A 57,000-nucleotide genomic window follows, 5' to 3' on the forward strand; every position below is an offset into this window, starting at 1 on the left:
CGCGGAGGCGCTCGGCGGGCGGCGGATCACGCTTCGCACCCTGGACGCGGGCAGCGACAAACCGCTGCCCTATCTGCCCGCGCCGGGGGAGGCCAACCCCTTTCTCGGCGTACGGGGGATTCGCCACTCGCTCGCCCATCGCGCGATGTTCGCCGAGCAGTTGCGGGCCATCGTACGAGTGGCGCGCCGGACTCCGGTCAGCATCATGTTCCCGATGGTCACCGTGGTCGGCGAACTGCTCGAGGCGCGGCGGATGCTCGACGAGGCGATCGGGGGCGAAACGCCGGACGGCCTTCTCGTCGGCATGATGGTGGAAGTGCCGGCCGCAGCACTCCGGGCCAGAGATTTCGTCCCGTACGTGGATTTCTTCTCCATCGGTACGAACGATCTGACCCAATACACTCTGGCCGCCGAGCGGGGCAACGCGGATCTGCGGGCGCTCACCGAGGGGCTGGATCCGGCGGTTGAGCAGCTCATTCGCGCCGTCGGCGAGGCGGCCGGGGAGCGGGTGGTGGTCTCTGTCTGCGGCGAACTCGCGGCCGCGAGCGCCGTGGTGCCGCGGCTGCTGGCTGCCGGCGTACGGGAACTCTCGGTTGCTCCTTCTCTGGTGCCGGACGTGAAGCAAACCGTCCGGGACGCGTGACCGAACGTACACCTCGGCCGGGAGCCTGGGAGTTGTCGTAGGTGTGAGAGAGGATGGGGCACAGGTTGCTGATCAGGAGGGGCTCATGACGTCACGCACCGAGGTCGTCGAAGATCTGATGGGGCGGTTCCCGCACGTACCGCGGGAGGCTGTCATCAAGGAGGACCTGCTGCGCGGCGGGATGGCCTTCGACGATTCGGCGTTGACCGACAACGAGCACGGCGACGTGAAGCCGAAGTCGTACTTCATCTTCTCGTTCGACCACCGCACCCTGCCCGAGCTGGGCTCGGCCGCATTGCGCCGCCCGCCCGAGGAGCTCGTGCTCACCGGCGGGCCCTATGGCCTTCGCCGGACGGTCGTGTCCGTCCGCGTCAATCCCAGCTCGCCCTACCGGGTCAAGACCGGCGAAGACGGCGTCATGCGTCTCCACCTCGACGACAAGCCGATCGCCGACGTCGGGCTGCCGCCGATGCCCGACTATTACCGGCACACGCTGGCCAACGGCAAGTCGGTGATGGAGGTCGCCCCGACCATCCAGTGGGGCTACCTGATCTATCTGACGGCGTTCCGAGTGTGTCAATACTTCGGCGCCAAGGAGGAATGCCAGTACTGCGACATCAACCACAACTGGCGCCAGCACAAGGCGGCCGGGCGGCCCTACACGGGCGTCAAGCCGATCGACGAGATCCTCGAGGCGCTCGAGATCATCGACAAGCACGACACCGCGCAGACGTCGAAGGCCTACACGCTGACCGGCGGCAGCATCACGTCGCAGGTGCAGGGCAAGGCCGAGGCCGACTTCTACGGGCAATATGCGCAGGCCATCGAGGAGCGCTTCCCCGGCCGGTGGATCGGCAAGGTCGTCGCCCAGGCGCTGCCCAAGGCCGACGTGCAGCGGTTCAAGGACTACGGCATCCAGATCTACCACCCCAACTACGAGGTGTGGGACAAGAAGCTGTTCGAGCTCTACTGCCCGGGCAAGGAGCGTTACGTGGGCCGCGAGGAGTGGCACCGCCGCATCCTCGACTCGGCCGAGATCTTCGGGCCGCGCAACGTCATCCCCAACTTCGTGGCGGGCGTCGAGATGGCCGCGCCGCACGGCTTCACCACGGTCAACGAGGCGATCGACTCGACCGCCGAGGGCCTTCAATACTTCATGTCGCGCGGCATCACGCCCCGCTTCACCACCTGGTGCCCCGAGCCGACGACGCCGCTGGGCCGCACCAACCCCCAGGGCGCGCCGCTGGAATACCACGTGCGGCTGCTCGAGACCTACCGCGCCGTGATGGAGGCCAACGGCCTGACCAGCCCGCCCGGCTACGGCGAGCCGGGGGCCGGCCGGGCCGTGTTCTCGGTCAGCTCGTTCATGGATTCGCTGCCCGCGAAGGACGAAGCGAAGGACGATGCACCCGCAAAGGGCTGACGAGTTCCCGCTCGCCGTCCAGACGAGCGGGCTCGCGGACGGCCCGGTGCTGTTGCTGCTGTCCGGGCAGGCCAACTCGCACGTCTGGTGGACCGGGCTGCGCGAGGCGTTCGAGTCCCGGTTCCGGGTGGTGACGTTCGACTGGCGCGGCACCGGCGGCAGCCGCGGACCGGTCGGCGAGTGGACGACCGAGACGTTCGCCGACGACGCGGCGCGGGTGCTCGGTGAGGGCGGGGCCCGGCCGGCGACGGTCTACGGAACCTCGATGGGCGGCCGCGTGGCCCAGCACCTGGCCGCGCGCCGCCCGGAACTCGTCGAGCGCCTGGTCCTGGCCTGCACGTCGCCCGGCGGGGAGCATGCGGTCGAGCGGTCGGCCGATGTACGGAAGCGGCTGGCCAGCCCGGAGACGAACGCGCGCACCCTGCGCGAGCTGTTCTACACCGATGCCTGGTCGGGGGAGAGTCACCTCTTCGGCGACCCGACGATGACGGCCGACGAGGCGCGGGCCCATCTGCGGGCCAGCAACCGGCACGACGCCTGGGCCGTGATCCCGTCGATCCAGGCGCCGACGCTGGTGCTGCACGGGTCGGACGATCACATGGTGCCGACGGCGAACGCCAAGCTGCTGGCCCGGCGCATCCCGGGGGCGGCGCTGCACCTGCACGACGGGGGCCGGCACGGGTTCTTCGACGAGTTCGAGGCCGAGATCGCGCCGGTCCTGGACTCGTTTCTCACGTCTTAGGACAGTTCGCGGCATCTGCGCTTTTGTGCCCCGAGGCATAGACACGGAGTACTAGCCTCGGGAGGCCGCCGACTCCCTGTCACGGCGCTAGTACGGTGTGCAATTCGCCCGCCATTACGGGGAAATGCCACTGAGCTGCTCTTTCCCCGATATCCGAGATCATTTTCCATGATCTGACCAGTCAACCGCGACAAGATGGCTGAGCTGCGGAAACGCGCGCCGGGCGGAATTGTCAAGCGGCCATTTATCCGTACGGGAAACCGGTGTTGACCGGCCTTGCAAGATGTGGGTCGTGGCAGCGGAAACCAGATCTCAGCGCCGGCATCGAGCGGCGACCACGGCCCATCCCGAATTCCGGTCGCCGGCGCCTCGCCATTCCTACGTGATTCCGGTCCGGGCCGAACCTCCGTCCACCGTGCGCGGCGACGGCATTCAGGCGCTGACCCATGACGTGCTGGTCCGCCGGTCCCTGGAGATCTCGCCGGGCGGTTTCATCACCATCGTCAGCATCATTCAGGGGGTCGCGCTCGCGCTGCTGGCCGAGAACACGTTCGAAAAGCCCGGCCTTCTCGTCGTCGTGCAGAGCATTGCCACGCTGCTGATCTTCGTGACGGTTTTCTATTGGTACCTGACGATGAGCGTGCTGCTGCGCTGGGCGCCCTCATTCCTGGATTCGTTCCTGCCGTTCGCGATCGCCGGGCTGGAGATCCCACCGGCGTTCTTCCTGGGCGACGCGCGGGCCTGGAATCTGTGGCTCGCGCTGTTCTGGTTCGGCACCATGACCGGGCTGATGATCACCAAGAAATGGTCGCCGCAGTCCCATTTCGGCGACCATGTGGAGGCGCATCGGACCCTGCACAACCTGCTGCGCGAACTGCAGACGATGGCGGGCATCACCGCCCTCGCGGTCGGGCTGTGCGGCGTGTTCGCCTTCCTCGACTGGACCAACCAGCTCTTCTGGGGCCTGTTCGGCGCGATCATCGTGCTGTTCACGGTCGGCATCGTGGTGGCCCGGACCGAGGTGTGCTCGTCGCAGATCCACGAGCACTTCGGGGTCAGTCGCCCGCCCTTCAACTAGGTTGACGCATACTCAGATCATCTTTATATTGCCTCGCATGGCTTCAGTGAAGGCGATGCGCGAGCCCACCTTCTGGATTCTCACCGCGCTGGTCAAACAGGCCCGGCACGGCTACGGGATCATCCAGGAGGTCGGCACCCTGTCCGAGGGCCAGGTCACGCTGCAGGCGGGCACGCTCTATGCGGCGCTCGACCGGCTGCACGCCGAGGGCCTGGTCGCCGTCGACCGTGACGAGAAGGTGGACGGCCGCGACCGCCGCTACTACCGGCTCACCGAGGGCGGCACCGCGGCCCTGGCGGCCGAGACCGAAAGGCTGGCCCGCATTTCCCGTACGGCGGCCACGCAGCTCGCCGCCGTACGCCCGGATCTCGGCCCGGCGACCGCATGAGCCGGCCGTACCGCCTGCTTGTCCGGGCCTACCCGCCCGGCCGTCGCCGGGGCGAGCTGCTCGACACGTTCGCCGAGGCCGGCCGGGCCCGGCCGTCGGTGCGCGAGACGCTCAACCTGATCCGCCACGGCCTGCGCGCCCGCCTCGGCCGGCCCGCCAGCCGCGGCGTGGTCGTGCTGGCCACCCTGATCGCCCTGGTCACCGGTTTCGTCGGCGCCTCCTTCTTCGCCCGGGTGGGCTGGGAGTTCGTGCCCGGCTTCCCCGACACCGGTGCCGTCTCCGAGACTCTGTTCCCGGGCCTGAACGCGAGCACCTCACGGGACGGCGACGGCCTGTTCTTCGACGTCACCTACCCGTCGTACGCGGAGGTGCTCCTCTCCGGCCACGACGAGGACTTCTCGTTCTCCACGCTGACCATCGCTCCCGACGGCGGCTTCATCCCGGGCGACTATCCGGCCTGGACCGCCGCCGCCCAGCAACGCCTGGTGGCCGACGGCTGGCAGGTCAGCGACGCCGAGGTCACCGGGGCCACGTGGATCGCCACCGGCGAGATCGACGACAGCGGCCGCCGCTTCACCGCCACCCGCGACGGCCTGGCCCTCACGATCCAGACCGAGACCGACGTCGTCGACACCCCCGCCGGCTCGTTCTATGTCACCGCTGTCATGGACCGCCTGACCCCGCCGTGGCTGACCGTCGTCTCCGTGCTCGGCCTGCTCGCCGGTGCCCTGGCCGGCTGGCTGGGCACCGGCTGGGTGTCCCGCCGCACCGAGTTCGCCCGCGGCGCCGTCCGCTCGCTGACCCGCGAACCGGCCGTACTGGCCCTGATCCTGCTGCTTCCGCAGGCGTTGCTGGGCTTCACCGGCCTGGTCTTCACCGCCGTGTCGTCGGGGCCGCCGGGCAAGCCGTTCTGGGCGCTCTCCCTCACTTACGGCTTCGGCTGCGGCCTGCTCGGCTTCGTGTTGTTCGCCGTCTCCCTCATCACCGCCGTCGTGGCCGGCCGTCCCGCGCCCGACCGCGCTCTGGAGGTGTCGTCGTGACCTCGACTGTCGCTGCGCCGCCCGCCCGCCGTGGCGTCGTCGTGAAGGTGCTGCTCGCCCTGCTGGGCGCGGCCGTGCTGGCTCTTCCCGCCGCCCTCGTCGCCCAGTCCGTGGCGTCGGCCGTGCAGCCCGACCTTGACCCGATCACCACGGCAGCCGCCGTCTACCCCGGCGCCGCGCTGCAGGCCGACGCCGACCCGTTCGCCAACGACCGCCCCGCCTGGCTGAACTTCATGACGGCCCGGGAGCCCGGTCAGCCCTATGTGGCGCCGAGCGACAAAACGACTCCGGACGCCGAGGCGGCCCGCGCCCAGGGCTGGCAGATCGGCCCCGGCCTGACCGATTCCTACCGCTTCTCGGCCACCAAGGGCGACGCCCGCCTGGACGTCTACGACGACTTCACCATCGTGCTCAAGCAGGACGCGTGGTGGGTGACCGCGCTGGCCCTGCTGGCCGGCCTCCTGGGCGCGGCCCTGGGCGGGTGGCTGGCCTTGTCGGCCGGGCGTCTGGTCAGAGCCAAGACCCCACGCTCCCGTACGGTCATTCGCGAGACCGCCGTGGTCGGCCTGGCGCTCCTGGTGCCGGTCCTGGCGCAGACGATCCTCAAGCTGTTCCACGCCGACACACCCAACCTGCCCTACTCGGCCCAGCTCCTCCTCGAGCTGGCCCGCTGGCCGGCCGTGCTGGGCGTGCTCGTGCTGGCCGCCGCCGTGGCCGCCGTGCGCTGGGCCCCCACCTCACGGCCAGCCATTTCCTGACCGCTGCGTCGTCAGCTGCGGCCTCGCATGTAGTCCTCCGACAGGCCACCGCCACCACCGCCGCTGCCCATCCGGATGAGCAGGTAGAGAACCACAAAGCCGCCGAAGGCTCCACACAGGCCCATCAGCACCTTCTTGCCCCAGCCGCCGGCCTCGCTCCACCAATGCGTCCAGCCGCGCCCGCACGGATCCCCTTCGGCCGAGTACGGCGGGCTCGCGTGCGCCGACCGATAACAGTCCTCGCCGCGGGCCTGGTAGAACCGCACGTTCTCGACCCAGGTGGCCACGCAGCCGGCCTCGGTCAGTTCCTGCGCGCTGCCCGGGGCCGCGAAGACATAGTTCGTGGTGTCGCCGAGGGCCGAGCACGGCGCGTCCGGCCGGTCGGTGAAGCGGTCGCCGTCGAGATCGCGCAACTCGACCGAGCCGGCCACGGTGGAGCCGTCGTGGCACTGGTTCTGCGCGATCTGCAGCACTACCTGACTGACGACCAGGTAGTCGGGCGGCTCGGTCATCAGGAAGTCGTAGCGATCGCACGCCTCCGAGGCGGCCGCCTGCGCCGGCGGTGCAGCGAGGCCGACCAGCAGAACGATCAGAATGCCGACGGCCGAGGCCCACCGGGACGCCTTGGACATGAGCCCCTCACCACCACTGATCAACACAGACGAGCCGAGGCTAAGCCGGCCCGCGCGCACTCGGCGCTGGGCTCCTCCGGCCGAAGATTCGGCACGTTCAGCCTGTGGCCCGGAACGCTGCCCGACAAATCTCCGGGCTCACCCCCGCGGACCCCTGCGGAGCGCTGGGAGGGTCAGAAGCCGACGCCGGTCTCGACGTCGAACTTCTTGGCGGTGACGGTGGTGCCGGAGACCACGGTCGTGTTGCTGGTGGTGTTCAGGAAAGTCGCCTGTCCGGTCGTCTCGCCGACGGTGAGCACGCCGACCTGCTCGCCGTTGGGCAGGACGATCCATGCGCCGTCCACCTTGGCGTTGCGCACCTTGGACGAGGCGCGATAGAGCGCCGACGGCTTGGTCACGGTCGGGATGTCGTACGCGTAGGTCTTGCCCTTGACCGTGACCTGGCCGGTCATGCCGGCTGACGTGTAGACGCCCGTGAGCTGGCCGTTCTTGCCCTTCGCGGAGACCGATCCGTTCGCGGCCGTGCCGTGGAACCACGCTTCGATCCGCTTGCCGTCACACATGTACGACACCACGACCCCGTCCCGCACGCCGACATAGAGTGTGCCCGCCTTGTCCGGCAGGTGCGCCGCATAGGTGCCGCGCTTCGGGGCGGCCGGCTGGGCCAGCGTCTCTTTGACGACCGGTGGCGGGGTCACGACCGTGGTCGAGACGGCCGCGGAGGGAGAGGCGGACACCGTCGGACCCGCGATGGGCTGGTCGTTCGCGCCGGCGTCCAGGTTGACGGCCAGCACGGTCGCCGCGACCAGAGTCGCGGCGGAGGAGGCGATTACCGTACGGGTGCGACTCCACCCGAGACGACGGCGCGGCGCGGGCGGCGGGTTCGTGATCGCGTGCACCCGGCCGGGACGGCCGAGGGGTGTGCCGGGGCCGGGCGTCGCCGGACCGGGGACGCTCGACGTGACGAATACCGATTCCGACTCCACCCACGAGTCGTCCGACTCGACCCACGGCCCGACCACGGGAGAGCCGGAGAACCCGACCACCTGCCCGTCCAGAATCTCGGAGCCGGCCGCGGGAGCGTCGACGGAAAGAGCCGCGGGAGCGCCGACGGATCGAGCCGCGGGAGCGTCGACGGATCGAGCCGCGGGAGCGTCGACGGAAAGAGCTGCGGGCGACGCGACCGGCAGGGCCGGAGCGAGCTGCCCGGCCAACGACCGGAACTGCGCGGCGACACCGGCCGCCGACGGCCGCGACCACGGTTCATCGGCCAGCATCTTGCGCACGACGGACACGACCGACGGCGGCAACCCCGACAGATCGCTGCGAGCGGACTCCGGTCGTACACCGGAAATGATCTCTGCCGTCAGAACACCCAGCGAGTAGACGTCGGCCGCCGGGGTGGCCAGACCGCCCGACCGGATCTCCGGCGCGGCGTAGGCCGGGGCCGGCGCCACCACCCCCAGCTCGATCAGCAGGGCCGACACGCCGAAGTCGCTCACCTTGACCACCGGCGGCTGCGTTCCGCGGAGGATCTGGACCGTGGCCGGCGTCAGGTTGAGATGCAGGATCGTGCGCTCATGCGCCGCGGCCAGCGCGGCCGCGATCTGCCCGGCGATGTGAACGGCTTCCGCGGCCGGCCGGGTACCACCGTTGAGGGTCAGCCAGCGACGCAGCGAGACGCCGTCGACCAGCTCGGTGACCAGCGCCAACGGCTCGGCCACGAGCCCGCGGACCTCGACCACGGCCGGGTGCAGCACCCAGGTGAAGGAGCGGGCGAAGGCCTCGCGCACCTGCTCGTCGCCGGCCAGTTCGGGCCGGAACAGCGTCGCGGCGAGCTCCGGCCCTCCATTGCGGGCGGTCGCGCGCCGGACGACGGCCAGCGCGCCCTGACTGATCACCTCGTGCAGCCGGTAGTCGGCGCCGAGCCATTCTTCGTCGGCCATCGATGGATCCTTCCGGGGAGCGGCGGATCGCCTCTGACCAGCCAATGAAGAGTGACCTCAACGATTAACCGGAGTGCCGCACCCACCTATCGGTCGGACGTATGAATTCCGGAACCCGTCCGTATCGCCGCCGCGCATGGAAGGTCGATATGCGGGGTAATCCGCCCCCCGATCGAGGGACGGTCACGCGGGGCGGATTGCGTACGATACGAAGGCGCGCCGCGGGATGCCGGACGGAACGGGGAGAGTTCGCGCCATGAATGGGGAGGAAACCGGCGACGTGTTCGCCGGTGGGGGTGACGTCGGCCAAGACCTCCTCGGCGTGGCCTGGGAACAGACCCCGCTCGGCCGGCCGTCGCAGTGGCCGCAGAGCCTGCGCACCGCGGTCAGCATCCTGTTGTCGTCCCGGTTCCCGATGTGGATGGCGTGGGGTCCCGAGCTCACCTTCTTCTGCAACGCGGCCTACCGCAACGACACGCTGCGCAGCAAATATCCGTGGGCGCTGGGCCGCCCGGCGAGCGAGGTCTGGGCCGAGATCTGGGACGCCATCGGCCCGCGCATCCTGAGCGTCCTCGACACCGGCCGGGCGACCTGGGACGAGGGGTTGCTGCTCTTCCTGGAACGCTCCGGCTACTCCGAGGAGACGTACCACACCTTCTCCTACAGCCCGCTCCGTGACGACGACGGCGCCCTGGTCGGCATGCTCTGCGTGGTCAGCGAAGACACCGTCCGGGTGATCGGCGAGCGCCGGATGGCGACGCTGCGTGACCTCGGCTCCGACCCGAGTGTGGTGCGCACCGAGGCGCAGGCGCTCGCGTTCGCCGGGTCCCAGCTCGCCCGCAACCTGCACGACCTGCCGTTCACCCTGACCTATCTGTTCGACTCCGACGGTGTACGGCTGGCCGGGTCCACCGGCATTCACCAGGATCATCCGCTCACTGATCCGCGGCGCTGGCCCGCCGAGACGCCCGCTCAGGGCGAGTCCGTGCTGGTGCCGCTCGAGGGTGACCGCCCGTCCGGCGACTGGCACGAGCCTCCGACCGAGGCGCTGCTGGTGCCGCTTCTGCGTCAGGGCGACATCCCGTACGGGTTCATGGTGGCCGGACTCAACCGTTACCGCGCCCTCGACGACGGCTATCGCGGTTTCGTCGAGCTCGTCGCCGGGCACGTCGCCGCGGGTCTCGGCAGTGCCCGCAGTTACGCGGCGCAACAGCACCGGGCGGAGGAACTGGCCGAGCTCGATCGGGCCAAGACCGCGTTCTTCTCGAACATCAGCCACGAGTTCCGCACCCCGCTGACCCTGATCATGGGTCCGGTCGAGGAGCTTCTTTCCCGTACGGACGTAGGCGGCGACGGTGTCCGCGCCGAGCTGGACGTCATCCACCGCAACGGCCTTCGCCTGGGCAAGCTGGTCAACACGCTGCTCGATTTCTCGCGGATCGAGGCCGGCCGCATGCAGGCCCGGTTCGCGCCGGTCGACCTGGCCGCCGCCACGGCCGAGCTGGCCAGCGTGTTCCGGTCGGCGATCGAGCGGGCCGGCCTGACGTTCGAGGTGGACTGCCCGCCGCTGCCCGAGCCGGTGCTGCTCGACCGCGGCATGTGGGAAAAGATCATCCTGAATCTGCTGAGCAACGCGCTGAAGTTCACCTTCACCGGGGGAGTGCGGATTTCCGTACGGGCGGAGTCCGGCACCGCCGGGGTGACCGTCGCCGACACCGGGGTCGGCGTCCCCGAGGCCGAGATGCCGCAGCTGTTCGAACGGTTCCACCGCATCGAGAACGCCCGCTCCCGCTCCAACGAGGGCAGCGGCATCGGCCTGGCCCTGGTCAAGGAACTCGTCGAGCTGCACGGTGGCACCATCGAGGCGGCCAGCGTGCTCGGCTCGGGCACCGCGTTCACGATCCGGCTGCGGTTCGGGTCAGCGCATCTGCCGGCCGAGGCGGTGACGTCGGAGGCCGGCGCCGCGATGGTGTCCGGGACAGCCGACCCCTATGTGCAGGAGGCGCTGCGCTGGCTTCCGGGCGGTCCGGAGGTGCCGTCGACGCCCGACCACAACGATCGTCCGGCCGCGGTGCTGGTGGCCGACGACAACGCCGACATGCGCGACTACCTGACCCGGCTGCTGCGCTCGGCCGGCCACCGGGTCGAGGCGGTTCCGGACGGGCAGGCCGCGCTCGAGGCGGCCCGGGTGCGTAGTCCCGACCTGATCGTCAGCGACGTCATGATGCCCCGGCTGGACGGGCTCCAACTCGTCGCGGCGTTGCGGGCGGAATCCCGTACGGCCAGCACGCCTGTCCTTCTCCTCTCGGCGCGCGCCGGGCAGGAAGCCTCGATCGAGGGCTTGGAGGCCGGGGCCGACGACTATCTCGTCAAGCCGTTCTCGTCGGCCGAGCTGCTGGCCCGCGTACGGGCGAATGTGGAACTGTCCCGGCTGCGCAACCATCACGCGCGGTGGCGGACGGCGCTGGTCGACTCGTTGCAGGAAGCGTTCTTCGTGTGCGACGCCGACGGCGCGATCATCGAGATGAACTCCACCTTCCAGACGATCCTCGGCTACGGGCCCGAGGGGCTGCCGTACGCCCCGACCCACCCGTGGTGGCCCGACCGCGAGCGCGAACCCGAGGCGTACCAGCAGGTCGCCGACGCGTTCGCGATGCTGATCGACCGGACCCACGGCACCTACACGATCCCGGTCCGGCACCGCGACGGGCACACGCTGTGGGCGGCCGCCGCGTTCAACCAGGTCGAGGATCCGGACACCGGCCGGCACGTCATCGTCGGCACGTTCCGTGACGTCACCGCCGAGCACTACGCCGTGCAGCGCGACAGCGCCCTGGCCAACGTGAGCGTACGGCTCTCGGAGGCCGACAGCGTGGCCGGCGCGTTGCAGGGCGTGCTGCCGGTGCTGACCGAACTGTGGTCGGCGACCCGGGTGTACGCGGTCGTGTTCGACAGTTCCGGCAGCCCGTCGCTGGTCACCACGGGTCCCCAGACCCGCTGGGAGACCCTCTCCGACGAGCGCCGGGAGACGCTCTCCGCACTGCGCGGCCGGGCCCTGCTCACGCCGTTCGCCGAGCAGTCCGGCGGGGCCGGCATCGCCCTCGAGCACCCCGACGGCGCCATGGTGCTGTGGATCGAACTGGCCGAGAACCGCCCGTTCACCGAGCAGGACCAGACGCTGCTGGCCCTGCTGGCCGGGCATCTGGGTCAGGGCCTGCACCGGATCCACCAGATCGACCTGCAGCGGGAGACCGCGCTCGCGCTGCAACGCGCCATCCTCGGCCCGGCCCAGCTGCCCAACGGCTTCGCCGTCCGCTATTCGCCCGCGACCCGGCCGCTGAAGGTCGGCGGCGACTGGTACGACACGGTCACCCTGACCGACGGGCGGATCGGCATCGTCGTCGGTGACTGCGTCGGGCACGGCCTGGAGGCGGCCACCGTCATGGGCCAGCTGCGCAGCGCGTGCCGGGCCCTGCTGCTGCAGAACACGGATCCGGCGCAGACGCTGACCGCCCTCGACCGGTTCGCCGCGCAGCTGCCCGGGGCGATGTGCGCGACCGTCTTCTGCGGTGTGCTCGACCCGGCGACCGGCGAGCTGACCTACTCCAGCGCGGGGCATCCGCCGGCCGTGGTCACCCACGCCGACGGCTCGACCGTCCTGCTCGACCAGGGGCGGTCCCGGCCTCTGGGCGTACGCGCTCCCCACGCCGAACGACCCGAGGCGCACTACACCGTGCCGGTCCGGGCCACCCTGCTGCTCTACACCGACGGGCTGGTCGAACGACGCCGTCAGCCGCTGACCGCCGGGATCGGCCGGGTCGCCACCACGGTGCAGCAGGCCCGCTCGGCCGCACTGGAAGACCTGGCCTCGGTCGTGATGGACAGCATGGCCCCGGAGAGCGGCTACGACGACGACGTGGCCCTGCTGCTCTACCGGCATCCCGGCCCTCTCGACGTCGAGTTCCCGGCCGAGGCGACCCGGCTCGCCCCGGTCCGCACGATGCTGCGGGGCTGGCTCGCCCGCTGCGGCGTCGACCCCGCCACCAGCCAGAACGTGCTGGTCGCGGCGGGCGAGGCGTGCGCCAACGCGATCGAGCACGGCCACCGCCAGCTGCCCGGCGGCCTGATCCGCCTGCGGGCCGCCGCCACCGCCCACGACCTGCACCTGACCATCACCGACAGCGGCCTGTGGAAGACCCCGCAACCGGCTCTGAACCCCCACCGGGGGCGAGGTCTGACCCTGATGCGCGCGCTGATGTCCGAAGTCACCGTCACCACCGGCACCGCCGGGACCATCGTCGGCCTGCAAACGAGGATTCCCCGATGAGCACACCGCTGACCCTCACCCCCGGCCGCAACCCCGACGGCGCCGTCGTGCTCACCGCCGTCGGCGAGATCGACATGAGCAACGCGGCCACGTTCGCGAACGCCCTGATCGACACCGACTCGGACGCCGACGGCGCCATGTTCACCGTCGACCTGACCGGAGTCGAATACATCGACAGCGCCGGCCTGGCCGCCCTCTTCCCCCACGTCGAACGCCTGCGCCTGGTCTCGAACCCGCTGCTGGCCCCGGTTCTGTCCATCGCCGGCCTGGACGACATCACCACCCTCGGAACGGAGCCGGGCCGCGCCTGAACCCCTTGGGGTGAAAGCCGCGGACCGGGGGAGCCGGCCCTGTTTCCTGCACTAGTCTTCGGCCGGTGATGGACGAGGACGTGTTCTGGCCGCTGGCCGGTGGGCTGGGCCGACATCCCGATGACGACGCGTTCGAGCGCCTGACCGATCTGCTGGCCGGGCGCTCGGAGGCCGACATCACCGGCTTCGCCGACCGGCTGGCCGACGTGTTGTGGGCACTGGACACTCCCGCCCACTTCCAGGCCTGCGAGACCGTGAGCGACGACGTGTTCCTCTACGTGCGCTGTGCCGTGGTCGGGGCCGGGCGGAAGGCGTACGAGCGGGTGCTGAGCCGGCCGGGCGGGATCGGCGAGTTCGCCGACGAAGAGGCGGAACTGCTGCTCACCGTGGCCGAGCAGGCGTACGAGCGGAAGACCGGGCGGCTCTGGGAACACGAGACGCCGGTCAGCTACGAGGCGGGCAGCAACACCGGGGCGTGGGGTGACGCCGCACCCGATTCGGACGACTGGTCTCCTCCCTGGCTCGACCTGATGCTCGGCTCGACGGGCCCGGCCCCGGTCCACGGGTACGAGTACTGCCTGGGCGAGGCCGCCGGCGCGGTCATCGCCGATCCCGCCTGGCAGAAATGGTGGGCCACGTCCGGAGTCGACCGGTGCGAGCTGTTGCTGCTGCTCGACAGCTCAGGCGAGCAACTGCCGTCGACCGCCGTCAAGCGCGGCCGCAAACGGCTGCGGATCGACGTCGTCCGCGTGCCCGGCCCGCTCCCCGACGACCCGGACGCGTTGATGGCCCTGGCCGTCGACGAGATCCGTGAGCTGATGAGTCTGGCCGATCTGGGCCCGGTGCCGCCGCTGACGACCCCGGCCGTCGACACCGAGCGACTGGCGATCGCCGCGGCCGGCCCGGTCGTCGTCCCCGAGCTGCCCGCCGAGCTGATGGAACAGGCGATGCGCACCGGCGGCCTGGGCCCGTTCGACGTCTTCGACTATTTCCGCGCCCACCCCGACGCGCCCGGCGCCGATGTGTGGCTCAACCTCGATCCGCGCGACCCCTGACCGTCAGCCGCCCGGAGTCGTATCCCGGTGGTGGCGGGCCAGGTCGACGTATTCGAGGGCGTTGGTGCGGATGTGGGCGCGCTCGGCGTCGGTGACCGGGCGGCGGACCTTGGCCGGCATGCCGAGCGCCAGCGAACCCGGCGGCACGACGAAACCCTCGGGGATCAGGGCGCCCGCGCCGACAATCGAGCCGGCGCCGATCCGGGCGCCGTTCAGGACGATCGCTCCCATGCCGATCAGCACGTCGTCCTCGATCGTGCAGCCGTGCAGCACCGCGCGGTGACCGACGCTGACCCGGGCTCCGATGAGTGCCGGGAATCCGGGGTCGGCGTGCACGACGACGCCGTCCTGCAGGTTGGTGCTGTCGCCGACGACGATCGCGTCCCGGTCGGCGCGCAGCACGGCCGTGTACCAGACGCTCGAGTCGGCGCCGAGGGTCACTTTGCCGAAGACCACCGCGCCCGGTGCCACCCATGCGGTCATCGGGTCACCCTTTCCAGGACATCGAGGACATGGACGTACGGGTGTCCGGTGGCCCGGGTCATGCCGACCTCGCAGGTGCGGTTGCACGAGGCGTACGCGTCGAAGTGCCGCCCGGCCAGCTCGGCCACCTGGGGTGCGGTGGCGGCCGCGGTGAGCTCGGGATGCAGCAGTCCCCGATCCCCGGCGAAGCCGCAGCAGCCCCAGGAGCTGGGCACGGTGACCCGCTCGGCGACCGCCCCGGCCACCTTCAGAAGGGCCGGCGTCAGTCCCATCCGCTGGGCCGAGCAGGTCGGATGCAGGGCCAGGTCGCCGAGGCGTTCCGTCACGGTCAGCCGGTCGAGCAGCACGTCCGCCGTGTACTGCACCGCGTCGATGATCGTGGCGTCCGCGCCGACGAGTTGCCGCAGCCCCTCGGTGCAGGAGGCGGCGTCGACCACAACCGGGACGTCGCCCGCCAGCGCCGGTCGTACTCGCTCGGCCATGGCGTCGTGCCCGCGCGTCATGCCTTTCGACTTCCACGGCGTCCCGCAGCACAGTCCCGGCAGGCCGGGCGGCGTGGCCAGCACGATCCCGGCCCGCGCACAGAGCAGCGCAAACGCCGATCGCATGTCACCGGTGTCCCGGTGCGGCGACCTCGGCGGCGTGTCACCGGTGTCTTTGCTGGTCGGGCCAAACATTGTGTTGGTGCACGAGGCGAACAGGATCGCGTCCGGCCGCCCGGCGGGGGTCAGGCGCGGGCGTGGGGATCCGCCGCCGGGCAGATCGCGGGTCCAGAGCGGAGCGCCGACCGCGCGGTGGGCGGCGCGCGACACCGGTGACGCGATCAGGGGCAGCCGGCGGGCCGTGCTGAGGGCCGCGCCCATCGTGCGGGTGGTCGCCGACCAGTGCCGGGCCGCGAACGACCACGCGGCCTGGGCATCGGTGGAGCGCAGACGCCGTACGAGGTCACCGGTGTTGATCTGCACCGGACACGCGGTCTGGCACATCCCGTCGACCGCGCAGGTGTCAACGCCGTCGTACTCGTAGTCCTTCTCGAGAGAGGCGACCAGCGCCGGATCACCGTCGCGGCGGGCCTGCTCGATGGCCCGGCGCAGCACGATCCGCTGCCGGGGCGTGGTGGTGAGGTCGCGGCTCGGGCAGACCGGCTCGCAGAAGCCGCACTCCACGCAGCGGTCCACCTCCTCCTCGACCGGCGGGGACGTCTTGAGCCCGGCCAGATGCGCGCCCGGGTCGTCGCTGAGCAGTACCCCCGGGTTGAGGATGCCGCCGGGGTCGCACAGCCGCTTGATCTCGCGCATCACGTCGTACAGCTCGTCGCCGTACTGCCGCCGCACGAACGGTGTCATCATCCGCCCGGTGCCGTGCTCGGCCTTGAGCGTGCCCCCGCGGCTCAGCACGAGCCCGACCATGTCCTCGGTGAACCGGCCGAACCGGTCCCGCCCCGACGGGTCGCCGAGCCGCTCGGTCAGCATGAAGTGGATGTTGCCGTCCTTGGCGTGCCCGAAGATGACGGCGTGGTCGTAGGCGTGCCGCTCGAACAGCCCGATCAGCTCCCGGCAGGTCGGCAGCAGCTCCGGCACCGGGACGGCGATGTCCTCCAGCAGCGCGGCCGTGCCCGCCGGACGGGCCCCCGCCACCTTGGCGTAGAGGCCTTTTCGCAGGTGCCAGAGCCGATTGCGGGCCGCGGCGTCGGCCATCAGCGCAGGCGGTGTCTCGAGATCGAGCCGGCCCAGGACACCGGTGGCCCGGCCGGCCTGGTCGTCGGCCTCGGCCGCGCTGCCCGCCCGGTATTCGACGAGTAGGGCGGCCTGGTCCCGGATGTTGAGGGTGTGCAGCGCGTCCAGGTCGGGTTGGCCGACCCGAAGCGACGTGGCGTCGAGCAGCTCGATCGCGGCCGGCCCGGTGGCCACCAGTTCGGGCAAGGCGGCGGTGGCGGCAGCCAGATCTTCGAAGACCAGGAATCCCGTACGGGCGTGGGCGTGCACCGGCACCGTCCGCATCACGATCGAGGCCAGGAATCCGAGCGTGCCCTCGCTGCCGACCAGCAGATGTGTCAGGATGTCGGCCGGCCGGTCGTGGTCGAGCAGGGCGTTCAGGCCGTACCCCATGGTGTTCTTGAGCGCGAACTGCCGCTCGACCGACGTCCGCGACGCCGGGTCGTCGCGCACCCGGTCCCGCAGCCGCGCCAGCCCCTCCCACAGCGCCGGTTCGAGCGCCCGCAGCCGGTCGTCGGCGTCCGTGTCACCGGTGTCGAGAATCGTCCCCGACGGCAGCACGACCACCACCGAGTCGATCAGCGCATAGCTGTTGGCCGCCGTGCCGCAGGCCATGCCGCTGGAGTTGTTGGCCACCACCCCGCCCAGCGTGCAGGCGACCTCGCTGGCCGGGTCGGGTCCGAGCATCCGCCCGTAACGGGCCAGCCGCGCGTTGACCTGCCGCACGGTCGCGCCCGGCCCGACCCGGACGCGCAGCCCGTGATCGAGCACCGCGATGTCCCGGAAGTGGCGGCGGCTGTCCACCAGGATGCCATCGGTGACACCCTGCCCCGACAGGCTCGTCCCACCCGACCGGAACGTCAATGGCAGCCCCACCGCGAACAGCCGTGCGACCTCCTCGGCCGACGCCACCGTCACCACGGCCCGCGGCGTCAGGTCGAAATGCGACGCGTCCCGGGCCATCCGCAGCCGATCGAGCGGCCGGGTGCTGACCGCGCCCGGCAACTCCGCCACCAGCCGCTCGACAGTCACGCCAGATCCCGTGCAGCCGCCACGGCGGCCGGTCCGATCGAATCGCGGGCCGTCGCCGGATCGCCGGCGGGGGACTGCTCGATGATCAGGAGCTCGACCGTAATGGCGACCGGGCTGGCGGCCACGTCGATCACGCCGCCGTACAGCGTGCCGGTGCGGTCGACGGCCATCGCGTGCAGCGGCGCCGACGGGTCGGCGTCGGGGCCGACCGCGCCGTAGAGCGACATGACCTCGGCGCACGGACCGGCCGGCCCCCGGCCGTCGGCCTCGGCGTACACCGGGCCGACCAGGCTGCCCAGGCTGGCCCGGATGGAAGCCCGTGCGAACCCGGCCTCGGCACAGATGCGATCGGCGGCCACCCGCAGATTCTCTCCCGGCAGCACCCGCGAGAACACCACACGCGCGCCATCTGCGGGCGGAGAGCCGGTCGCATAGGGCGTGAAGACCGGCATATGCGTCTCGGAGTCGGTGGCACTGACGCTGCGGACCCCCGGCAGCGGATGGATGACCGCGTGCACCGGCACCGGCCCGACGGTCGTCTCCGGCCACAGGTGCCCGGCCTGCAGCACCCCGGCGGCGTCCATCCAGGCCGCGTGGGTGTGCATGAATACCGCTCCGTCGCGTTGCCCCACCGTGGCCGAGCCGCCGATGACACTGACCGGCCCGCGCGCGTGCCGGGTCTCGCTGTACCAGGCCGTGGTGCTCCCGTCGACGCACTCGGCCGGGATGCAGTAGGCGACCTCGCCGAGCGTGCCGCCGAGCAGTTCCACCTGCGCCGACTCGACCCCGAGCCGGGCCACCGCCGCCGACACCGCCTCGACCAGCGAAACGCCGGGCGTGAGCAGGACTGTCACCGGTGTCGACCGCGTCGGTACCGACACCGCCCGGGTCGGCAGCGCCGGTCCGGGATGCACCAGGAGGGCCGGAACGGTGCTGGTCACGGCGTCCACCCCTCGGCGAGCAGGCGCTCCCGGATCGTCCGCTTGACGATCTTGCCGTAGCCGGATTTGGGCAGCTCCGGCCACTGCACGAAGTGCCGCGGCACCTTGTAGCGGGCCATCCTGGGCTCCAGCCAGGCCCGCAGCGTGTCCTCGTCAGCGCGGCCGACCCAGACGGCCACGCCGACCTCGCCCCACACCGGGTGCGGCATACCCAGCACCGCGACCTCGGTGACATCGGGGTGGGCGACCAGCTTCTCCTCGATGTCGCGGGGGTGGATGTTCGAGCCGCCCGAGATGTACATGTCGGAGGCTCGCCCGGTGATGTAGAGATAGCCGTTCTCGTCGGTCATCCCAAGGTCACCGGTGTGGAACCAACCGTCCCGGAAGGCGGCCGCGTCGGCCTCGTCGTTGTCGAGATATCCGGCGCACACGGCCGGCCCGGCCACGCAGATCTCGCCGGTCTCGCCCGGACCGAGCTCGTGTCCCTCGGTGTCACGGATGGCCAGCTGCATGCCGGTCCGCACCCGCCCGCAGGTCCCGAACTCCATCCCCTCGGGCCGCGCGCGCCCGTGTTCGCGCGGCGGAAGCACGGTGATGTTGCCGGTGACTTCGCCGAGGCCGTAGTACTGCACGAGCACCTCGCCGAGCACCGACCGGGCATGTTCCTGGTCCGCGTGGAACATCGGCGCGCCCGCGTAGATGACGTGGCGCAGGCTCGAGTGATCGCGGGTCGCCGCGTCCGGGTGCTCGGCGATCTTCTTGAGGATTGTCGGCACGGTGAACATGTTGGTGACCCGTTCCCGCTCCACCAGGTCCCAGACCTCGGCCCCGTCCAGCCCGGGCCCGGTGGTCAGCACCGAACGTGCGCCCGCCACGACCTGCGTCAGCAGATGCACTCCGGCGCCGTGCGAGAGCGGCGCCAGCACGAGCGACGCGTCCTCGGCGGTCGTGCCCGGCATGAGATCGCACAGATGGTTCGTGACGACGAACCCCATCTGGTCGTGCGTCAGGATCGCGCACTTGGGCCGCCCGCTGGTCCCCGACGTGAAGAAGTACCAGGCCGGAGCCCCGTTCATGACCGGACAGTCGGGGACGGCGCCGGCCGGCAACGAGGAAACAGCGTCCGGTCCCGTGCCGTCGATCCACAGCACCTGGTCGCACGCGACGGCCGTCGCGTGATCGGGCTGGGAGGCGTGGCACACCATGAGCACCGGACGGCAGGCCCGGGCGATCACGACGACCTCGTCCGGCGTCAGGCGGCTGTTGGTCGGAGCCAGCACGGCCCCGATCCGCCACACCGCGAACATGGTCTGCACCAGCTCGACACTGTTCGCGCTGTGCAGCAGCACGCAGTCGCCGGCCCGCACCCCGCGCCGGGTCAGCTCCGCGGCGAGCGCACCGACCCGGGAGTCGAGTTCCCGCCACGTCCACCGCACGTCACCGTGCACGAGAGCGTCTGCCGACGGCAGCCGCTGCGCGGTCTGGGTCAGGAAGGCGGCCAGGTTGACGGCCCTCCGGACGGGGGTCATCGCGTCACCGCCAGCATCGACGCGTAGTTGGCGACCGCCACGCCGCCCATGTTGAACACGGCGGCCCGCTCGACGCGGGGCAACTGCATCTCGCCGGCCTCCCCGACGAGTTGCATCGCGGCCATGATGTGCTGCGAGACACCGGTGGCACCGATCGGATGCCCCTTGGCCTTGAGCCCACCGCTCACGTTGACCGGCAGCTTGCCATCGCGTTCGGTGTCGCCCGCCTCCAGCACCGAACCCGCCTGCCCCGGTGCGGCCAGCCCGAACGCCTCGTACTGCAGCAGCTCGGCCTGGGTGAAGCAGTCGTGCGTCTCCAGCAGGTCCAGATCGGACAGAGTCAGGCCGGCCGCGGACAACGCGCCGAGGAAGGCCCGCCGCGCGCCGTCGAAGGCAAGCGCATCGGCCCGCGCGTCGATCGCCATGTGGTCGTTGGCCTGCACCCGCGACAGCCACGACACCGACCGCCGGGCGGTGCGGGCCACGTCCGGAGAAGCGATCACCAGGGCCGCGGCCCCGTCCGAGATGAGCGAACAGTCGGTGCGCAACAGCGGGGGAGCGACCATCGGGTTCTGCGGCGACTCGGTGGCGCAGAACTCGACGCTGAAGTCCTTGTGCAGGTGGGCGTACGGGTTGCGCAGGCCGTTGCGGTGGTTCTTGGCGGCGATCCGGGCCAGGGCCAGCCGCTGGTCGCCGTACCGCTCGGCGTAGCGCCGGGCCAGTTCGCCGAACACCGCGGCGAAGCTGCCGTACTTGAGCTCGGTCGGGCGGTGGCAGGCGGACAGCAGCGCGCCGGCCGCGACGTCGCCGGGCACGGCCGTCATCTTCTCGGCGCCGATCACGAGCGCGGCCCGCGCGCGCCCGGCGGCCACGGCGTCCAAAGCCGTGAAAAGGGCCGCGCTGCCGGTGGCGCAGGCGTTCTCGACGCGTACGGCGGGAACCTGGGCCAGATCGGGCGAGCCGGCCCCGACCAGAGCGGCGTGGAAGCTCTGGTCCGAGAAGCCGTGGCCGTAGACACCGGCCGAGATGAACTCGATGTCACTCGGGTCGAGTCCGGCGTCGGCCACGGCCGCGGTGGCGACCTCGGCCATCAGGGTTTCGACGTCGGGTGCGCCGAGCTTGCCGAACGTGGTGTGGGCCCAGCCGATCATCTGTGCGGATGACGTCATGGAAGACCTCCGGGGGGTGAGGAAGATCAGGCGGCGCGGACGTGCAGGCCACCGTCGACGGGCAGCAGGACACCGTTGACATAGGCCGAGGCGTCGGACGCCAGGAACAGGGCGGCCCCGGCGACGTCGCGCGCGGTGCCCATGATCCCGGTCGGGCTCTTGGCGTTGCGGGCCGCCTGGATGGCGCTGGTGTCGGCATCACCGGAGAGTTCCCGGTACGCCAGCGGGGTGTCGATCAGCCCGGCCAGGATCGCGTTCACCCGGACGCCGGTGTCCGCGTACAGGATGGCCAGGCTCTGGGTGAGCTGGTTGACCGCGGCCTTCGCGGCCGAGTAGGCGGGATACGGATACCCGGTCCACCGGATCGATGCCACCGATGACACGTTGATCATCGTTCCGCGGGTGGCGACCAGATGCGGCAGCGCGTACTTGGCGCCCAGGAACACGGTGTCGAGGTTGATGGCGACTGCCCGCCGCCACTGCTCGAGGCTCAGCTCCTCGGGCCCGCCCAGCTGGGTCGTGCCGACGTTGTTCTGCACGATGTCGATCCGCCCGTACGCGGTGACGGTCTCGTCGACCGCGGCGGCCATCGCTCCCTCGTCGAGGGCGTCGGCCACGATCGGCCGGCACTCGCCGCCGTCCTCGGCGATGAGTTTCGCCGAGCGCAGGGCCGCCTCCCGATCGCGGTCCACGACGACCACGTTCGCGCCGTGCCGGGCGAAGGTGAGCGCGCATTCGAAACCGATGCCGTTGACGCCGCCCGGTCCGGTGCCGGAGTGGCCGCCGCCGAAAACTATTGCGGTACGGCCGTCGAGCGTGGTCATACGACGTCCGACCAGAGCCAGCGCATGGTGTCGGGGAAGAGCGCCCCGCCATGGATCAGCGTGTGCCCGCCCTCGCCGAACTCGAGGTGGACGTCGTAACCGCGGTAGCGCAGCGCCGCCTCCATCTCGCGGTTCGCGAGGGGGATGTGGCCCAGCTTGATGTCCAGGTCCTTCTCTCCGGTCTGCAGATAGACCTTGAGCGGCCGCTTGTACTGCCGCCGGATCCAGGACGGGTACTGGTGGGCGCCGATGATGTCGAGGAAGCTGCCGCAGTGGCTGACGATCTTGCGGAACTGGTCGGGCCGGAACCAGCCGGCCGTGAACGAGCAGGCGCCGCCGGAGGAGATGCCGCAGATCGCGCGGTGCTCGGGGTCGCTGGAGATGGTGTACTCCGCGGCGACGACCGGGATGAGCTCCTCGGCCAGGAACGTGGCGTAGTCGGCGTTGCAGTTGTCGTACTCGACGTTCCGGTTGCCGCGGCCGCCGTAGACGGGTGCTCCCGGGCCGGGGTTGCCGGGGTTGACGAACAACGCGATCGTCACCGGCATCTCGCCCGACGCGATCAGGTTGTCGAACACGGTCGGCACGTTCACGACCGGTCCCGCATAGTCGTCGCCGTCCTGGAACACCATCAGGCAGGCGGGCGTGACCGGGTCGTACTGGGCCGGCACGTACACGGAGTAGGTGCGGCTGGTCTCCGGGTAGACGAACGTGCTCCCGAATTCCCGGTGCGGCGTCACGGTCCCCTTGGGCGCGCCGTCCTTCGGGAGCGAGTCCGGGCCGAGCTCGTACGGTTCCTTGCCGTCCATGCTGTAGGCGTAGAAATCCCGGTCCCGGGAGGGCAGCCCACCCCACTCGACCGGCGCTTCGGCCGCGTTGTCGTCACTCATCGAGAGGCTCCTTCGGTCCAGAGGAAGTCGTGGGCGGCCCGGGCGGCGGCCGGATCGCCGGCCTTCAGCGCGGCGGCCAGGGTCTGTACGGCGGCTGTGTCACCGGTGACAATCAGCTCGATGTCACCGGTGGCTTCCGGGGCGGCCGCGTCGAACAGCAGCCGGTGCGCCTCGGCCGGGGGAGCGCTCGCCAGCCGGTCGGCCAACACCGCGTTTCCCGTACGCACGGCAAGCCGCTCGATGTCCTGCTGCCATCCCGCCCGATCACCGTCGGCACCGGCCGTCAACGCCCGCCACGCCCGGTTCGCCGCGCGCCGCAGCCGTTGCACCTCGACGTCGGGCACGGGCGCGGCGGCCAGCAGCTTGCGGGTGTAGGCCGTGGACGGGTTCCCGATGACCTGTTCGGTGCGGTCGAACTCCATCAGCTGCCCGTGTCTGAGCACCGCGACCCGGCTGCTGACGTGCCGCACCACCGACAGATCGTGGGTGATGAACAGATAGCTGACCCCGAGATCGCGCTGCAGTTCGACGAACAGGTTGAGCACCTGGGCCTGCACCGACAGGTCGAGTGCGGACACCGATTCGTCGCAGACCACCAGCTTCGGCGACGGCATCAGCGCCCGCGCGATGGCGATGCGCTGCCGCTGCCCGCCGGAGAACTGCGACGGATAGCGTTCGGCGGCCGACCGGTCGAGCCCGACCCGGGTGAGCATCTCGCCCAGGCGCAGGTCCCGCTCGACGGCGGGCATCGTCGTGGCGGTCAGCGTCTCCAGCACCGACTGGCCCACCGTCCGATAAGGATTGAGCGAGCTGTACGGGTCCTGGAACACCGCCTGGATCTCGGTCGCCAGCGGACGGCGGGCGCCGCCGCGCAGGTGCGTGATGTCCCGCCCGGCGAAGACGATCCGGCCCGAGGCGGCCGGCACCAGACCCAGCACGGCGTTGCCGAGGCTGCTCTTGCCGCTGCCCGACTCGCCGACCAGCCCGACGGTCTCGCCGACCCCGATGTCGAGCGACACCCGGTCGACCGCGGTCGCCGCGGCCCGCCGCCGGCGGCCCCGGTAGCTGATGCTCAGGTCGCTGACCTCAAGCAGTGGTGACCGCATCGGCCGCCTCCTTCTCCTCGAGCCGGTCGACGTGGACGCACCGGCTGACACCGGTGACAGTGGGCGTCAGCGGGATCGGCGCGTGCGTGCAGTCGTCGGTGGCGAACCGGCAGCGCCCGGCGAACCGGCACGACGACGGCCAGTCGGCCGGGGCGGGCACGGTTCCGCCGATCATCGGGAGCAGGACGCCCGGGGCGACCTTGGCCGGGATCGATTCCAGAAGCGCGGCCGAATACGGGTGCCGGGGCGCGGCGATCAGGTCGGCGGTGGGGGCGTCCTCGACGATCTGGCCCGCGTACATGACGATCGCCCGGTCGCACACGTCGGCCAGCACTCCCCAGTCGTGGGTGACCAGGATCAGCGACATGCCCCGCTGATCGCGCAGGTCGACCAGCAGATCGAGCACCCCGGCCTGCACCGACACGTCGAGCGCGGTGGTCGGCTCGTCGGCGATCAGCAGCTCGGGCTCGCCGGCCAGGGCGCGGGCGATGGCGACGCGCTGGGCCATGCCGCCCGACATCTCGTGCGGGTACTTCGTGTAGACCGCTTCCGGGTCGGGCAGCCGGACCGAGGCGAGGAGCTCGAGCGCGATCCGGCGAGCCTCGGACCGGGAGACACCCCGATGAGCCCGTACGGCCTCGGCGACCTGGCGCCCCGCGACGTGCAACGGGTCGAGGCTCGAGATCGGCTCCTGCGAGATGTAGGCGATCCGCTTGCCGCGCACCTTGTGCATCTGCTGCTCGCTGAGCCCGAGCAGGTCCTCCCCGCCCAGCGTCAGCCTGGCGGCCGAGATCGTCGCGCCCGGTGGCGGCACGCGCAGCAACCCGGACACGGTCATCGACTTGCCGCAGCCACTCTCGCCGACGATGCCGATCGTCTCGCCGCGGCCGACGTCGAAGCTGACCCCGTCGACCAGCGTGAGATCGCCGACCGCGACCGACAGGTCCTGCACCTCGAGCAGGATCTCGCGCCCCGCGGTTTGTGAGTACTCACTCACTAAAGCGGGGGCGGCCGCAGCGGGTGTGGCGGGCACGCGGCGCATCGTCGCGGCGAACGAGCGCCAACTGCTCAGCGACTTCCCGCCGGCGGTCGACTTGCTCGAATAGGTGTCGCGCAGCGCGATCCCCAGCAGCGTGAGACAGAGGCACATCAGCGCCACGATCCCGCCCGTCGGCACCAGCAGCCACTGCTGCCGGTTGATCGCCAGTTGCGCGTCCGACACCAGGTTGCCCCAGCTCGCCGCGGGCGGCAGCACACCCAGGTTGAGGAAGCCGAGCGACGCCTCGACCAGCATCGCGATGCCGGCGAACAGCGACACCTGGGTCAGCACCGGCCCGATCACGGCGGGCCGGATGTGCCGCCACAGGATCTGGAACGGCCCGAGCCCGGCCACCGTACCCGCGGCCACGTACGGTTCGGTGCGAGCGATCATGCTCACCCCGCGGACCACCCGCATCAGGCCGGCCGAGGCGAAGATGCCGAAGCTGACCATGGCGGCGGTCTCGCTGCGCCCGAACACGGCCAGCACCACCAGCAGCGTGATCAGCGCGGGAATCGACTGGATGACGTCGGCCACCCGCATCAGGATCGAGTCGACGATGCCGCCGATGGTGCCCGCGATCAGGCCGATCGAGACCCCGATGACCACGTACGTCACCACGGCCTGGAGCGTCCCGAAGAGGGTGACGCGTCCGCCGTACAGGATGCGGCTCAGCACGTCGCGGCCGAGAGCGTCGGTGCCCAGCCAATGTGTGCCGCTGGGCCCGGACAGGATGTTGGCCAGGTCTTGCGCGTACGGGTCGTAGGGCGCGACGAGGCTCGCGAAGACGCACGCCAGCACGACCAGGGTGATGACGGCCAGGCAGGCGATCGCCAGCGGTTGCCGCAGCAGCCGGCGGAGGAGGATCACGACGCCCTCACCTTCGGGTTGACGTAGGAGACGAGCACGTCCAGCACCAGGAAGACGACGATCACGGCGAGCGTGTAGAAGACGACGATGCCCTGGATGACCGGCAGGTCGTGCTGGGTGGTGGCGGTGACCGCGAGCGCGCCCAGCCCGCCCATGCCGAAGATCTGTTCCATCAGCACGGTGCCGCCGAGCAGGCCGACGAAGAGCAGGCCGACGACCGGCAGCAGCGGGGCGGCCGCGTTGCGCAGCGTGTGCACGAAGAGGATCCGGCCGACCGGGATGCCGTTGGCCCGCAGGCTCTTGACGAAGTCGGCCTTGAGCACGGTCAGCATCTCGCTGCGGGTGTTCAGCGCGAGCGACGCCATCGAGCCGACCATCAGCGCGATCACCGGCAGGAACAGCGACGCCACCCAGTCGCGGGGCGAGACCCCGAACGGCACGTAGCCGGAGACCGAGAACAGGCCGAGCTGCACGGCCAGGATCGCCAGCAGGATGGTGGCGAACCAGAAGTTGGGCACGCTCATCAGCAGGACCGAGAGGCCGTCGGTGATCCGGGCCGCGATGCCGCCCCGGATGGCGCTGAACGCGCCCAGGGCGATGCCCAGCACGACCGCGAACAGCAGGGCCGCGATGGCCAGCGACAACGTGATCGACATGCGACTGGCCAGCAGGGCGGTCACCGACTCGCCGTTGAACAGCGACGAGCCGAGGTCGCCCCGGACGGCGTGGGCCAGCCAGTCCCCGTACTGGGAAAGAACTGGTCGGTTGGTTCCCAGCTGCTGCTCGACGCGCGCGATCTGGTCGGGGGTGGCGCCGGTGCCCAGGATCGAGGCGGCGATGCTGCCCGGCGCGAAGGACGCCAGCACGAAGCTCAGGATCGAGACGATGAACAGGAGCGGGAGCGCGAGCAGGGCGCGGCCGCCGACGAGTCGTAACACTGTTACTCCCTGTCTCTGCACCTTTCCGGCTGCGGCCGGGGGCGAACCCCCGGCCGCAGGGGGATCAGGCCGTGGCTTTCCAGGAGATGTAGTCGAACTGGCCGAGCAGGGCCGACTTGCCGACCTCGATGTTCTTCGAGTAGAGCGTCGCGGGAGCCTCGGCCACCGGGACGAACCAAGCCTTGCCGGTGATCAGCTTGTTGAACTCGACGGACAGTGCCGGGAGTTCGCTCTCGGAGGCCCGGGCGAGTTTCCCGTACGCCGTGTCGACCTCGTCGTCCTTCGGGTGGAACGGGTTCCACACGTCGGCGTACGGGTCCTTGGTCAGCCGGACGGCGTCGAAGTAGACGTCGCCGAGCAGCGCGTAGCTGACCGCGCCGACCGAGTACTTCTTCTGCCCGACCTCGGTGAAGTAGCTGCCCGCGGTGATCGGCGTGATGGTCGTGTCGATCCCGACCGCCTTCCACTGCTGGGCCACGGCCTGGGCCATGTTGGCCGCGCCGGCGTCGGCCGCGTCGGTCGCCACGGTCAGCTTGAAGCCGCTCGGGAAGCCGCCCTCGGCCAGCAGCGCCTTGGCCTTGGCCGGGTCGTACGGATAGCCGCCGGCTAGCGACTCGTCGTAGCCGGTGGTGTTGTCCGGCACGAACTGGTCGAACGCCTTGTAGCGGGGCCCGAGCACCTTGGCCAGGTTGGGCCGGTCGATGGCGTACTGCATCGCCTGGCGCACCTTCTCGTTCTTGAGCGCCGGAGTGAGCGTGCCGTCGCGGTCCCAGATCATCAGGCCGGCGCCGAGACGCTGGCCGTCGGCGACGTCGACCCCGGCCGCCTCGGCCGTCGGCACCAGCGTGCCGTCGTTGACCGTGGACACCTGGATCTGGCCCGCCTTGACCGCGTCGAGGGCCGTGGTCGCGCTCGAGAACACCCGCAGCACGATCTTCTTCCAGTGCTGGTTCGAGGTGTCGTAGTAGTTCGGGTTGGGCGTGAGCGTGTAGTGGTCGCCCGACACCGTGTTGGCCGCGTCCAGCGTGTACGGGCCGGCGCCGAAGGTCGCGGTGCCCATCTTGGCCGGGTCGGTCAGCCCCGCCTTCGAGATGATCATGCCGTTGTTGCACTCGCCGTCGTTCGCGAGCAGCGTCTCCATGCCGATGAAGGGCTCGGCGTACTTGATCACGACGGTGGAGGCGTCGGACGCGGTGATCGACGTGAACGGCTTGAGGTAGCCCTGGTTGAGGCCGGGGGTGGTCTGGAAGTACTTCAGCGTGTCGACCACGCTCTGCGCGTTCAGCTCGGTGCCGTCGGCGAACTTCAGGCCGGACCGCATCTTGAGGGTGAACTCGGTGTTGTTGTTCGCGTAGGACCACGACTCGGCCAGGCCCGGCCCGTACTTCCCGTCCGCCGTCACGTTGATCAGCGACGCGTAGGTCAGGGAGAACAGCGGCGAGGAGCAGTTCGTCGGCAGCGCCAGGCTGTTGATGCCGGGAGGGATCGCGACGGTCAGCGTGTCCGACGCCGTGCCGGTGGTCTGGTTCTGAGCCGAGGTGGTGCATGCGGAGAGCATCACTATCGCGAGGCCGGCGACGAGCCCCCGGCGAAGTTTGGTTATCGCCATACCCACTCCTAATTCTTCGAGGACGTTCCGGCGGTCTCGGCGCTGTGACCTGTACCACCAGGTGGCGTAACGGTATGACCACTTGCTCGCAATGGCAATACCGCCGACGGCCCGAATTCGAAGCCGCGCAAAACCGTCTTAATCGTGATGGAAACCTCGGTAAGCCGTGTCGCGCCCGTAAAATCCGTCGACACTCTGTAACCAGATGGGCGGGAGTGGTGTACGCGTAGCGGTCGATTGGTATGGTGCGTCATCACATTGGTAGTGCCACTTGCAGCACAGGGGGACCGATGATCGTTCCGGCCGCGAGCTACGGCGACTCCGTCACCGACGCGCTCGTCGAGCGCCTGCGGTCGGTCGGGGTCGGCAAGCGCATCCCGGGCGAGCGTCTTCTCAGCGATGAGCTGGGCGTTTCCCGCACCCTGCTGCGCGATCGGCTGGGCACTCTCGAGGCGCTCGGTGTGCTGCGCCGCCAGACCGGTGCCGGCACCTACGTGCAGGAGCTCGACCCGTCCCGGCTGGGCAACGCGCTGACCATCGGGCTCGCGCTGTCACACCAGAGCACCGGTTCGCTGCAGTCCGTCCGGGTGGCGCTGGAACGCCAGGCCGCCCGCGAGGCGGCCGCGCAGCGTAACCATCTCGACATCGCCCACATGCACATCGCGCTCGACGTGATCGAGTCGAATCCCGACAGTGCCACCTCGGAACAGGCCGACTTCGACTTCCATGACGCCCTGCTGCGTGCCTCGGGCAACCCGTCGATCCGCTTCTTCGCCGACGCCCTGGGCGTGGCCCTGCGCCGCACGTTCTCCCAGCGCCGCGTCATCCTGGAACGGATCGACGGCTACCAGGAGATGGTGTGCCGGGTGCACCGCCCGATCCTCGAAGCCATCCTGGCCGGCGACGGTGCCACCGCCATGACCGCCGTCGACGCCCACTTCGACGCCTTCGACAACGCGGTGGCCGAGCTCGGCCTGCCCGCCCCCGGCGACGCCTAGAGTTCGCCGTCCTCAGGTAAGGTCCATGCGCAGAACGGCCAGGTGGGCCTGCCTTGGGTCTTGACAAGGTGGGGTGAAATAGACGGGGCTCGCTTCCGACGTCGTACGGTGGGTGGTTCGGTGGGTTCCTGGTGGCGCAGGCGGGATCACAACCTCGCCTTCAACGTGTTCGCGCTGCTCACGTGTGGTCTGGTGGCGGGGGTCGTGGTCGCCGCGGCGGCCTTCCCGGTGGCCGCCATGTCCGGGCTGACGGCCAAGGCGGGCGGCGACGCGTTCGCCAGCCTGCCCGGTGAGCTCAAGGATTTCGCCTCGCCGCAGATCACCCGGGTCTACGCGTCCGACAACAAGACGCAGATCGCCCAGTTCTACGACGAGTTCCGCAGCGATGTGCCGCTCAAGGACATCTCGAAGCACATGGTCGCCGCGATGGTCGCCGCCGAGGACCGCGACTTCTACAACCACAACGGTGTCGACCTCAAGGGTGTCGCCCGCGCGGTGGTCAACAACAGCGGCAAGTCGGACTCCAAGCAGGGCGCCTCGACCATCACCATGCAGTGGGTGCGGATGTCGCTGGCCTACTCGGCGACCAGCCCGTCCGAGGTCGTCAAGGCCACCGAGGACACGAACAAGCGCAAGGTCACCGAGATCAAGTACGCCATGCAGGTCGAGAAGAAGCTCTCCAAAGAGCAGATCATGGAGCGCTATCTCAACATGGCGCCGTTCGGCAAGGCGACCTACGGGATCTTCGCGGCCAGCAAGGTCTACTTCAACAAGAAGCCCAAGGACCTCACGGTCGGCCAGGCCGCCCTGCTCGCGGCCATCGTGCGGGCGCCGTCGTTCTACGACCCGACCACCGCCAACGGCTACGACGAGATCCGCCAGCGCCGCAACAACTACGTCATCCCGGGCATGGTCGCCTCCGGCGCGATCACCGTGGCCGAGGGCGAGAAGGCCAAGAAGGAGGCCATCCCGCGCAAGGTGCAGCCGGTGCCCAACGGCTGTGTCTCGGTGGCCAACAACAACTGGGGCTTCTTCTGCGACTTCTTCTACCGCTGGTGGATGGAGCGGCCCGAGTTCGGCGCCACCGCGTTCGACCGCGAGCGGCGCCTGAAGAGCGGCGGCTACCGCATCCGCACCACGATCGACCTCAAGGCGACCGGGCAGGCCCGCGACCGGATCGCGCAGCAGATCAAGGAGAAGGACCAGAACGCGCTTCTGCTGGCGGCGGTCGAACCCCGTACGGGCAAAGTCAAACTGCTCTCGACCAACCGTAAGTACAAGCTCGACAACTCCAAGAACCCGCTCTCGTCCGACCCGGCCAAGCGGCGCCAGGGCGTCAAGGCGTCCTATCCCAACACGGTCAACCCGCTGATCAGCGGCGGCGGTGACATCACGGGCTACCAGGCCGGCTCGGTCATGAAGATCTTCACGATCATCGCGGCGCTGGAGAAGGGCTATCCGCTGCAATACACGATCAAGGCGGAGAAGTTCTACCGGTCCAAATACATCGTGTCGCGCAGCAGCGACTCGGCCTGCTCGGGCACCCACTTCTGGTGCCCGCAGAACTCGGGCGGTGGCGGCGAGGGCGTCTACGACATGTGGAGCGGGTTCGGCCGCTCGATCAACACGTACTTCGTGCCGCTCGAGGAACGGGTCGGCGCGGACAAGGTGGTCGACGTCGCGAAGCGCTTCGGCATCAAGTTCCGCGTGCCTGAGGATGCCAAGCTCGCCTCGGACGGCTACTCGCACCAGTGGGGCGCGTTCACGCTCGGCGTCTCCGCCACCACGCCGCTCGACATGGCCAACGCGTACGCCACCCTGGCCGCCGACGGCCAGTACTGCGAACCCACCCCGATCGAGCAGATCACCACCCGCGACAACGAGAAGCTCGACATCGGCAAGCCGCACTGCGTGCAGGCGACCACGCCCGACGTGGCCCGCGCGGCGGTCGACGCCGCCCGCTGCCCGGTCGGTGACCGCGCCCGTACGGGAAGCTGCGGTGGCGCCACGGCCCGGGCTGTCCGCGGTGTGGTCGGCCATCCGGTGTTCGGCAAGACCGGCACCACCGACAAGGACCGCACGGCTTCGCTCACCGCCGGCACGACGTCGCTGGTGGTCAGCGGTTACCTGGTCAACCCGGACTGGCAGGCGCACCGCGACCGGATGAGCCACGACACGGTCAACCCGGCCGTCTACCGCACGCTCGCCGATTACATGGAGGGCAAGCCGGACGTCCAGTTCAAACGGCCGGAGAACCGCAAGCTGATCTACGGCGATCAGCGGCGCATCCCGAACGTCGAGTGCGACTCGCTGCGCAGCGCCCGCAACCGGCTGGAAAATGCCGGCTTCTACCCGGTGATCGGCGCCGAAGAGGTCGACTCGACCTGCCCGGCCGGCACCGCGGCGGGCACCGAGCCGAGCGGCCGGACGGTCAAGAACGGCGTCGTGGTGATCAACGTCAGCAACGGCAAGGGCGCCACCCCGCCACCCGGCACCCCGGGCGCGCCGCCGACCACCGGCCCGCCCCGGCCGCCGCGTTGACGTCCAGCCGGCGCGCCGCCGCGGTCGTGGCGCTGGCCTCGCCGTTGCTCGCGCTGGCCGCGGCCTTCGAGACGGCGATCCGGCACTTCGGCAACTTCGCGCTGTTCGTGCTGGCCGCGGCGGTCGCTCTGGCCGCGGTCTGGTACGCCCTGACCCGCCGTGGCCCGCTGCGCTGGATCGCCGCCGTGGTGGCGCTGGCCGCCGCGTCGATGGTCATCCTGCTCGGCGTCTCGCTGTTCCTGGTGCAGGTCGGCATGCTGGTCGTGTTCGCCGTCTCGGGCGGATTCGCGCTCGGCGGTCAGCGTCACCTGGTCGCCGTCGCGGCCGAACCGGCCCGGCGGGCGGTCCTGCTGATCAACCCGAAGTCGGGCGACGGCGCGGCCGAGCGGGCCGGCCTGGCCGCGGCCGCCGCCGGACGGGGCATCGAGACGATCACGCTGAAACCCGGCGACGACCTCACCGAGCTGGCCGAGCAGGCGGTCCGCGACGGCGCCGACGTGCTCGGCATGGCCGGTGGCGACGGCTCGCAGGCACTGGTCGCCACGGTGGCGATGCGGCACGAGGTGGCGTATGTGTGCGTACCCGCCGGCACCCGCAACCACTTCGCGCTCGACCTCGGGCTCGACCGCGCCGACGTGGTGGGCGCGCTGGACGCCTTCACCGACGGCGCCGAGCGGCGGATCGATCTGGGCCAGGTCAACGACCGGGTGTTCGTCAACAACGCGTCGCTCGGGGTCTACGCCGAGGTGGTGCAGTCGGCCGGCTACCGGAAGGCCAAGATCCGCACGTGGGGACGGCTCCTGCCCGACCTGCTCGGTCCGGCCGCGTCGCCGCCCGACTTCGGGTTCGACGGCCCCGACGGGAAGCCGCTCACCGGCGCGACCCTGGTGCTGGTGTCCAACAATCCCTACGACCTGTCCCACGGGCGGCGGCCGCGGCTCGACGGCGGCGAACTCGGGATCGTGGCCGCGCGCGGACCCTTGCCGGCGGGGGAGTGGACCGCGTCCGGCTTCGAGGTGCGGTCGAGCGGCGACGTACCGGTCGGGCTGGACGGCGAGGCTCTTGTGCTCACGCCACCGTTGCGCTTCGTGTCGTTGCCGGCGGCGTTGCGCGTACGGGTGCCCCGGAATCTGACCCCGCCCAAAGCCGGCGCCGTGCCCACCCGGCGCGACTTCGACGCCCTGATCCGGGTCGCGTCAGGCGTGCCAGCCGTCCCCTGAGCGCCGCCATTCCGTCGTGTCCGTCTCGCGGAACTTGCCGTCGCGCCAGTGCCGCACGGTGATCCGCAGCCGGTCGCCCTCGTGGTCGAGCAGCGTCCAGGCCTGAGGTTCGCCGCCGCGCACCCGCCACGAGCAGGCCGTCCCGCTGATGACCCCGATCATCCGGCCGAGTCTCTGCCGGACAGAGATGTGGTCGTGCCCGCACAGGACCACATCGACACCGGCCGCGTCGGCCACCTGCAGCGCAGCCCGGGAGCCGCGGGCGGGCGTTGCCCCGAAGAGCGGATGGTGCAGCATGAGCACCTTCAGCTCGGCTTCCTTTCCAAGTTCGGCGGCCAGGAACGAGCGCTGCGCGGCGTCGACCCGTCCGCTCTTCCAGAGGTAAGGGCGTGACGAGCTCAGTCCGGCCAGGAGCAGACCGCCGTCGCGCACCACGGGCTCCGGATCAGGGGCGATGATCCGCTTGTACGCGTCGAGACTGCCGTACGCCCGGGCCAGGCGATCGAGGGGCAGGTCGTGATTGCCGGGCACACTCGTCCACGGCCGGCCGATCGCGTCGAGCAGTTCCCGAGCGGCCTCGAACTGCTCGTCGCGCGCCCGCATGGTGAGGTCGCCGCTGACCAGCACCCGGTCGACGTCCTGGGCGACGACGTCGTCGAGCAGCCCCGCCACCACGGCCGGCACCTCCGCCCCGAAGTGCAGGTCGGTGATGTGGGCGAGGCGCATCCACCAACAGTAGGTGGTCCCGTCGCGTCCGGGAGCGCGACGGGACCGTACCCGGAAGCTCAGCTGTAGCTGAGCGAGAAACTGTTCGTGGTGAAGTTCGACTGACCCGCCGTGCCGCTGATCTCGAAGCCGAACTGCAGCTCACCCACCGTCACGTCGCCCCACCAGGCGTTGGTGCGCAGCCAGTTCAGCACCGCCAGCAGATCGATCGTGCCCGAGCTCGTGTTCGTGCGGATGAACGAGAACACCGCGTTGGCGCCGTTCGAGCCGCGGTAGACGTTCCAGGTGTGGCCGCCGACCGACAGGTTGCGCACGTTCGGCACCGCGCCGTTCGCGTCGTACTGCTCGGCGATCGGACCCACCGCGCCGTGCTGGTTGGTCCAGATCATCACCTCGTACGCGTGGTTGTTGGCCCAGATGTCGTACGTGGTCGAGTAGTCCCCGTCGGCCGGCACGCTCACGTTGAACGAGCTCGACACGCTCTTCAGCGAGCTCAGCGTGCGGTTGAGCGTCTTGCCGGTGTTCGGGTACGACTTCACGCCGCTGGTCCGCGGGTGGTTGGCCACCACACCCCAGTTGGTGCCGCTGCGGGCCCAGATGGTCTGCGAGCCGGCGCCCGACCCCCAGATGTTGTTGTAGAGCGTGTAGCCGTTGTTCGTCCAGGACGCCCACTGCCCGGAGTCGACCCAGGCGGCATCGGACGGAACGCCACCGGTCGAGGGCGGCGGTGTGGTCGCCGGCGGCGTGGTCGGGGTGATGGTCCCGGTGCAGGCCGTCCCGTTCAGCGTGAACGCCGTCGGCACACTGTTGGTCCCGCTCGCCGAGCCGTTGAACCCGAACGACGCGGTCCCGTTGGTCGCCAGCGCCCCGTTCCAGCTCACGTTGCGGGCGGTCACCGTCGACCCGCTCTGGGTCAGGGACGTGTTCCAGGCCTGGGTGACGGTCTGCCCATTCCCGTACGTCCACACGAGCGTCCACGAACTCAGCGGGTCCCCGAGATTCGTGATCGTCACGTTGGCCCCGAATCCACCCGGCCACGAGCTGCTGACCGCGTAACCGACCCGGCACCCGGCGGCGGCCGACGCGGGCGCGGCGGTGAGGACGGCCACCCCTCCCGTCACGGCCAGGGCGGCGCTCAACGCCACCCCAAGACTTCGTCCGCGCATGTCTCTCCCTCTGTCCGCGACGGTCATCGAAGCGCTTCGACGGTGGCGCCAGCGCAACGAAGACCGTCAATGTCTGATGGTCGCGATGCTAGAACGCCCGACGGATGCGGGCAACTTCTTGACGGCATGGTTGTTATCGTTAACACTACGGCGAAACACGTTGGCAAACTTCGATACAGCCTGATCGCGGACGCGTGGTCACGATCGACAAGACCGGACGGAGTGGCCTCGCCGATGAACGTTCTTCGAAGATTTCTGGCCGTGATGATCGCGCTGGCGGTCGTGTTCGTGCCGACCGTGCCCGCCCATGCCGCCCCCGGGCGCACCTACAACAACCCGGTCAAGTCGGTGAAGGGCGCCGACCCGTGGATCCAGTTCCACGACGGCAACTACTACATGATCTCGACCTCGTGGACGTCCGAGCTGACCATGCGCAAGTCGCCGACCCTGGCCGGCCTCAATACGGCGCCGAGCATCCAGGTCTATCGCGAGACCGTGGCCGACCGGTGCTGCAACATCTGGGCGCCCGAGATGCACTATCTCAACGGGCGCTGGTACCTCTACTACACGGCCGGGGCGGGAGGTTCCAACTACGACAGTCAGCGCCTGCACGTGCTCGAGAGCGCCGGCAGCGATCCGCTGGGCCCGTACACGTACCGGAACCGCCTGCAGGGCAACGGCGCGAGCGGCTGGCTCATCGACGGCAGCATCCTCAAGGTCGGCAGCGCGCTCTATCTGATCGCGAGCGCGTTCACCACGGCGACACAGAACCTGGTCATCGCGCCACTGTCCAACCCGTACACGGTAAGCGGGTCGTTCACGACGATCTCGACGCCGGCCCAGGGCTGGGAGCGGCAGGGCGGGGACGTCAACGAGGGCCCGGCCGCGCTCTACCGCAACGGGCGCACGATGATCGTGTATTCGGCCAGCGCCTGCTGGGGGCCCGACTACAAGCTCGGCCTGCTCACCCTCACCGGCTCGAACCCGCTCAGCGCCTCGTCGTGGACCAAGGCCGCCAACCCGGTCTTCCAGCGCAGCGACGCGAACGGCGTCTACGGCCCCGGGCACCACGGCATCTTCACCTCACCGGACGGCACCGAGAGCTGGATCGTCTACCACGCCAACGACGGCGTGAACGAGGGCTGCGACAACAACCGCACGACCCGCGCCCAGAAATTCACCTTCAACACCGACAACACCCCCAATTTCGGTACGCCGATGCGTCTCGGCACAACCGCACCGGGCCCAGCCGGAGAGACGGCGGCGACTCCCACGGCGTACCGGATAATCAATCGCAACAGCGGCAAGTGCCTGGACGGCGACGATGTGCGGCAATGGACCTGCACCGGCGCCACCGCTCAGAGCTGGCGCATCGAGGACCTGGGCGACGACACCAACCGCCTGATCAACGTGGCCACCGGCAAGGCCCTCGACGTGGCCGACTGCTCGAGCGCGGACGGTGCCGACATCCAGCAGTGGACCTGGCTGAACAACACGTGCCAGCGGTTCCGCCTGGTCTACACAGCCACCGGCGGCTGGGTGCGCCTGGTCAACGCGGCCACCGGCAAGGTCGCCGACGTCACCAACTGCGGCACCACCGACGGCACCGATGTCCGGCAGTGGTCGTGGCTCGGCAACACGTGCCAGCAGTGGCAGGTCGTGCCGGCATGAACGTCCTCGTGGCAACACTGATCACGGTGCTCGGCATGCTGGCGCCGGTCTCCTTCACCAACCCGATCGCGGCCCAGCGAGCCGACGCCCACGTCTGGAAGCACACCGACGGCTACTACTACCTGACCGCGACCGTCCCCGAGTACGACCGCATCGTCCTGCGCCGCGCCACCACCGTCCAGGGCCTGTCGAGTGCGCCCGAGACGGTCATCTGGCGCAGGCACACCAGCGGCGAGATGAGCGCCAACATCTGGGCGCCCGAGATCCACTTCATCGACGGCCGGTGGTACGTCTACTTCACCGCCGGCCGTGCCGACGACCGGTTCCGCATCCGCATGTACGTACTGGAAAGCACGTCCGCGAATCCCCTGACCGGCACCTGGACCGAGCGCGGCCGCATCGTCACGCCGTGGGACACGTTCTCGCTCGACGAGACCACGTTCGTGCACAACGGTGTCCGCTACCTCGCCTGGGCCCAGCAGGAGCCCGGCATCGCCACCAACTCCAACCTCTACCTGGCCCGCATGACCAACCCATGGACCATTTCCGGTACGCCCGTACGCCTGGCCGTACCCACGCTGTCCTGGGAGACCCGGGGCTACGCGGTCAATGAGGGACCCGCCGTGGTCATCCGCAACGGCCGCGTCTTCATGACCTACTCGGCCAGCGCTACCGATGCCAACTACTGCGTCGGCCTGCTCACCGCGTCGGCCACGGCCAACCTGCTCAGTGCGTCGTCGTGGACCAAGAGCCCGAACCCGGTCTTCGCCACCAACGCGGCCACCGGCCAGTACGGCCCCGGCCACAACTCCTTCACGGTCGCCGAGGACGGCCAGAGCGACCTGATCCTTTACCACGACCGCAGCTATCGCGACATCTCGGGCGACCCGCTGAACGACCCCAACCGCCGGACCCGGGTGCAGAAGTTCTACTGGAACGCCGACGGCACGCCCAACTTCGGGATCCCGGTTCCCGACGGCGCCCATCCCGTACGCCTCCGCTCGCACAACGTCCCCGACCGCTACATCCGGCACTGGGAGTTCCGCGCCCGGCTCGACCCGAATGTCACCACGCTCGCCGATTCCCAGTTCCGGATCGTCCCCGGACTGGCCGGTGGTGGCTCGGTGTCGCTCGAGTCGACCAACTACCCCGGCTACTACCTGCGCCATCGCAACAGCGAGGCCTGGGTCGACCGCGCCGACGGCGGTGCGTTGTTCACTGCGGATGCGAGCTTCTACCGGCGTACGGGAATGGCCGATTCCTCCGGGGTTTCCTTCGAGTCGGTGAACTATCCGGGCCGCTACCTGCGACACGTCAACTACCTGCTGCGGGTCGAGGCGGCCCCCGACGCCTCGGCCCGCAGCGACGCCACCTTCCACCTGGAGTGAGGGCCGGCTTCGGCTGCGGTTAGGCTTTCCTAACTCTTGAAGGACGGGGTTGGGCATGACGCAGCCGGAGTCGTTGGCGCAACTGCTGAACGGGCGGCGTGCCGCGATCGACGCCACCCTGCCGGCGGCCGGGTTCGTCGTCGGATGGCTGGCCGCCGGGCAGTCGATCTGGTGGGGTGCCGGGGTCGCGGTCGTGTGCGCGATCGCCGTCTCGATCTGGCGGCTGCGGCACGGCGACAAGCCCCGGGCGGTGCTGATCGGCCTGCTCGGCGTCTGCGTGGCGGCCCTGATCGCGCTGCGGACCGGCCGCGCCGAAGACTTCTTCCTGCTGCAGCTGCTCAGCAACGCCGCGAGCGCGCTGGCCTGGGCGGTCAGCATCGTGGTGCGGTGGCCGCTGCTGGGCATCGTGGTCGGGGGCGTGCTCGGGCAGAAGTTCCGGTGGCGGCGCGACCCGGCCCTGCTGCGCTCCTACTGCCTGGCCAGCTGGGTGTGGGTGATGCAGTACGTGGTCCGGCTGGCGATCTTCCTGCCCCTCTACGCCGCCCACCAGGTCGTCGCGCTCGGGGTGGCTCGGGTGGCCCTGACCTGGCCGCTCGTCGCCGCGTGCCTGGCCGTCAGCTGGTGGGTCATCCGCCGGACGCTGCCGGCCGATCACCCCGGGCTGCGCCACCCGCGGACGCCGGAGTCAGTAGTGCCGGATCCCGTCGGTGAGGATCCGCGCCCAGTCTGACTCGTCGCCCAGCACGTCCAGCGCCACCACGAAGTGGCACAGAAGTCCGCGGGCGAAGAACATCTGCACCTCGGGGCCGTCCGCGCCCGACCGCTCGCGGACGTGCTCGACCAGCCGGCTCTGTGCGGCCTGCAACTCCTGCCGGATGACGGTGTCGTCGCAGGCCGCGAGCGCCTGGATCTGGATCGTCATGAGTTCTCGCCGGGTGATCAGCCGGGCGTACTGATCGGCCAGTTCGTCCAGCGTGGTGGCGGTGAGCGCCTCGGTGATCTGCTCGAAGCAGTCGCGCAGCACGGTGACGAACAGCGCCTGCTTGGTGCCGAAGAGCCGGAAGACGTACCCCTCCGAGATACCCGCCCCCGCCGCGACCGTCTTGGTCGATGTGCCGTGATAGCCGGTGCGGGCGAATGCCTCGATCGCGGCCTGCATGACGTCGGCGCGGCGAACGTGGGCGGTGGAGCGGACTCTCGGCATCCGCGCAGTCTAGAGCCGCCTTGGTTGCGGCTCCACGAACTCCCAGCCCATCGCCTTTCCGCCCGCGAGCAGCTCCTCGACCGACGGATCGCGCGTCTCGTGGGTGGGCATCGACGGCACGGTGGCCGGCTCGCCCATGTCCTCGAAGAACTTCTCGAAACCGGCGGGCGTGATCACGCAGTAGCCGCGGGTGCGCTTCGACCGTACGAAAATGGAATGTGCCGTTGATTGCGGGATCCACACCGTCGAACCGGGCGTGGCCAGGTGCACGGTGTCGTTGACGTACACCTCCCACTCGCCCTCGGTGATGAAGAACAGCTCGCTCTCGTTGGCGTGCCGGTGCACCGGGGCCTGCCAGCCGTGCGGGACGTCACATTGGAAGAACGAGAGCACTCCCTTCGTGTCGGCCGCCTTGGCCTTGAACGTGATCAGAGCGCCCGCGAACCAGGTCGTCGACCCGTCGTCGGCGTCCAGCATGTAGCCGGTGGGGTCGGCGCCGGGGATCTGGGTTCCGCCGTGCGGGGCTCGGTAGTCGAACGACATCGTGTGCCCTCCTGCCGGTAGTAAGTGAGTACTCACATACATAACTACGGCCGGACTCGGCAAGCAAGGGGCGATCAATGGTTGTCTTCCGGCAAGCATGGGTACTCCGTAGTCGTAGGCACGACGATGTGGAGGCTGTCATGGCATTCGACGACAAGGTCGAGAACAAGTCCGAAGAGCTCGGCGGCAAGGTCAAGGAGGGCGTCGGCAAGGCGACCGACAACGAGCGCCTCGAGGCCGAGGGCAAGGCCGACCAGAGCGAGTCGAAGATCAAGCAGGCCGTGGAGAACGTGAAGGACGCCTTCAAGTCCTGAGCCGTCGCTTCCTCAGCCATCGAAGCCCCAGCCGTCCCGTACGGCCGGGGCTTCTCGTTGTCCGGTTTGTCACTCGCGCGGAGTGGTTACCGGCGGTCCGGCCGAGGTATTCAGACCTTATGAATCGCCTTCTCGCCGTCGCCGTGGTGCCGGTTCTCCTGCTGGGCGCTTGTTCGTCTTCGTCGGGCTCCTCCGACGCGGGTCCGCCCGCGTCGAGCTCGCCGGCGCCGGCTTCCGGTGACGCCGGGGCCGGGCCTGCGCCCACCACCTCTTCGCCCGCCACCTCGTCGCCCGCCACCTCGTCGCCATCACCCGGTGCGAGTGGCCGGGCCATGGCGCGCTGTCACACCGCCGACCTGAGCATCACCCCGGGTGAGGGCGGAGCCGCCGCGGGCACGCACTCGGTCAACCTGGTCTTCACCAACAAAACCTCCAAAACCTGTTCCCTGTACGGATATCCGGGCGTCTCCTGGGTCACCGGCGACAACGGCACACAGGTCAATTCGGCGTTCGCCCGTGAGTCCGGTGATTCGGGAAAGGCGACCATCACCCTGCGCGCCGGCGGGAAGGCGTACGCGCTGCTGCTGTGGCCGTACTACGCCAACTACGACTCCGCTCAGTGCAAGCCGGTCGAGGTGCGCGGTTACCGCATCTATCCGCCCGACGAGACGGCCGCCGTCTTCGTCAGCGATCCGCAGACGGTCTGCTCGGCCAAGGGCGTCGGCGCGGGCCGGGTGCACCCCGTTTCCCGTGCGGCCGGCTGACTTCGTTTCCCGGCTCCCAGATTACCGTCAGGTTAAACACAGCATGCATTCTGGCCTGCGAAAACAGAACGTGTAGTCCGTTCGTACCATCCGATGGGGACGAACGTACCTCATCGATGTTGATCTAGATCTGCGCGCGACGGAGATCCGTGTCAGCGGTCGAAGGGGCGACGCTCATCGCCCCCAGACGAGGAGAGACCTCACATGCTGAACACGAAGCGTTCCCGGGTCCGCGCCGCCGCCGGAGTGGGGATGGCGGCCGTGGTCGCCACCGTCGGTGCCGTGACCTTCAACGCCTCAGCCGCGGAGCGGGTCCCGGCGGCCCCGGCCGCCGTCGGTGCCGACGCCCGCGCGGTCTCCATCCCTGGCATCGCCCCGGAGATCAAGCCCCCGGACGGCTCCAAGCCGATCGGCGCCTACATCGTCACCAACGGCACCCAGAACTACAAGTGTGACCCGGCCACCCTGACGTTCGAGAAGACCTCCACACCCGAAGCTCAGCTGATCGGCACCGGCGGCCGCCTGCACCATTTCGGTGGCCCGACGTGGGAGTCCCTGCGCGACGGCTCCAAGGTGACCGCCAAGAAGGCCGGCGAGAAGGCGCGTCAGGGCACCATCGCCGAACTGCTTCTCAAGGTCGAACAGCCCACCACCGGTAACGGCGTGCTGAGCAAGGCCACCTACATCAACCGCCTGCTCACCTCGGGTGGCGTGGCCCCCACCACCCCGTGCAAGACGGGCGACGTCGCCTCGGTCAAGTACGGCGCCGTCTACGTCTTCTGGACCAACTGACAACCGGACTCCCTTCCGGCGCCGGCCATCCCGATGGCCGGCGCCCGGGCGGGGACCACGACCGGCGCCGCCAGTTCGCCGGCCTGCTCCAGGGCCTGGCCGTCGGCATGGGCATCAACCTCGCCACCGACGACTTCGGCCATCGGGGCTGGGCCGCCGCCTCGGCCGCGGCCGCCGTGCTGGCCACGAGCGCATGGATCCGCTCGCTCCACGTCCAGGCGCCCCTTCGCCGCTACGCCCTGCACGTCCTGCTGATCGCGGCACTCGTCCTTTCCGTCGCCGTGAGCGTGACGCCCGGCTCGTGGGCCGGACCGCTCCTGCTGGCGACATGCGCGATCGTCGCCACGGCCGTCCTGCTGCCCACGGCGTTGTCGGCCGCGGCCCGCCTGCTCGGCGGCGTCGCGCTGGTCGGCGCGGGCGAGGCGTTGCTGGTCGCCGCGTTCACCTCACAAGACTCCGCGGGTGCCGCCGCGCGGGCGGTCGCCATCGCTCTCGTGCTCGTCGGCGGCACCGTGGTCGTCGTGCTCGGCATATCCCGGATGTTCGCCGGCCGCGTCACCGCCGGCGTCGTCCTGACGGGTGCCGGGACGGCCGCCACGACCAGCGCGGCGCTGCTGATGCAGGCCGACATGGCCGCCGGTGTCGCGGTGTGGGTCGACGTCCTGTTCGGCCTGGCCGGCTGCCTGCTGGCGGGCCTCGGCGTGGCCAAGGTGCTGGGATCCGAGCGGATCGCCGGTCTCAGCGCCGTCGGCTTCGGTGCCGCGTGCTGCATCCTCGTCCTGTCGCGCCTGATGGTCCGGTTGACCGGTCATTGGCGGATGCGGGACGTGGACGACGAGCGGTCGGCGATCCTGCTGTTCGTCGCGTTCGTCGTTCTCGGTGTCATCACCGTCTCGTGGGGAGCGGCCAAGCTGGTCGAGATCCCCTACCTGGCCGGCGCCACGCTGACCGGACTGGGCGCACTCCTGCTCACGGCGGCCACGGTGACCTGGATCCGGACCGACGGCGGTGACGTCATGGGATTCGCCCTGGTCCTGAGCTGGGGCGCGGCCCTGGTCGTGCTCGGTCTGGCCCGGCTCGCCAACCGGCGCGGAGCGGCCGCCGCCGTCGGCATCGCGGCCGGCGCGATCCTGGTCATCTGGGCCGTGACCGGCCTGGTCGGCGACAACGACTCGACCATGCCGGCGGTCGTTCTGGCCGGCGGGTCGGCCGCCCTGCTGTGGGGCGTGGCCGAGTTGCGGGCCGCCGGTCTGCTGACCCGCCCGCGATCCTTGCTGCGGCGTCTGGTCCGCGAACCCGAGGACGCCCCGGTCGACCCCGGGCCGGGGTGACGGCTCACCAGGCGACGGTGCGGCCCTGGTAGTCCAGGAACTGCAGACCGCCGTGGCCGCGCTGGGCGTCGATCGTGGTGACCAGCTTGGGGATGCTCTCGTCGATCGTCAGCGCGGCATCCGCCCCGCCGAGGTCGGTCTTGACCCAGCCGGGCGCGGTGAGCAGCAGGGTGCGCGGGTCGTCCCGGTGGCGGGCCGCGTAGCTGCGCATCAGCTGGTTGAGGGCCGACTTGCTGGCCCGGTAGATCTCGAAACCGCCGCGCTCGTTGTTGGCGACGCTGCCCTGCCCGGACGACATGATCGCGATGGTGCCGTCGGCGGGAACCAGGTCGCCCAGCGTCTCGATCACGCGCATCGGGCTCAGCGCGTTGGTCACCATCAGCCGGGTGAACTCGTCGGTCGTCACGTCCGCGGCCGTCTCCGCAGGGCCGTTGGTCACGCCCGCGTTGACGAACAGCAGGTCGAATTCGCGGCCGCCGAGCCGCTCGCGAAGAGCCCGCACCTGCTCGGGCTCGGTGATGTCGACATGCTCGATCTCGAGGCGGTCGTTCACCAGGTCGTGCAGGTCGGTGCGGCCCGTCCCGCGGACGGTCGCCACCACCCGGGATCCCCGGTCCAGATATTCCGCCGCGAGGGCCCGGCCGAGCCCACGCGAGGCGCCGATGAGCAGAACCGAGCCGTTGATCGATTTCGTCACCTGACCATGGTGACCCGTCCGCGCGCGATCAAACGGAGACCGGCGAAATGGGGCGGCCGAGCGCGGTGGCCGAGCGCGTTCCGAGCGCGGGCGGTGGCGGTTCCAGGGCCTCGTAAGTCGGTGGTCGAGGCGAGCTCGCGGTGGTCCAATGTCCGGATGATCGAGACGGCGGAGACGACGGCGCGCCTGCGCGCACACGGCGAGCTGACGGCGGCTGAGGAGGGTGATGAGCTGCTGTCAGTTTCGGTCGGGCCGGACGGCGAGGCGGTGGCCCTCTGGTCCGCGAAGGCCGACCGGGAGGCGTTGAGCGCGGTCACGGTCCAGCCGGGGTTCGCGACGTTCCCCGACGCGCGAGCGGCCCGTCCGGCGCCGGCCCGGGTCACCGTGCACTCGCCGGGGCTCGACCGCGTTGTCCGGATCAGTGACCTGCCGCTGGCCCACGCGACCGCGCAGCCGCTGCCGGACGGCCGCGTGCTGGTGGTCGCCGCCCGGTGCCGCTGGCGGCCGGAAGGCGCGGACCGCAACGCGATCGTCTACGACGCGGACGGCACTGTGGTCGCCGAGCACACCTTCGGCGACGGTATCGAGGACGTGTTCACGACCCCCTCCGGAGATGCGTGGGCCGGCTATTTCGACGAGGGTGTCGTCGGTAACTACGGGTGGGGCAGTGCACCCGGACCGGAGCCGATCGGCCAGTGCGGGCTGATCCGTTTCGGACCGGACGGTGAGCCGGACTGGCGGTTCCCGATGGATGACGCGCCCGGCATCACCGACTGCTATGCCCTCAACGTGACCGGCGAGACGGCGTGGGCCTGCTACTACACCGATTTCCCGCTGGTGCGCGTCGAAGGCGGTCAGGTCACCGTCTGGCGCAACGGACTGGTCCGGGGAGCTCTCAGCCTGATCGTGGACGGCGACCGTGTCGGCTTGTACGGCGGCTACGACTCGGGCGCGGGCCGGCTGGTGATCGGGCAGGTGAGCGAGGGCGGTGGCGAGTTGACGGAGACCGGGCGTCATCGGCTGACGCTCCCCGGCGGCGAACCCCTGCCCGACCGCATCCGCACGGTCGGGCGTGGGGCTGCCCTGCACGTCTTCCACGGCACCACCTGGTACCGGCTGTCGCTCGACGAAACAAAGTAGCTCGACGAAACAAAGTAGAGAGCGACCCGGCGCGGGTCAGTCGGTGATGTGGGCGGCCGCGGCCAGGATCGCGTCGATCGAGGCCTGCGGCTGCGACACCATCGACACGTGTGAGGCGGACACGTCGGTGATCTTCGCGCCGGCCCGTTCGGCCATCGAGCGTTGCGTCCCGGCCGGGATCACCCGGTCTTCGGTGCCGACGACGGCCCAGCTCGGCAGCGTCTTCCAGGCCGCGCCGGGCGACGGCGTCGTGTTGGCGCTCAACGTGATCGGCCGCTGCCCGGCCGCGATCAGCCAGCGGTCGGACGCCGGCAGGTCCTGCGCGAACGAGTTGTGCACGGTGTCGGGCTTGAGGAAGGCTTCGGCGTCGCCCTCGGGCGCCCCCGGATAGCCGGCGATGTCGAAGACCGTGGTCGGGTCGGGCACGTCGAACGCCGACCCCGAGCCGCCGAGGATCTGGAAGACCGTCTCGCCCTCGTCGGGCACGAACGCGTCCACATAGACCAGCGCGCGCACGTCACCGCCGCCGGTGGCCGCGTTGGTGATGACGAAGCCGCCGTACGAGTGGCCGGCCAGCACGACCGGCCCGCTGGTGCGCTGGGCCAGGAACGAGGAGACGTACGCGGCGTCGGTGGCCGGACCGCGCAGCAGGTTGGTCGGGGCGAGCACGGTGAATCCCTGGTCCTGCAGGGTGGTGGCGACGGCGTTCCAGCTCGACGCGTCGGCCCACGCCCCGTGCACCAGGACGATGGTTGGTCTCGGCATGACTGTCCCCCTGAAAGTCGTGATCAGGGCCGATCGTAGGAGCCTGGGAGCGCTGCCACTACCACCCATCCGCCGCCCGGAGCCGGTCCGGCGGTGAGCTGCCCGCCGCCCTCCTGCAGGCGTTCGCGCAGCCCAGTGAGCCCGCGCCCGGTTCCCGAGAGTTCGAGGCGGGGTTGTCGCGGCGGGTCGTTTTCCACGCGTACGCGCAAAGAACGTTCCTCGGTCGTGACAAGCACCCGCACCGGTGCGCCGGGTGCGTGCCTCAGCGCGTTGGTCAGGCTCTCCTGCACCACGCGGAAGGCCAGGTGCGCGACCGGCGCCGCCACGCCGGTGCGCTCGCCCTCGAAACGGCATGTCACGTCGAGTCCGCTGCGGGCCGCCCGCGTCACGACCTCGTCGATCAGGGACAGATCGGGTCCGACGGCCTCGGAGCCGCCGAGAAGGTCGACCAGCCGCCGCAGATCGGCCTGCCCCTGCCGGGCCGACTCGGCGATCACCCCGAACGTCTCGCGGGCCCGCACCGGATCGCGCTCGACCAGCTGCTGCCCGGCCGCGGCCTGAATGATCATCACGCTGATCGCGTGGCCGACGATGTCGTGCAGCTCGGCCGCGATCCGGGCCCGCTCGTGCCGCAGCGCCAGATCGGCGAACAGCTCCCGTTCCTCCTCCAGCTCCCGCCCGCGTTCGGCCAGTTCACGGGCCGTCTCGCGACGCAGCCGCAGCACCGTGCCGGCCAGGAACGCGGGCACACTGAACATGGCCAGCCCGATCAGACTGCCTTTGACGATCAAGGACAGGGTTCCCACGTACGCCACCAGGACCGCCCCGGTGATCCAAGCCGCACGGCCGCGGAACGCCAGGGCCGCGACGCCCGCCAGCAGCGCCATGATCACGAGGGCCGGGTCAGGGAACCAGTCGTTCCCGGCGACCACGGCAGCCGCCAGCCACAGACCGCCACCCACGACCGCGACGAGCCGCGGATGCTCCCGCCACCACACCAGCGTCAGACCGGCCGCCGACAGCAGCACGGTGAGCGGACCCCACTGGCCGGCGACAGCCGTCGGCACCACGACGACCCCGGCGATCAGGACCGCGATCAGCGCCTTCTCGATCACCGGCCGAGACCGGGACCGCATCAGCCGAGACCACATCAGCCGAGACCGGGACCGCATCAGCCGAGACCGGGACCGCATCAGCCGAGACCGGGACCGCATCGGGCGGGACCGCATCAGCCGAGACCGAGGCCGGCGACCGGCAGCTGGGCCACGACCCTGGCCCGGCCCCGGGTGACCTTGGCGTCGACCGACCCGCCGAGCAGCCGGGCCCGCTCGCGAGCCCGGGTGACCGCGGCCCGCACCTCGCCACCCCGGCTGACCGAGCCGTGCACCCGGATCTCCAGCGCGTCGTTCTCGAACCGGATCGCCACCTCGAGCCCGCCCAGCGCCCCGACCAGGTATTCGACGATCCGGTAGGCCGACAGCTCCACCGTGGCCGGCAAGGATCGCGGGTCGCCGGTGACGGTCAGCCGGGCGCGCGGCGTGTGCTGCCGGGCCAGCAGCGCGTCGAGGTGCGCCACGGTCGGTGCCGGGGCCAGGTCGACCTCGCCCCCGCGCAGCAGCCCGACGATCTCGCGCATGTCGTCCATGGTCCGGCGGCTGTCCGTCTCGATCGTCTCGAGCAGCGCCCGGGCCTGCGCCGGAGGCAGCCCACCGGCCGACTCGGCGGCCCGGCTGAGCTGGTCGAGGCGTTCCTGCAACAGCCCGTCGAGCTGCCGCGACAGCCGGGCCCGGTCGTCGGCCACCATCAGCGCCGCCCGTTCGTCGCGCAGCTGCCGCAGTTCCTCGTCGCGGTGACGCAGTTGCCGGTTGAGCGCGGTCCGGTGCCGGGCCGCCCGGCCGACCCCGAACACGATGACCAGGACCGGCGCGGCCAGCACCATGGTGCCCGGTCCGGCCGAGGCGTCGACCACCAATACGGCCCAGCAGAGCAGCAGATTCAGACCGAGGACGGACCATGCCCTCGTACGGGAGGACATCAGCGCCCCGAGAAACGTCAGGACGAAGGCGAGCGGCAGACCGGCCCCGCAGCGGGTCACCCACCCGAAGATCAGGTCGTGCAGCACCATCACGCCGAGCGCGACGCCGGTGACGGCGAGAACGTTGCGCCGCCACCACAGCACCGGAACCGTGGCCGCGGCGAACAGCGGGACCATCCACACCGAATGCGACTCGATCGGGTGGGCGGCGGCACCGCGGGCGATCTCGCGGGCGAACTCCGTGTCGTCGGTCCGCACGTTGAAGACCATCAGGACGACGCCGAGCGCGGTGAGGCACCCCGCCACGAACCAGTCGATCCTCCGGATCCCGCTCATCGCCGCACCCTTCCCGAGGAGAGTCAGACGGTCGCGTGCTCGGCGGCCGGCTGGACTGCGTGCTTCCGGGCACTTCGATTCTGGACCGCGAGACCGATGCCGTAGAAGAGGGCGGCCCCCGGAAGGGCGATCTCGAGACCGCTGGGCAGGCCGCCGATCGAGGAGTCCTGGGCCAGCACGAGCAGGATCACCGCGAGCACCCCGGCCAGCCCGATGGCCTGGTTCCGCAGGTTTCCGGCGAAGCGCGCCACCGCGTACGACAGAGCGAAGGCCAGCGGAAGCCCGGCCCCGCACCGGGTCACCCAGCCGAACGCTACGAGGTGCACCGCCATCGCGGCCACGGTTACCCCGACCACGGCCAGGATGTGCCGCCGTCGCCACAGGATCGGCACTGTGGTCAGCAGGAACACCGGCAGCATGACCCAGGTGTTGGTGGACAGCGGGTGCACCAGCGATTCGTCGGCGATCCCCGAGATGTTCTCGACCATGAGCAGCACCCCGCCCACGGTGAGCAGCGTCGCCAGGATCCAGTCGGTCTTCTTCATGGTGGGTTCCTCTCCACGTCTTCGATGCCGACGACATTAGGAACCCGGGCTCGTGGCCCTCGTCTGCCGCAAGGACGACTTCCGGCCGGGGCATCGTCCTCAGGGATGACCCCGGGGAGTAGTCCGGACCGGCAGAATCGCCTTTGTGGGCGAGACGATCCGGGTGCTGATAGCCGACGACCAGACGCTGGTCCGGACGGGTTTCCGCGTGATCCTGGAGGCCGAGGGCGACATCGAGGTGGTGGCCGAGGCGGGCACCGGCGCCGAGGCGGTCCGCCAGGCGCGGCAGGCCCGGCCCGACGTGATCCTGATGGACATCCGGATGCCCGAGCTCGACGGCCTGGCCGCCACCGAGGAGATCCGGCGCCACGCCGATCCACCGACGATCGTCGTGCTGACCACGTTCGACCAGAACGAGTACGTCTACCGGGCCCTGCGGGCGGGCGCGGCCGGCTTCCTGCTCAAGGACGCGCCCTCGACCCGCCTCATCGCCGCGGTCCGGGCCGCCGCCACCGGCGACTCGCTGATCGAGCCCGCGATCACCCGCCGCCTGGTCGAGCGCTTCGCCGCGCCGCCCCCGCCGAGCGGCCCACCGGCCGTGCTGGCCGCCCTGACCGAGCGCGAACGCGACGTCCTGCGCCTGATGGCCCGCGGCCTGTCCAACGCCGAGATCGCGGCCGAACTGGTGGTGGCCGAGACGACGGTCAAGACGCACGTGGCCCGCATCCTGGCCAAGCTGAACATCCGCGACCGGGTCCAGGCGGTGGTGCTGGCCTATCAGTCCGGCTTCGCGACTCGCGGCCAACGGTGAGCGGGCGTACGGGGAAATTGGTTGTTCATCACGTGTTGTGGTCGCGCGCGAGACGGCGGGCATAGCTTGAGGGCATCCGCACTGAGGAGGCTGGAATGCCCTACGTGACCACGACCGACGGCGTCGAGATCTTCTACAAGGACTGGGGGAGCGGGCAGCCCATCGTGTTCAGTCACGGGTGGCCGCTGTCGTCCGACGACTGGGACACCCAGATGCTGTTCTTCCTGTCGCACGGCTACCGGGTCGTCGCGCACGACCGGCGTGGGCACGGGCGGTCCACCCAGGTCTCCGACGGCCACGACATGGACCACTACGCCGACGACCTGGCCGCCGTCACCGCGCACCTCGACCTGCACGACGCGATCCACGTCGGACACTCGACCGGCGGCGGCGAGGTCGCGCACTACATCGGCCGGCACGGCGAGGATCGGGTCGCCCGGGCCGTGCTGATCAGCGCCGTCCCGCCGATCATGGTGCAGACCCCGGCCAACCCGGGTGGCCTGCCCAAGGAGGTGTTCGACGGCCTGCAGGCGCAGCTGGCGGCCAACCGTTCCGAGTTCTACCGGGCCCTGCCGTCCGGCCCGTTCTACGGCTTCAACCGGCCCGGCGTCGAGTCGTCCGAGGCGATCATCCAGAACTGGTGGCGCCAGGGCATGATGGGCGGCGCCAAGGCCCACTACGACGGCATCGTCGCGTTCAGCCAGACCGACTTCACCGAGGACCTGCGCCAGATCACCGTGCCGGTGCTGGTCATGCACGGCGATGACGACCAGATCGTCCCGTACGCGGACTCGGCTCCCCTTTCGGCCGAGCTGGTCAAGGACGGCACCCTCAAGACGTATGCCGGTTTCCCGCACGGCATGCCGACCACGCAGGCCGACACCATCAACGCCGACCTGCTGGCCTGGCTGCAGCAGTAAAGCCGGCCGCGAAGGACAGTAGTAGGAGAGCTGCGGTCCGTAATTGGCGGACTTTTACTATTGTCGTCGTCGATGAAGACGCTATCGAGGGTCGTCGTCGCTCTGGTCGCCGCCACGCTGGGCACCGGGGCGGTGTGCACGCCGGCCCACGCGATAGCGAACGGTGAGGACGTGGCCGACGGACAGTACGAGTTCGCGGTCAAGCTCACCGATCTCGGCATCCCGACCAAGGACGGCGGCACCCGCGACAGCTCCTGCTCGGGCGGCCTGATCTCGCCCCGCTGGGTGCTGACGGCCGGCCACTGCTTCAAGGACGAGAACGGCCGCCGCGTGTCCCGCCCGGTCGCCGAGCGCACGGTGGCCACGATCGGGCGGGCCGATCTGACCGGGAAGGCCGGGTTCAGCGCCAACGTCGTCGAGGTGCGCCAGCACGGCGACGCCGACGTGTCGCTGGCCCGGCTCGACCGGCCGATCACCGGCATCACCCCGATGAAGCTGAACCGCAAGAAGCCGGCCAAGGGGCAGAAGCTGCGCCTGGTCGGCTTCGGGTTCACCAAGGAGGGGGCGAAGCAGACCACCCTCCGGCTGCAGTCCGGCGAGTTCGAGATCACCTCGACGTCCAAGCTCGAGATGGGTGTGACCGGTTCGGCCCCGCGCGCCGACACCAGCGCCTGCGAACGTGACTCGGGCGGGCCCTATTTCACCGGTGGCCCGACCGGCCCGGTGGTCGTGGTCGGCGTGGTCAGCCGCGGCCCGAACTGCCCGCACACCGGCGCCGACACGTCGGCCCGGGTCGACGCGATCGCCCCGTGGATCCTCTCGGTGATCGGCGCCGACCTGAAAGCGACCCCGAAACCGACGCCCAGCACCAAACCCCCGGCCCAGGTCCGCCCGGCCCAGCAGGCCGCGCCGCAGTCGGACGACGAGCCGGTGCCGCCGCTGCTCTGGGTGGCCGCTCTGCCTATCGTGCTGCTGATCGGGGCATTGGTGATGTGGACCGGCAAACCGCGCAAAGGGTCGCACCGGCGCCGCTGAGATACCCCTCTGACATGTGACAGCGACCGTGTCAGCGGTATGTGCGCGCGCTGTCAGCGGGGAGAGGAAGTCTCTACGTCGAGGGCCGCTGCCGACTGCGCGGCCCGCGACGGAGGGGACGGAAACATCATGAGCGATCTCGTGGTGCGCGCGGAGGGGCTGCGCAAGCGATTCGGCAAGACGCAGGCGCTCGACGGGGTGGACCTGGCCATGCGGCGCGGCACGGTGCTGGGGGTGCTCGGCCCGAACGGGGCCGGTAAGACCACGGCCGTACGCGTGCTGGCCACCCTGCTGCGCCCGGACGAGGGCTACGCCGAGGTGGCCGGCATCGACGTGCTCAAGGAACCCGGCCGGGTGCGCCGGCGGATCGGCTTGACCGGCCAGTACGCCAGTGTCGACGAGGACCTGACCGGCACCCAGAACCTGGTGCTGATCGGCCAGCTGCTCGACCTGACCACCCGGGACGCCCGCAAGCGCGCGGCCGAGCTGCTTGACTGGTTCGACCTGGCCGAGGCGGCGGGGCGACCGGCCAAGACGTACTCGGGTGGCATGCGCCGCCGGCTCGACCTGGCCGCGAGCCTGGTCGGCCACCCCGAGGTGATCTTCCTGGACGAGCCGACCACCGGCCTCGACCCGGCCAAGCGCGAGGACATGTGGGGCGTCGTGCGCAGCCAGGTCACCCAGGGCGCCAGCGTGCTGCTGACCACGCAGTACCTGGAGGAGGCGGACGCGCTGGCCGACGAGATCGTGGTGGTCAACCACGGCCGGGTCATCGCGCACGACGACCCGGACGGTCTCAAGCGGCGCGTCGGCGGGCTGACCCTGCGCGTACGGCCGGCCGACCCGGCCCGGGTGCCGGACGTGATGCGCGTGCTCGACGCCGTGGCCGCCCCAGGTACGAACGCGTCGGCCGACACGGCCGCCGGCGCCCGCCCCGGTGCGGTGAGCGTGCCGGTCAAGGACGACCTCGCGCTCGACGTGGTCGTCCCGGCCCTGCGCCGCGACGGCATCGAGGTCAACGACCTCGGCCTGCACCTGCCCAGCCTCGACGAGGTGTTCCACTCGCTGACCGACGACAACCCGGCGACCCCGAAGGAGAGTGAGCTGGTATGACCACCCTCGACGTTCCCGTCCGCAACATCATCGGCGACATCGACAAGCCCCGCGGCGGCGCGCTGGCGGCTCTCGTGCGCCACAGTGTGGCCTTGGCCAAGCGAAGTCTGATCAAGACGATCCGGACACCGGAGGCGTTGATCGATGTGACGCTGCAGCCGGTGATCTTCCTGGCCCTGTTCACCTACCTGTTCGGCGGCGCCATCGCCGGCGGCGACCGCGGCGCCTACCTGCAGTTCCTGCTGCCCGGCCTGCTCGCACAGACGCTGTCGATGGGCAGCATCGCCCTCGGCCAGAACCTCAACGCCGACATCGAGAAGGGCGTGTTCGACCGGTTCCGGTCGCTGCCCGTGGCCCGCTCGGCCCCGCTGATCGGCGCGGTCTCGGCCGACGTCGTCCGCTACATCACGCTGACCGTGGTGATGCTGGGCTTCGGCACGCTGATGGGGTTCCGGGTGCAGACCGGCTTCGTGCCGGCCGTGGCCGCGGTCGGCCTGGCCATCGCGTTCGGCCTGTGCTTCGGCTGGATCTCGGTGTGGGTCGGCATGATGGTCCGCACCTCGGGCGCCGTCCAGGGCGTGATGTTCCTGCTGGTCTTCCCGCTCGGTTTCGGCAGCAACGTGTTCGTGCAGACCGACACCCTGCCCGGCTGGCTGCAGGCGTTCGTGCACGTCAACCCGTTGACACCGCTGGTCGCGACGATCCGGGGACTGCTGATCGGCGGTCCGGTGGCGCACAACCTGCTGCTCACCCTGGCCTGGATGGCCGGCCTCCTGGCGGTCTTCATGCCGCTTGCCGTGCGGGCTTACAACCGGCGGGCCTAAGAGCCGAGCTGCAGGCGGGACGGGTCGACCTGGACGGAAGCGGTCTTTCCGTCCAGGTCCCAGCCTTTCCCGTACGCCTCGGCGAAGCCGTCCTCGCCCAGCGCCGCGCGTCCCCGGCCGGTCAGTTCGAGGATCTGCGGATCGGTGCGATCGTGGGTCCCGCGTAACCGGGCCGCGGCACCGAGCATCCGGGCCGCCTCGTCATGGTGTCCCCGCGCCGAGGCCAGCCCGGCCGCGGTGACCGCCACCAGCGACAGGAGCGGCATGTCACGGCTCTGGACCCCGGCCGCGTACGCCGTCACCAGCGCCCGCTCGGCCCCGGCCTGGTCGCCGAGGGCGAGGCAGTGCGCACCCCGCATGGCCCCGGCGATGGCCCGGCCGTGGTCGCCCCCGAGGAAGGGGTCGGCGGCCATCCCGGCCTCGGCCAGGTCGAGCAGCCGGCCGGCCCGGTCGTACTCGCCGAGCCGCATCCACAGGCCGCCCTCGAGCGCGTTGAGCAGCAGGAGCAGTTCGGTCGAGCCGGACCGCTCGGTTCGTTCCCGGGTCGCCCCGAGCAGCTCGATGGCCTGCTCGTTGTCGCCCCGCCGCATGTGCAGGTCGATCCAGCGCAGGTCGATGAAGATCTCGTCACTGAGGCTGAGCGACCCGAACTCGCGGGCCTGCCGGCGGGCCTCGCTCAGGTCGGCCAGCGCGCCGTCGAGGTCGCCGTCGTACTGCCGGACCATCGCCCGGATCGGCAGGGCCGTGGTGACACCCCAGCGGTCGCCGACCCGGCCGAAGCAGTCGAGCGCGGCCGCCACGTCGACCCGGACCTGGTCGAGGTCGCCCTGATTCTCGGCGAACTGGGCCCGGAACATGTGGGCCAGCCCGGCCAGCCACGGGTCGGGGCCGGCCACGATGCGCTCGATGACGGCGAACGAGGCGTCGGTCTCCTGCAGGAAGAACAGCGCCATCGCGGTCAGCGCGCCGCCCAGGCCGGGCAGTTCCGGATAGGCCAGCAGCCGGCCGGTCAGCGCCCGCAGCTCGGCCTCGGTCTTCTCGACGGCCTCGGTCGTCATCAACGACCGGCTGCTGATCCGGTTGATCACCAGCGTCGCCTCGGCGTAGTCGCGCTCCCGCGACGGCGTGCCGCCCGGCGTGTCCAGAGCCGCCCCCAGCCAGAAGGACGCCTCCTGATGCCGCCCGAACATCTGCCAGTACCACGCCAGATCCATCGCCAGCACGACCGCGCTGTCGGCGTCGCCCGAGTCGCACAGGTGACGCAGGGCGGCCAGCGCGTTGTCGTACTCCGCGCTGAGCTCCCGCAGCGCCTCGATCTGACCGCGGCCGCGCAACTGCGGGTCGAGCCGGGCGATCAGGCCGGTCAGGTGGCGTGCGGCCAGGTCGCGGGTCGAGGCGAGCGCACCCTGCTCGGTGAGCCGCTCGGTGCCGTACTCGCGCAGGGTCTCGAGCATCCGGTAGCGGCCGGCGTCGGGCGCGAGCTGCAGCAGCGACCGGTCGACCAGCGAGGCGAGCAGCTCTCCGATGGCGGCCGGGGAGACCGGCGTGCCGGCGCAGACCGCGGTGGCCAGCGGAACGGTCACGCCGCCGGGCAGGACCGAGATGCGTTCCGCGACCGTACGCTCGTCATCGCCCAGCAGATCCCAGCTCCACGCGATCACCGCCCGCAGGGTGCGGTGGCGGGGCGCCGCGGTGCGGCTGCCCGAGGTGAGCAGCCGGAAGCGGTCGGACAGTCCGGCCGTGAGCTCGGCCAGCGACAGGGTGCGCAGCCGAGCCGCGGCCAGCTCGAGGGCCAGCGGCATGCCGTCGAGCGCCCGAGTGACGCGGCGGACGTCGTCCAGCGTGTCCTCGTCGACGTCGAACCCGGGGCGGACGGCCGCCGCCCGCTCGGCGAAGAGCCGGACCGATGCCGTACGCCGGGCCTGCTCGACCGGCGCATCCGGATCGGGCAGGGTCAGCGGCCCGAGCGGCACCAGCGCCTCGCCGTCCACGGCCAGCGGTTCCCGGCTGGTGGCCAGCACCCGCAGCTCGGCGCACTGCGACAGGAGCGTGGTGACCAGGTGGGCGACCGCGTCGATCAGGTGCTCGCAGTTGTCGACGACCAGCAGCGTGGACCGGTGGCCGAGCTGGTCGACCAGCACGCCGATCTCGTCGCCGTCGCGGCGCAGCTGGGCCGTGGTCTCGAAGCGGGCCGCCCCGCGCAGGCCGATCGCGGTCAGCACGGCCGCGGCGACCTTGGCCGGCTCGGTGATCGCGGCCAGGTCGATCAGCCAGGTGCCGTCGGGGTATTCGTGGACGTGCCGGCGGGCCGCCTCGAGAGCGATCCGGGTCTTGCCCGCGCCACCCGGCCCGAGCACGGTGACCAGACGGCCGGTGGCCAGCCGGGTGTCGATCCGGCCCAGGTCGTCGTCGCGGCCGATGAAGCTGGTGAGCGGCGCCGGCAGGTTGTTGGCGGCCCGGGCCTCCGGGGCCGCGGCGGGGGCCTGCAGCAGCCGTACGTGCCGCTCGCGCAACGCCGCCCCCGGGTCGGCGCCGAGCCGGTCGGCCAGCGACTCCCGGACGGTCTCGTAGAGCGCCAGGGCCTCGGCCTGGCGGCCCTGGGCGGCCAGCGCATCCATCAGCAGCGCGGCCGCCCGCTCGTGCACCGGATCGTCGGCCAGCAGCGCCGTCAGCCGGGCGGCGGCCTCCTCGGCCCGGCCCAGCAGGAGCTCGGCCTCGGCCAGATCGGCTCGCACCTCGGCCGGGGGCCGGTTGCCGCCCCAGAGTGCGACGGCCTCGGTGAACAGCTCGTGGGCGGCGTGCGGATCCCCGAGGCGCAGCCGGTCGTGCGCTTCGGCGGTCAGCCGTTCGAACCGGATCGAGTCGACGTCGCCGGGGTCGACGGAGAGGCAGTAGCCGCCGTTGACCTGGGTGACCGCGCCGGTGTCGCCCAGCACGCGGCGCAGACGGGACACGAGCGACTGCAGCGAGTTCGCCGGGTCGGCCGGGGTGTCGTCGGGCCAGAGCGCCTCGACCAGGGCGGCCGTGCTCACCGGGCGTCCACCGGCCTGGGCGAGGCGGGCGAGCAGGCCTTGAAGGCGGGCGCCGGGCACGGTCAGCGTCGTGTCGCCGCGGCGCACCTCGAAGGCGCCCAGCAGCGTCACACGCAGCCCCCCGTGCTCACCCACGCCTTCGATCCTCCCGCGCCGCGTCCACTGACCCAAACCCGCCCCTCCCGTCGAGGGCTCCTGGAAGGCTGGAGATCGTGACCGAGCTGCTTCTCATCGCCGTGGCGGCGCTCGCCGTGATCGCGGGGGCGGCCGTGGTCGGCCCCCGGCTCGGCATCGCGGCCCCGCTGGTGCTGGTCGCGATCGGCGTCGGGGCGAGCTTCCTGCCGTTCTTCGCCGAGACCCACATCGAGCCGGAATGGATCCTCGAGGGCGTCCTGCCGCCGCTGCTCTACTCGTCGGCCGTCTCCATGCCGGCGATGAACTTCCGGCGCGAGTTCGGGGCCATCAGCGGGCTCTCGGTGCTGCTCGTCGTGGCCAGCTCGCTGCTGCTCGGGCTGTTCTTCATGATGGTCGTGCCGGGGATCGGGTTCGCCTGGGGTGTCGCCCTGGGCGCGATCGTCAGCCCGACCGACGCGGTAGCCAC

At 70.6% G+C, this 57,000-nt stretch carries 50 protein-coding genes (2 of these 50 cut by a window edge); 27 read left to right on the forward strand and 23 right to left on the reverse strand.

What is annotated here, in order from left to right:
* The 7 genes from ptsP to KOI35_RS11360 all read left to right on the forward strand — a co-directional run.
* A protein-coding gene (gene ptsP / locus KOI35_RS11330; RefSeq protein WP_215786314.1) for a phosphoenolpyruvate--protein phosphotransferase crosses the window boundary here: on the forward strand, positions 1-643 show its 3' portion. The gene continues 1,652 nt to the left of window position 1, outside the view; only the last 643 of its 2,295 coding nucleotides appear in the window; its start codon lies beyond the left edge, outside the window; the stop codon is at positions 641-643.
* An 85-nt stretch (positions 644-728) separates the two neighbouring features.
* Positions 729-2,066 carry a radical SAM protein gene (locus KOI35_RS11335; protein WP_215786316.1) on the forward strand — a complete coding sequence of 446 codons (1,338 nt, stop codon included), beginning with the start codon at positions 729-731 and terminating at the stop codon, positions 2,064-2,066.
* Positions 2,047-2,808 carry an alpha/beta fold hydrolase gene (locus KOI35_RS11340; RefSeq protein WP_215786319.1) on the forward strand — a complete coding sequence of 254 codons (762 nt, stop codon included), beginning with the start codon at positions 2,047-2,049 and terminating at the stop codon, positions 2,806-2,808. Before KOI35_RS11335 ends, KOI35_RS11340 begins: the two co-directional genes overlap by 20 nt.
* A gap of 382 nt (positions 2,809-3,190) precedes the next feature.
* The gene (locus KOI35_RS11345) at positions 3,191-3,886 is read left to right on the forward strand and encodes a hypothetical protein (protein WP_215786321.1); all 696 of its coding nucleotides are present in this window, start codon (positions 3,191-3,193) and stop codon (positions 3,884-3,886) included.
* Positions 3,887-3,923: 37 nt separating this feature from the next.
* On the forward strand, positions 3,924-4,274 hold the full coding sequence (locus KOI35_RS11350; protein WP_246612887.1) for a PadR family transcriptional regulator: 351 nt from the start codon (positions 3,924-3,926) through the stop codon (positions 4,272-4,274).
* Positions 4,271-5,314, forward strand: a complete 1,044-nt coding sequence (locus KOI35_RS11355; RefSeq protein WP_215786323.1) for a hypothetical protein — start codon at positions 4,271-4,273, stop codon at positions 5,312-5,314. Before KOI35_RS11350 ends, KOI35_RS11355 begins: the two co-directional genes overlap by 4 nt.
* Positions 5,311-6,072, forward strand: a complete 762-nt coding sequence (locus tag KOI35_RS11360) for a hypothetical protein (protein WP_215786325.1) — start codon at positions 5,311-5,313, stop codon at positions 6,070-6,072. The genes KOI35_RS11355 and KOI35_RS11360 overlap by 4 nt, the downstream gene beginning before the upstream one ends.
* 11 nt (positions 6,073-6,083) lie before the next feature.
* Here the strand turns inward: KOI35_RS11360 and KOI35_RS11365 are convergent, their stop codons facing one another.
* Both KOI35_RS11365 and KOI35_RS11370 read right to left on the reverse strand, forming a co-directional pair.
* Complete coding sequence (locus KOI35_RS11365; RefSeq protein WP_215786327.1) at positions 6,084-6,704, reverse strand: hypothetical protein; 621 nt, start codon at positions 6,702-6,704, stop codon at positions 6,084-6,086.
* Positions 6,705-6,877: 173 nt separating this feature from the next.
* Complete coding sequence (locus KOI35_RS11370; protein ID WP_215786329.1) at positions 6,878-8,650, reverse strand: serine/threonine protein kinase; 1,773 nt, start codon at positions 8,648-8,650, stop codon at positions 6,878-6,880.
* A 256-nt stretch (positions 8,651-8,906) separates the two neighbouring features.
* Here KOI35_RS11370 and KOI35_RS11375 point away from each other — a divergent pair, with 256 nt between their 5' ends.
* The 3 genes from KOI35_RS11375 to KOI35_RS11385 all read left to right on the forward strand — a co-directional run bounded on the left by KOI35_RS11375 (position 8,907) and on the right by KOI35_RS11385 (position 14,343).
* Entirely contained in the window at positions 8,907-12,977 is a 4,071-nt protein-coding gene (locus KOI35_RS11375; RefSeq protein WP_215786330.1) for a SpoIIE family protein phosphatase, read from the forward strand.
* Positions 12,974-13,288, forward strand: a complete 315-nt coding sequence (locus tag KOI35_RS11380; RefSeq protein ID WP_215786332.1) for an STAS domain-containing protein — start codon at positions 12,974-12,976, stop codon at positions 13,286-13,288. Before KOI35_RS11375 ends, KOI35_RS11380 begins: the two co-directional genes overlap by 4 nt.
* A 68-nt stretch (positions 13,289-13,356) precedes the next feature.
* Positions 13,357-14,343 carry a DUF4240 domain-containing protein gene (locus KOI35_RS11385; RefSeq protein WP_246613011.1) on the forward strand — a complete coding sequence of 329 codons (987 nt, stop codon included), beginning with the start codon at positions 13,357-13,359 and terminating at the stop codon, positions 14,341-14,343.
* Between the two features lie 3 nt (positions 14,344-14,346).
* Here the strand turns inward: KOI35_RS11385 and KOI35_RS11390 are convergent, their stop codons facing one another.
* The 11 genes from KOI35_RS11390 to KOI35_RS11440 all read right to left on the reverse strand — a co-directional run bounded on the left by KOI35_RS11390 (position 14,347) and on the right by KOI35_RS11440 (position 28,488).
* Entirely contained in the window at positions 14,347-14,826 is a 480-nt protein-coding gene (locus KOI35_RS11390) for a gamma carbonic anhydrase family protein (RefSeq protein ID WP_215786337.1), read from the reverse strand.
* Positions 14,823-17,573 carry an FAD-binding and (Fe-S)-binding domain-containing protein gene (locus KOI35_RS11395; protein ID WP_308120905.1) on the reverse strand — a complete coding sequence of 917 codons (2,751 nt, stop codon included), beginning with the start codon at positions 17,571-17,573 and terminating at the stop codon, positions 14,823-14,825. Before KOI35_RS11395 ends, KOI35_RS11390 begins: the two co-directional genes overlap by 4 nt.
* On the reverse strand, positions 17,570-18,514 hold the full coding sequence (locus KOI35_RS11400) for a PCC domain-containing protein (protein ID WP_215786338.1): 945 nt from the start codon (positions 18,512-18,514) through the stop codon (positions 17,570-17,572). Before KOI35_RS11400 ends, KOI35_RS11395 begins: the two co-directional genes overlap by 4 nt.
* Positions 18,511-20,043, reverse strand: a complete 1,533-nt coding sequence (locus KOI35_RS11405) for an AMP-binding protein (protein WP_215786340.1) — start codon at positions 20,041-20,043, stop codon at positions 18,511-18,513. Before KOI35_RS11405 ends, KOI35_RS11400 begins: the two co-directional genes overlap by 4 nt.
* Positions 20,040-21,212 (reverse strand): thiolase domain-containing protein, encoded by a 1,173-nt coding sequence (locus KOI35_RS11410; protein ID WP_215786342.1) that lies wholly within the window; start codon positions 21,210-21,212, stop codon positions 20,040-20,042. The genes KOI35_RS11405 and KOI35_RS11410 overlap by 4 nt, the downstream gene beginning before the upstream one ends.
* Before the next feature lie 26 nt (positions 21,213-21,238).
* A complete protein-coding gene (locus tag KOI35_RS11415) occupies positions 21,239-22,036 on the reverse strand; it encodes an SDR family NAD(P)-dependent oxidoreductase (protein WP_215786344.1) in 798 nt (265 codons plus the stop codon).
* On the reverse strand, positions 22,033-22,926 hold the full coding sequence (locus KOI35_RS11420; RefSeq protein ID WP_215786346.1) for an alpha/beta hydrolase: 894 nt from the start codon (positions 22,924-22,926) through the stop codon (positions 22,033-22,035). Before KOI35_RS11420 ends, KOI35_RS11415 begins: the two co-directional genes overlap by 4 nt.
* Positions 22,923-24,032, reverse strand: coding sequence for an ATP-binding cassette domain-containing protein (locus KOI35_RS11425; protein WP_215786348.1), 1,110 nt, complete (start codon positions 24,030-24,032; stop codon positions 22,923-22,925). Before KOI35_RS11425 ends, KOI35_RS11420 begins: the two co-directional genes overlap by 4 nt.
* Positions 24,013-25,941: a dipeptide/oligopeptide/nickel ABC transporter permease/ATP-binding protein gene (locus tag KOI35_RS11430; protein WP_215786349.1), complete on the reverse strand. Its 1,929-nt coding sequence runs from the start codon at positions 25,939-25,941 to the stop codon at positions 24,013-24,015. The genes KOI35_RS11425 and KOI35_RS11430 overlap by 20 nt, the downstream gene beginning before the upstream one ends.
* Complete coding sequence (locus tag KOI35_RS11435) at positions 25,938-26,879, reverse strand: ABC transporter permease (RefSeq protein ID WP_215786351.1); 942 nt, start codon at positions 26,877-26,879, stop codon at positions 25,938-25,940. The genes KOI35_RS11430 and KOI35_RS11435 overlap by 4 nt, the downstream gene beginning before the upstream one ends.
* A 64-nt stretch (positions 26,880-26,943) precedes the next feature.
* A complete protein-coding gene (locus KOI35_RS11440) occupies positions 26,944-28,488 on the reverse strand; it encodes an ABC transporter substrate-binding protein (RefSeq protein ID WP_215786353.1) in 1,545 nt (514 codons plus the stop codon).
* Positions 28,489-28,778: 290 nt separating this feature from the next.
* On the opposite strand from KOI35_RS11440, the gene KOI35_RS11445 reads away from it, so the two are divergent.
* The 3 genes from KOI35_RS11445 to KOI35_RS11455 all read left to right on the forward strand — a co-directional run bounded on the left by KOI35_RS11445 (position 28,779) and on the right by KOI35_RS11455 (position 33,247).
* On the forward strand, positions 28,779-29,486 hold the full coding sequence (locus KOI35_RS11445; protein WP_215786355.1) for a FadR/GntR family transcriptional regulator: 708 nt from the start codon (positions 28,779-28,781) through the stop codon (positions 29,484-29,486).
* Positions 29,487-29,606: 120 nt separating this feature from the next.
* Positions 29,607-32,027: a penicillin-binding protein gene (locus KOI35_RS11450; RefSeq protein ID WP_215786357.1), complete on the forward strand. Its 2,421-nt coding sequence runs from the start codon at positions 29,607-29,609 to the stop codon at positions 32,025-32,027.
* Complete coding sequence (locus KOI35_RS11455; RefSeq protein ID WP_215786359.1) at positions 32,024-33,247, forward strand: diacylglycerol/lipid kinase family protein; 1,224 nt, start codon at positions 32,024-32,026, stop codon at positions 33,245-33,247. The genes KOI35_RS11450 and KOI35_RS11455 overlap by 4 nt, the downstream gene beginning before the upstream one ends.
* Here KOI35_RS11455 and KOI35_RS11460 read toward each other — a convergent pair.
* Positions 33,224-33,973, reverse strand: a complete 750-nt coding sequence (locus tag KOI35_RS11460; protein ID WP_215786361.1) for a metallophosphoesterase family protein — start codon at positions 33,971-33,973, stop codon at positions 33,224-33,226. The genes KOI35_RS11455 and KOI35_RS11460 overlap by 24 nt on opposite strands.
* A gap of 59 nt (positions 33,974-34,032) precedes the next feature.
* The gene (locus KOI35_RS11465) at positions 34,033-35,139 is read right to left on the reverse strand and encodes a glycoside hydrolase family 12 protein (protein ID WP_215786363.1); all 1,107 of its coding nucleotides are present in this window, start codon (positions 35,137-35,139) and stop codon (positions 34,033-34,035) included.
* A 234-nt stretch (positions 35,140-35,373) separates the two neighbouring features.
* Here KOI35_RS11465 and KOI35_RS11470 point away from each other — a divergent pair, with 234 nt between their 5' ends.
* The 3 genes from KOI35_RS11470 to KOI35_RS11480 are packed head-to-tail and all read left to right on the forward strand — an operon-like array spanning position 35,374 to position 38,928.
* Positions 35,374-36,810: a family 43 glycosylhydrolase gene (locus tag KOI35_RS11470; protein WP_246612888.1), complete on the forward strand. Its 1,437-nt coding sequence runs from the start codon at positions 35,374-35,376 to the stop codon at positions 36,808-36,810.
* An 8-nt stretch (positions 36,811-36,818) separates the two neighbouring features.
* Positions 36,819-38,198 (forward strand): family 43 glycosylhydrolase, encoded by a 1,380-nt coding sequence (locus KOI35_RS11475; protein WP_308120906.1) that lies wholly within the window; start codon positions 36,819-36,821, stop codon positions 38,196-38,198.
* Positions 38,199-38,253: 55 nt separating this feature from the next.
* The gene (locus KOI35_RS11480; protein WP_215786369.1) at positions 38,254-38,928 is read left to right on the forward strand and encodes a DUF3159 domain-containing protein; all 675 of its coding nucleotides are present in this window, start codon (positions 38,254-38,256) and stop codon (positions 38,926-38,928) included.
* Here the strand turns inward: KOI35_RS11480 and KOI35_RS11485 are convergent.
* On the reverse strand, positions 38,884-39,402 hold the full coding sequence (locus tag KOI35_RS11485) for a TetR/AcrR family transcriptional regulator (protein ID WP_215786372.1): 519 nt from the start codon (positions 39,400-39,402) through the stop codon (positions 38,884-38,886). The genes KOI35_RS11480 and KOI35_RS11485 overlap by 45 nt on opposite strands.
* Positions 39,403-39,411: 9 nt before the next feature.
* The gene (locus tag KOI35_RS11490) at positions 39,412-39,945 is read right to left on the reverse strand and encodes a cupin domain-containing protein (RefSeq protein ID WP_215786374.1); all 534 of its coding nucleotides are present in this window, start codon (positions 39,943-39,945) and stop codon (positions 39,412-39,414) included.
* 140 nt (positions 39,946-40,085) lie between these two features.
* Here KOI35_RS11490 and KOI35_RS11495 point away from each other — a divergent pair, with 140 nt between their 5' ends.
* From KOI35_RS11495 to KOI35_RS11510, 4 genes are all read left to right on the forward strand, one after another.
* Positions 40,086-40,259: a CsbD family protein gene (locus KOI35_RS11495; protein WP_215786376.1), complete on the forward strand. Its 174-nt coding sequence runs from the start codon at positions 40,086-40,088 to the stop codon at positions 40,257-40,259.
* A gap of 119 nt (positions 40,260-40,378) precedes the next feature.
* Entirely contained in the window at positions 40,379-41,023 is a 645-nt protein-coding gene (locus tag KOI35_RS11500; protein ID WP_215786378.1) for a DUF4232 domain-containing protein, read from the forward strand.
* A 204-nt stretch (positions 41,024-41,227) separates the two neighbouring features.
* A complete protein-coding gene (locus KOI35_RS11505) occupies positions 41,228-41,815 on the forward strand; it encodes a DUF3455 domain-containing protein (RefSeq protein ID WP_215786380.1) in 588 nt (195 codons plus the stop codon).
* Between the two features lie 107 nt (positions 41,816-41,922).
* Positions 41,923-43,146, forward strand: a complete 1,224-nt coding sequence (locus tag KOI35_RS11510; RefSeq protein ID WP_215786382.1) for a hypothetical protein — start codon at positions 41,923-41,925, stop codon at positions 43,144-43,146.
* A 4-nt stretch (positions 43,147-43,150) separates the two neighbouring features.
* Here the strand turns inward: KOI35_RS11510 and KOI35_RS11515 are convergent, their stop codons facing one another.
* Positions 43,151-43,843: an SDR family NAD(P)-dependent oxidoreductase gene (locus tag KOI35_RS11515; protein ID WP_215786383.1), complete on the reverse strand. Its 693-nt coding sequence runs from the start codon at positions 43,841-43,843 to the stop codon at positions 43,151-43,153.
* Positions 43,844-43,999: 156 nt separating this feature from the next.
* On the opposite strand from KOI35_RS11515, the gene KOI35_RS11520 reads away from it, so the two are divergent.
* Positions 44,000-44,983 (forward strand): YxiH-YxzG fusion protein, encoded by a 984-nt coding sequence (locus tag KOI35_RS11520; protein WP_215786385.1) that lies wholly within the window; start codon positions 44,000-44,002, stop codon positions 44,981-44,983.
* Between the two features lie 36 nt (positions 44,984-45,019).
* Here KOI35_RS11520 and KOI35_RS11525 read toward each other — a convergent pair whose 3' ends face one another.
* From KOI35_RS11525 to KOI35_RS11540, 4 genes are all read right to left on the reverse strand, one after another.
* Positions 45,020-45,748 (reverse strand): alpha/beta fold hydrolase, encoded by a 729-nt coding sequence (locus KOI35_RS11525; RefSeq protein WP_215786394.1) that lies wholly within the window; start codon positions 45,746-45,748, stop codon positions 45,020-45,022.
* 23 nt (positions 45,749-45,771) lie between these two features.
* Positions 45,772-46,884, reverse strand: a complete 1,113-nt coding sequence (locus KOI35_RS11530) for a sensor histidine kinase (RefSeq protein WP_215786395.1) — start codon at positions 46,882-46,884, stop codon at positions 45,772-45,774.
* 92 nt (positions 46,885-46,976) lie between these two features.
* On the reverse strand, positions 46,977-48,119 hold the full coding sequence (locus KOI35_RS11535; protein ID WP_215786397.1) for a sensor histidine kinase: 1,143 nt from the start codon (positions 48,117-48,119) through the stop codon (positions 46,977-46,979).
* Positions 48,120-48,142: 23 nt separating this feature from the next.
* Positions 48,143-48,664 (reverse strand): hypothetical protein, encoded by a 522-nt coding sequence (locus KOI35_RS11540; RefSeq protein WP_215786399.1) that lies wholly within the window; start codon positions 48,662-48,664, stop codon positions 48,143-48,145.
* A 145-nt stretch (positions 48,665-48,809) separates the two neighbouring features.
* Here KOI35_RS11540 and KOI35_RS11545 point away from each other — a divergent pair, with 145 nt between their 5' ends.
* The 5 genes from KOI35_RS11545 (at position 48,810) to KOI35_RS11565 (ending at position 53,367) form a co-directional block, all read left to right on the forward strand.
* Complete coding sequence (locus KOI35_RS11545; protein ID WP_308120907.1) at positions 48,810-49,475, forward strand: response regulator; 666 nt, start codon at positions 48,810-48,812, stop codon at positions 49,473-49,475.
* A 95-nt stretch (positions 49,476-49,570) separates the two neighbouring features.
* On the forward strand, positions 49,571-50,395 hold the full coding sequence (locus KOI35_RS11550) for an alpha/beta fold hydrolase (RefSeq protein ID WP_215786401.1): 825 nt from the start codon (positions 49,571-49,573) through the stop codon (positions 50,393-50,395).
* 72 nt (positions 50,396-50,467) lie between these two features.
* Positions 50,468-51,430: a S1 family peptidase gene (locus KOI35_RS11555; RefSeq protein WP_215786403.1), complete on the forward strand. Its 963-nt coding sequence runs from the start codon at positions 50,468-50,470 to the stop codon at positions 51,428-51,430.
* 129 nt (positions 51,431-51,559) lie between these two features.
* Positions 51,560-52,543, forward strand: a complete 984-nt coding sequence (locus KOI35_RS11560; protein ID WP_215786405.1) for an ATP-binding cassette domain-containing protein — start codon at positions 51,560-51,562, stop codon at positions 52,541-52,543.
* Positions 52,540-53,367: an ABC transporter permease gene (locus KOI35_RS11565; protein WP_215786407.1), complete on the forward strand. Its 828-nt coding sequence runs from the start codon at positions 52,540-52,542 to the stop codon at positions 53,365-53,367. The genes KOI35_RS11560 and KOI35_RS11565 overlap by 4 nt, the downstream gene beginning before the upstream one ends.
* Here the strand turns inward: KOI35_RS11565 and KOI35_RS11570 are convergent.
* Positions 53,364-56,534 (reverse strand): ATP-binding protein, encoded by a 3,171-nt coding sequence (locus KOI35_RS11570; protein ID WP_308120908.1) that lies wholly within the window; start codon positions 56,532-56,534, stop codon positions 53,364-53,366. The two genes, KOI35_RS11565 and KOI35_RS11570, sit on opposite strands and share 4 nt — an antisense overlap.
* A gap of 77 nt (positions 56,535-56,611) precedes the next feature.
* Here KOI35_RS11570 and KOI35_RS11575 point away from each other — a divergent pair, with 77 nt between their 5' ends.
* Positions 56,612-57,000 carry the 5' portion of a cation:proton antiporter gene (locus tag KOI35_RS11575; RefSeq protein WP_215786409.1) on the forward strand. Its footprint extends 1,282 nt past the window's final position, so only the first 389 of its 1,671 coding nucleotides appear in the window; it begins with the start codon at positions 56,612-56,614; its stop codon lies off the right edge, out of view.

Origin of the sequence: Paractinoplanes bogorensis (assembly GCF_018829635.1) — a bacterium.
Lineage (GTDB): Bacteria > Actinomycetota > Actinomycetes > Mycobacteriales > Micromonosporaceae > Actinoplanes > Actinoplanes bogorensis.

What these genes read in the sequence shown, in the direction of transcription:
- KOI35_RS11335 (WP_215786316.1), top strand. Translation starts at nt 729, where the DNA reads ATGACGTCACGCACCGAGGTCGTCGAAGATCTGATGGGGCGGTTCCCG.
- KOI35_RS11340 (WP_215786319.1), top strand. Translation starts at nt 2,047, where the DNA reads ATGCACCCGCAAAGGGCTGACGAGTTCCCGCTCGCCGTCCAGACGAGC.
- KOI35_RS11350 (WP_246612887.1), top strand. Translation starts at nt 3,924, where the DNA reads ATGGCTTCAGTGAAGGCGATGCGCGAGCCCACCTTCTGGATTCTCACC.
- KOI35_RS11355 (WP_215786323.1), top strand. Translation starts at nt 4,271, where the DNA reads ATGAGCCGGCCGTACCGCCTGCTTGTCCGGGCCTACCCGCCCGGCCGT.
- KOI35_RS11365 (WP_215786327.1), bottom strand. Translation starts at nt 6,704, where the DNA reads ATGTCCAAGGCGTCCCGGTGGGCCTCGGCCGTCGGCATTCTGATCGTT.
- KOI35_RS11370 (WP_215786329.1), bottom strand. Translation starts at nt 8,650, where the DNA reads ATGGCCGACGAAGAATGGCTCGGCGCCGACTACCGGCTGCACGAGGTG.
- KOI35_RS11375 (WP_215786330.1), top strand. Translation starts at nt 8,907, where the DNA reads ATGAATGGGGAGGAAACCGGCGACGTGTTCGCCGGTGGGGGTGACGTC.
- KOI35_RS11380 (WP_215786332.1), top strand. Translation starts at nt 12,974, where the DNA reads ATGAGCACACCGCTGACCCTCACCCCCGGCCGCAACCCCGACGGCGCC.
- KOI35_RS11385 (WP_246613011.1), top strand. Translation starts at nt 13,357, where the DNA reads ATGGACGAGGACGTGTTCTGGCCGCTGGCCGGTGGGCTGGGCCGACAT.
- KOI35_RS11390 (WP_215786337.1), bottom strand. Translation starts at nt 14,826, where the DNA reads ATGACCGCATGGGTGGCACCGGGCGCGGTGGTCTTCGGCAAAGTGACC.
- KOI35_RS11405 (WP_215786340.1), bottom strand. Translation starts at nt 20,043, where the DNA reads ATGACCCCCGTCCGGAGGGCCGTCAACCTGGCCGCCTTCCTGACCCAG.
- KOI35_RS11410 (WP_215786342.1), bottom strand. Translation starts at nt 21,212, where the DNA reads ATGACGTCATCCGCACAGATGATCGGCTGGGCCCACACCACGTTCGGC.
- KOI35_RS11415 (WP_215786344.1), bottom strand. Translation starts at nt 22,036, where the DNA reads ATGACCACGCTCGACGGCCGTACCGCAATAGTTTTCGGCGGCGGCCAC.
- KOI35_RS11420 (WP_215786346.1), bottom strand. Translation starts at nt 22,926, where the DNA reads ATGAGTGACGACAACGCGGCCGAAGCGCCGGTCGAGTGGGGTGGGCTG.
- KOI35_RS11425 (WP_215786348.1), bottom strand. Translation starts at nt 24,032, where the DNA reads ATGCGGTCACCACTGCTTGAGGTCAGCGACCTGAGCATCAGCTACCGG.
- KOI35_RS11440 (WP_215786353.1), bottom strand. Translation starts at nt 28,488, where the DNA reads ATGGCGATAACCAAACTTCGCCGGGGGCTCGTCGCCGGCCTCGCGATA.
- KOI35_RS11445 (WP_215786355.1), top strand. Translation starts at nt 28,779, where the DNA reads ATGATCGTTCCGGCCGCGAGCTACGGCGACTCCGTCACCGACGCGCTC.
- KOI35_RS11460 (WP_215786361.1), bottom strand. Translation starts at nt 33,973, where the DNA reads ATGCGCCTCGCCCACATCACCGACCTGCACTTCGGGGCGGAGGTGCCG.
- KOI35_RS11465 (WP_215786363.1), bottom strand. Translation starts at nt 35,139, where the DNA reads ATGCGCGGACGAAGTCTTGGGGTGGCGTTGAGCGCCGCCCTGGCCGTG.
- KOI35_RS11470 (WP_246612888.1), top strand. Translation starts at nt 35,374, where the DNA reads ATGAACGTTCTTCGAAGATTTCTGGCCGTGATGATCGCGCTGGCGGTC.
- KOI35_RS11480 (WP_215786369.1), top strand. Translation starts at nt 38,254, where the DNA reads ATGACGCAGCCGGAGTCGTTGGCGCAACTGCTGAACGGGCGGCGTGCC.
- KOI35_RS11485 (WP_215786372.1), bottom strand. Translation starts at nt 39,402, where the DNA reads ATGCCGAGAGTCCGCTCCACCGCCCACGTTCGCCGCGCCGACGTCATG.
- KOI35_RS11490 (WP_215786374.1), bottom strand. Translation starts at nt 39,945, where the DNA reads ATGTCGTTCGACTACCGAGCCCCGCACGGCGGAACCCAGATCCCCGGC.
- KOI35_RS11495 (WP_215786376.1), top strand. Translation starts at nt 40,086, where the DNA reads ATGGCATTCGACGACAAGGTCGAGAACAAGTCCGAAGAGCTCGGCGGC.
- KOI35_RS11500 (WP_215786378.1), top strand. Translation starts at nt 40,379, where the DNA reads ATGAATCGCCTTCTCGCCGTCGCCGTGGTGCCGGTTCTCCTGCTGGGC.
- KOI35_RS11505 (WP_215786380.1), top strand. Translation starts at nt 41,228, where the DNA reads ATGCTGAACACGAAGCGTTCCCGGGTCCGCGCCGCCGCCGGAGTGGGG.
- KOI35_RS11510 (WP_215786382.1), top strand. Translation starts at nt 41,923, where the DNA reads ATGGGCATCAACCTCGCCACCGACGACTTCGGCCATCGGGGCTGGGCC.
- KOI35_RS11520 (WP_215786385.1), top strand. Translation starts at nt 44,000, where the DNA reads ATGATCGAGACGGCGGAGACGACGGCGCGCCTGCGCGCACACGGCGAG.
- KOI35_RS11525 (WP_215786394.1), bottom strand. Translation starts at nt 45,748, where the DNA reads ATGCCGAGACCAACCATCGTCCTGGTGCACGGGGCGTGGGCCGACGCG.
- KOI35_RS11530 (WP_215786395.1), bottom strand. Translation starts at nt 46,884, where the DNA reads ATGCGGTCCCGGTCTCGGCCGGTGATCGAGAAGGCGCTGATCGCGGTC.
- KOI35_RS11535 (WP_215786397.1), bottom strand. Translation starts at nt 48,119, where the DNA reads ATGAGCGGGATCCGGAGGATCGACTGGTTCGTGGCGGGGTGCCTCACC.
- KOI35_RS11540 (WP_215786399.1), bottom strand. Translation starts at nt 48,664, where the DNA reads ATGAAGAAGACCGACTGGATCCTGGCGACGCTGCTCACCGTGGGCGGG.
- KOI35_RS11550 (WP_215786401.1), top strand. Translation starts at nt 49,571, where the DNA reads ATGCCCTACGTGACCACGACCGACGGCGTCGAGATCTTCTACAAGGAC.
- KOI35_RS11555 (WP_215786403.1), top strand. Translation starts at nt 50,468, where the DNA reads ATGAAGACGCTATCGAGGGTCGTCGTCGCTCTGGTCGCCGCCACGCTG.
- KOI35_RS11560 (WP_215786405.1), top strand. Translation starts at nt 51,560, where the DNA reads ATGAGCGATCTCGTGGTGCGCGCGGAGGGGCTGCGCAAGCGATTCGGC.
- KOI35_RS11565 (WP_215786407.1), top strand. Translation starts at nt 52,540, where the DNA reads ATGACCACCCTCGACGTTCCCGTCCGCAACATCATCGGCGACATCGAC.